This window comes from Chryseobacterium sp. JUb7 (assembly GCF_024806495.1).
Lineage (GTDB): Bacteria > Bacteroidota > Bacteroidia > Flavobacteriales > Weeksellaceae > Chryseobacterium.
On record NZ_JANUFF010000001.1, the window covers coordinates 576715 to 634385 of the forward strand.

Sequence of the window (57671 nt, forward strand, 5' to 3'; positions counted from 1 at the left end):
TAATACCTATCTGCATACCTCGCTGAGTTTAGATTTTTATAAAATAGAAGAAGATAAAAAACCTGTTTGGAAAATATTTCCGGAAAAGAAAAAAACAGGAAACTACAATGCTCAAAAAGCAACAACAAATTATTTAGGAAGATCATGGATAGCATGGTTTTGTACGGATTTACCTTTTCAGGATGGACCTTATAAATTCTATGGCTTGCCGGGACTAATTGTCAAACTGGAAGATAAAACACAAAGCCATGTTATGACCTTAATCGCTAATAAAACTATTAACAAAGAACCTATTTTCAGTAATAAGCCAGACAAAGAAATTGCTGTAAATAATGATAAGTTTAATAAACTGTGGCGAGAATATGTACAAGACCCGAATAAAGTGACAAAACAAAGAATTGCAACATCGGGAAATGATGCACAAGGAAACCCTAACTTTAATTTTGTAGACGGGGCAACCGGAAAGAAAATAGATGCAAACGAAGCTATGAGAAATAATGAAAAACAGTTTAAAGACAATTTAAAAAAAGATAATAACAGATTGGATTCTGATTTGTATAAATACTAGTTTAAAATAAATTAGAGTGAAAAAAGAAAATCTTTACGTCGGATGCTCAGGTTTTTACAATAATGATTGGAAAGGATCATTGTATCCCGAAGATTCGAAAAGTAAAGATTTTCTCACCTTATATTCCCAAACATTCAACAGTGTTGAAATTAATTCCACGTTTTATAGAAAGCCCACAGAAAAAACTTTACTGAAATGGTTTGATGAAACTCCTGAAGATTTTAAATTTTTCATTAAAATTCCAAAAGCAATTTCTCATGAAAAACGACTGAAGGATTGTAAAAAAGACATTTCAGAATTTTGTGACCATATCCAATCCGGCTTAAAAGAAAAACTTTCAGGGTTTCTTTATCAGTTTCCGCCCTCTTTTAAGAACACTCAGGAGAATATTGATCTTATTCTCAATAACCTTAATGATGATTTTTTAAATGTTATAGAATTTCGCCATGAATCCTGGTGGCAAGAAGAAATTTTTAATCTTTTAAGAAAGAATTACATTGTTTTTTCAGGAGTTAGTTTTCCGGGAAATTTACCCGAAGAAATGATCATTAATCATCCTGAGGTTTTATATTATCGTCTTCACGGAAAACCTATTCTGTACAAATCAGAATACTCTGAAGAATTTCTTAGTATTTTGGCTGAAAAAATCAAAAAAGCACAACATAAAACATTTATCTTTTTCAATAATACCTGGGGAACTGCAGCTATTAATAATTCGTTGTATCTGAAGAAAATACTCGATTAAAAGCCAACTCAAAATAAAGTTATTAAAATATCCTTAAAAAGTGAAATTTCAATAAAATCGGCATGCATTTTGTTAAGAATTATTTGGAAAAATTAACGATTTTTAACAAATAAATTCCATTAAATTTTATGACAAAAACTTTTGCGGAAAAGTCCAGAAATACGACTTTTCTTGGGATGTTTGCATTGATGAGTGCAACTTCAATTTTATTTCACAGCTGTAATCAGGAAAAAGACAAGAAAGAATCTGAAAAGATAATTTCCAAAAACGATCCCACCGCAAAAATTGTCCCCAAAATTGATGATGAAAACGTTACTTCTGATAAAAGAGTAATCTATCTTACCTTTGACGACGGTCCTAATCGCGGAACCGAAAATCTTCTTAAAATTCTACACAAAAGAAATATCTGTGCAACCGCCTTCCTGGTCGGAAAACACGCCTATGGAAGCAAAAAGCAAAAAGAGGATCTTGAGCTTTTAAGACAAGATCAATTGGTAGAATTGGCCAACCACAGTTTTACTCATGCTCATAATAAATACACTGATTTTTATAAAAACCCGATGGCTGTAGTCCAGGATTTTGACGCTGCCAAAGACAGTTTGAAACTGTACGATAAAATCGCCAGGACTCCGGGAAGAAATATATGGAGACTGAATAATATTACGGTTACTGATCTTAAAAGCTCAACTGAAGCAGCCAACAGTCTGAAAAAAGCCGGCTATAAAGTAATCGGTTGGGATTTGGAATGGAAACCGTCCAATAAAATGGCCTTGAAAGGAAACCACGAAGCCATGCTTAAAAAAGTAGACAGCATTTTCTTTAATGATTTGGAAAAAACATCCAGACATCTTGTTTTTTTAACTCATGATCAGTATTTAACAGATACTGATTCTGTGAACGAGCTGGATTTATTTATTGAAAAATTACAGAAAACCAATCGGTTTGTGTTCAGAAAAATCTCTGAATATCCGAAGATTAATGAGGTTTTGAACTAATCTTAAATAGGTATAAATGCTTCGACTCTGCTCAGCATGACATCACTAATACTAACCGTTTTATTATAACAATTAATTTCTGGTAAGTCACGTTGAGCGGAGTCGAAACGCGTTATAAAATAATTATCTATCAACTAAAAACAATCAGCTATAAACTAAAATTGTTTTTTACTAGCTTTTCGTCTTTAAAATTCAGAAATTTGCATTTATGAGTATTCAAGAACATTATAACGATATAAAAAATCAGCTTCCGGACGGTGTGCAATTGGTTGCTGTATCAAAAACACACCCTGTATCAGCTATTCAGGAAGTTTATGATTTAGGGCAAAGAGTATTTGGTGAAAATAAAGTTCAGGAAGTTATAGAAAAATATCCGCTGCTCCCGAAAGATATTCAATGGCATTTAATCGGGCACCTGCAAACGAATAAAGTGAAATATATTGCTGAATTTGTAGATACCATCCAAAGTGTGGATTCTGAAAAACTTATTAAAGAAATTGATAAAGAGGCAGCCAAACACAGCCGTAATATAAAGGTCTTACTTCAGGTGAAAATTGCAGAAGAAGAAAGCAAATTCGGACTGGAAACTGAAGAAGCAAAAGACTTATTTCAAAAATACATCAACGGAAATTTTCCGAATGTTGAAATTACCGGACTGATGGGTATGGCTACTTTTACAGACGATAAAGATCAGGTTAAAAAGGAATTTTTAATCCTAAAAAGAATTTTTGATGAGTTAAATCAACTTAAGTCACTAAAAACATTATCTATGGGAATGAGTGATGATTTTCCGATAGCCATTGAATGCGGTGCCAATTCTGTGAGAGTAGGATCAGCAATTTTCGGCAGAAGAGATTATTCAAATCCTTCGATTTAGGTACAGTTTTTGCTAATAATTCAATCAAAAAATCTAAATTTGCAACTATGCAAAAAATCCTTATTGTAGAAGACGAAAAAGCAATCTCAGGAGTACTTCACAGTATTCTTTCTGATGAACTAACTGACTATGAATTTGTTATCGCCGAAGACGGCCTAGAAGGTTACAAACATATTGAAAAAGAAGACTTCGCGTTGGTCATTTCTGATATAAAAATGCCTAAACTTTCCGGAACTGAACTTTTAAAGCAAAGCTTAATGCTGAAGCCTGAAAGTACTTTTATTATGATCTCCGGACACGCAGACATAGATTCAGCTGTATCTTGCTTAAGAGATGGTGCATACGACTTCATTTCCAAGCCAATTGATATTAACCGTTTGATCACAAGCGTTAAAAATGCTTTGGCTAAAGAAACCCTGAAGAAAGAAAACAAAAATCTTCAAACAGAAAATAAAACTTTAAAGAAAAAAGTTAATAAAAAGTATCAGATGATTGGTGAATCTGCAGGTTTGCAAAAGATTCAGGATATGATCGAAAAGGTAGCAGCTTCTGATGCCAGAGTATTAATCACAGGACCGAATGGTGCCGGAAAAGAGTTGGTGGCTCACGCAATTCACAATCAAAGTGACAGAGCGAGAGGCCCGATGGTAGAGGTAAACTGTGCGGCTATTCCTTCTGAGTTGATCGAGTCTGAATTATTCGGACACGTTAAAGGTTCTTTTACAGGAGCTATTAAAGATAAGCAGGGGAAATTCGAACAGGCTAACGGAGGTACAATTTTCCTTGATGAGATCGGTGACATGAGCTTAATTGCTCAGGCAAAGGTTTTAAGAGCTTTACAGGAAAGCAAAGTTTCTCCTGTGGGAAGCGATAAGGAAATAAAGGTTGATGTAAGAGTACTTGCGGCAACCAATAAAAATATGCAGGTGGAAATTGAAGCCGGAAGATTCAGAGAAGACCTTTATCACAGACTTTCTGTAATTGAAATCTATGTACCGCCTTTGGATGAAAGAAAAGAAGATATCAAAATGTTGGTAGATCATTTTTCGGGACTGATTTCTGACGAGCACGGTACTGCCGTGAAAAAATTTGATGATAAGGCTATTGAAGCGCTAAAAGCTCTTTCGTGGACCGGAAATATCAGAGAATTAAGAAACGTTGTAGAGAGGTTAATTATTTTAGGAGGAAACACTGTTTCTGCCGAAGACGTTGCAAGTTTTGTAAGGAAATAATAATGATATTATTTTAACTATATAAAGATTTGCAGTTTTACACTGCAAATCTTTTTTTTTGAATTAAACTATATGAATATAAACGATTATGAACTTTTTAAATAAAAACTATACAAAAGAATGCCTGACACTAGCTCTTCCTGTGATGTTGACGCAGGTGGGGCAGGTCTCGGTGAATCTGTTCGACAATATTATTGTCGGAAAACTATTAGGTGCCGATGCCCTTGCGTCTGTTTCTTTAGGGAATGCAGTATTTTTCTCAATGTTTGTTCTGGCATTGGGATTTTCTTTTGCCATTCCGCCGCTGGTTTCAGAAGCGCACTCCAAGGGTGATCATAAAACAATCAACTCGGTTTTCAGCCATGGATTTGTTATTAATATGACCGTCGGAATTATTTTAATGGGCGTCCTTCTTTTGGGACTTCCTCTACTCTATCATTCCGGTCAGCCTGAGAAAATTGTACCTGATACAGTTAACTTCTTAGGCATTATGGCGATCAGTATTGTTCCTTTTATGGCTTTTCAGACATTAAGAGAGGTTTCGGAAGGACTTTCATATACTATTGGTGTAACGAAAGCTACAATCATCGCCAATGTTATTAATATCGTATTAAATTATGTTTTCATTAAGGGGCTCTGGATTTTTCCGGAAATGGGAGTAAAAGGATCTGCCTTGGCAAGTTTAATCGCCCGAGTTTTCATGGTGGTTTTCTTGTATTATGTCCTTTTAAAAGAGAAGAAAACAAGACAATACATCAAAGACTTTTCATTGAAAATGCAGGTTTTCACGAAAGAAATGTTTGAAAAAATGGTAAGACTTGGCTTCCCGACTGCTTTGCAAATGTTCTTTGAAGTGACGGCTTTTGCAGGAGCAGCTTTTATCTGTGGTTTGATTTCAGCTCATGATATCGCTTCACATCAAATTGCGTTGAGTATGGCTTCATTTACCTTTAATTTATGTATCGGTTTCAGTGTAGCCTCTACCGTGATGATTGGCAGAAAACTGGGTGAGCAGAATTTTGTTGAGTTAAGAAAAGTAGGTATCAATAACCTGAAGATAGCCTTTATTTTCATGATTATCTGTGGAATTGTTTTCATTTTGGGAAGAAATATCCTACCGACTTTCTTTACGAAAAAAGAAGAAGTTGAAGTGATCACGCTCGCTTCAAAATTAATGATTATCGCTGCTTTATTTCAGTTATCAGACGGAATTCAGGTGACGGCACTGGGAATGCTGAGAGGGTTGCAGGACGTGAAAATACCTTCTATTTATACCTTTATCGCCTATTGGATTATTACAATTCCTTTGGGCTACTTCCTTTGTGTAACGTTAAAAATGGGAGCTTTCGGAATGTGGATTGCCCTAGGACTGGGATTAACGGTTTCTGCTGTTATGCTGGTCAAACGATTTTTAAATATGTCTGCGAAAAGAGTAAAGCAGAATTTATAATAGAAAAGCGGTCTTCAGGGATCGCTTTTTTTATATTAAAAACTCTTGAATCTCCTTGCATAAAGCAAATTCATTATCTTTGAATGATTAATAACTATGCTATTTCACTTTAATTAAATGAGAAAAATTATTTTCCTGTTAGGTTTATGTACAGGACTCTTTTATCAATCACAGACCAACAGATTTATTTACGAATTACAATACAGAAAAGATTCTACGGAAGATTACAAGAAAAGCCTTATGAATCTTGATATCAACCCTGAATCTGTAAAATTTTATGATAAAAAATTTGCAGACAACGACTCTATCAATAAAAGTCATCAGGCTATCGTGTCAAAACACAGCACCAGAACAGATCAGCTCATTACAAGAAAACCGAATTCTTCAAAAAATATTCAGTACCGTGATTTTTTCGAATATTTTATTGTAAAATCCGATGATGAAATAGAATGGAATTTATCTTCTGATATCCAGAATTATAACGGCTATAAATTACAAAAGGCAACAGCTGTTTTTGGAGGAAGAAGCTGGATTGCCTGGTTTTCGAATGATATTAATATCAAGGAAGGGCCTTATAAATTCCGTGGACTTCCGGGATTGATTTTCATCATTGAAGACGTGGATAAGAACTTCATTTACAAGCTCGTAAAGAACATAAAACTTGCAGAAACGTATGATACAAAATCTTTTCTTGAGACCCATTATGGCAAACAGGCTCTCATCATAACTAATGAAAAATTCAATGCGTATATTGAGGATATTTATAAAAACCCTACAAGAATGCTAGCCGAAGGGATAAAAAAATGGGAACAAACCTTCTTTTAAAAATGAAACGATAGAATCTATTGAACAGCTTAACAGTAAAAAGTCGATGCTTCAGAATGGAATTAAAAGCAGATATATCTATATTGAAAAAGATAAGGCTCCAAAATTTGAAAATAATTAAATATTTCTACATTTCCGGCGATCTTTTTAGGTCGCTTTATTTTTTCCAATAACATTTCTTCCTATAAAATTAATTGCTCTATCTAAAATACTTAGTCTCTTATTTCTATTTTCAATCTTATATTGGATTATATTTTCTTTAAAAAAGATTAGTGAATTTTGGCTATCAAGATCATAGAGGAATAAATGACTTGAAGTTTCTCCAAGATAATTCAAATTACTTCTTGTTTGTTTAGTTGAATAATAAATTTCATTTTCTTTAAACTCTATAATAAAATTATCTTTAAAATTTTTCTTCAAATAAATATTATCAATTGTATTGATTAATGAAGATATTGTTAAAATTATTATAGAGAAATATGAAAAGAACTTCCACATTTTTCCTTTATCATCTTTATTAAATTTTAAAAGTCTATATAAAAAATAAATAATAACTGAGGGAATGAAAATATATCTATAAGGAGCTAGAATTACCAAGAACATACAGATAAATGATATACCTAATTTAAACTGATTAACCCTTAGATAAAAATCTTTTTCAAATACTTTTTCAATTTTTCTTTTGTAATTCTCATTTTGTCTATAATATCTTATAGTTTCTTTTCTTTTTATTAATAGAATTTTCTCATATAAATTATAAATACCAACAGCTATTGTAAATAAAAAAATCTCAATAATAAATATTATAGAAAAAATTATAAAAATTAATTCTAAACTATTAAATAATAAATCATTAATAGTAATATAACTAAAAATTGAAATATTGAATGATTGATAATATATAAAATAATTAATGGATGTTAATGAACAAAGTGCTATTAAAATAATAGACAAATTACTACCTAAAATTTTAAAAAATATTTTTTCTAATCTTTTCACAGTTCAAAATATTTTAGCTATAATTTCTTTCCTAAAATCACCAGTGTCCTTTCAACGCCATCCAAAACCGCAACATCAGGAAAAACACCCCAATTTTCGAAACCAAAGTGCCTGAAAAGTTTCAGGCTGGGTTCATTATGTAAGAAAATAAATCCTAATAACGTTTTTATACCAAACTTGCCTGCATTATCAATACAATACTGCAAAACTTTTTTGCCATAACCTTTTCCACGACTGTTTTCATCCATATAAATGCTCATTTCAACAGTCCCGTTGTATGCAGGTCTTCCATAAAATGATGAAAAACTTACCCACCCCATAATATTTTTTTCCTGATCCTGAATCATCCAGAGAGGTCTTGTTTCGGGATTGTGATCATAAAACCATTGCAGTCTGCTCTCTACGGAAACATTTTCTGTATCAGCGGTTACCATCCTTGAGGGAATGGTAGAATTATAGATTTCAACGATCTTTGGCAAGTCTTCCGGGGTTGCATTCCTGAATATTAATTCTTCCATATTGATGGCCACCTATTTTTCTGCAAAGATACAGGAAGATTTTTTTTATTCTTCAGTACTGCTCTCTTTTATCTCCTTTAAAGCCCTGTTGAGACTTCTTACCGTAATTCCCAAATATGCTGCCATATCTTCTTTTGAAATTTCCATTTCTTTAGACTTAAGCTCAAGAAGCTGAGACAACGTATGTTCTGTCGTATGAAGCTGCTGATAAGATGCCCGGCTTGAAGTATTCACGATACGTTCTGCAAAAACATCAAGCAATAAATTATTCAAAGTCAGATCACTTTTTATTAATGATTGAAAATACGGTATCGTCATTGAATAAACACTCACTTCCGTCATCGCTTCAATACTGCAAAGGCATGAGACATTTTTAATCACTTCAATTTCACCGATGATTTCTCCTTTTCCTAAAAACTCTACAATATACTCTTTGTCATTTTCTTCGACAAAATAGCACTTTGTAATTCCGTTTTTAATAAGCATTATTTTTGAGGAAATTTCATTTTGCGTCAATATTCTTTCACCCTTATCAAAAGACTTCAGAACAATATTTTCTTTATTTTCCTGATTATGATAAAGTTCTTCCAGATAGTTTAAAAATAATGGATTCGTACGTAGCATATTCTGTTTTGGGACAATTGTCCTTTTCTTTTTTATTTTTTATACTGAATTTTGTCGGCAGAAAATTACAAAAACTAAAGTAAACTAAATATGAATAATGATATAACGACCATCGCTTTTGATGCAGACGATACTTTATGGGTTAACGAGCCTTATTTTCAGGAGGCAGAAAAAGAATTCTGCATTCTTCTTGAAAACTATCTTCCGCAACACTCTGTGTCTCAGGAATTATTTAAAACTGAAATGCAAAACCTTCCCCTGTACGGCTATGGAGTAAAAGGATTTATGCTTTGTATGGTTGAAACAATCGGCAGGGTTTCCGAAAATACGGCTTCTCTGGAACTCATTAATAAAACAATTGAAATAGGAAAAGAGCTTCTTCAGAAGCCTATTGAATTATTAGAAGGTGTTACCGAAACACTGGACCAGCTCAAAGGAAAATACAGACTCGTAATCGCTACCAAAGGAGATCTTCTCGATCAGGAAAGAAAACTTAAAAAATCCGGACTTCAGGATTATTTTCACCATATTGAAATCATGAGTGATAAAAAAGAATCCGATTACAAAAAATTATTAAAGCACCTTGACTGCCAGCCAAAAAATTTTCTGATGCTTGGAAACTCCATAAAATCTGATATTCTTCCGGTTCTGGAAATCGGTGGATTTGCTGCCCATATTCCGTATCATATTACGTGGAGCCACGAACAGCATAATCATCATTTGGAGCATGATCGTTTTTTAGAACTGAAAAGCATCAATGGGATTTTGAATTATTTATAAAAAAACTCGTTCAGGTTTGAACGAGTTTTTTGTTATATTATTTCTTCAGACATTTCTCAAGAAACTGATCCTGCTCCCATAGAAGGTGGAAAATATTTTCTTTGGCCTGATATCCGTGGGCTTCTTTAGGAAGAAGAACCATTTTTACAGGGGCTCCAAGGTTTTTTAATGCCTGAAAATATCTTTCAGTCTGCAACGTGAAAGTTCCAGGGTTATTATCTGCATCACCGTGAATCAACAATAATGGAGTTTTCATTTTGTCAGCATTCATGAATGGAGACATTGTATTATAAATTTCCGGAACATCCCAATAATTCCTCTGCTCGCTCTGGAAGCCGAATGGTGTCAATGTTCTGTTATAAGCACCACTCCTTGCAATTCCACAGGCATAATCTTTGGAATGAGTCAGAAGATTCGCCGTCATAAAGGCACCATATGAGTGGCCTCCTACCGCAACTTTTGTTCTGTCGATATAGCCTAACTGATCCACCGCATCAATAGCTGCTCTTCCGTTCGCAACCAGCTGAGGGATGAATGTATCATTCGGCTCAGTCTTTCCTTCTCCGATTATAGGGAAAGCGGCGTCATCCAAAACAGCATATCCTTTTGTCGTCCAGTAGACGAAAGATCCGTAATATGGGAAGGTAAAATCATTAGGATTCTGAGTATTCTGTCCTGCTGTATTTTTGTCTTTATACTCTGTAGGATATGCCCAGATTAATAATGGAAGCTTTTCTTTTTTCGCTTTTCTGTCGTAGTTGGCAGGAAGGTAAAGGGTACCTGTTAATGTAACTCCGTCATTTCTTTTGTAGGTAATTACTTCTTTGTAAACATCTTTAATACTTTCAAAAGGATTGGCAAAACTGGTTACTGCCTCTGCTTTATTAGACTTAATGCTTTTTTTGAAATAATTAGGATATTGGCTCGCCGACTGCTGAGTCGTTAAGATCTCTCCTTTTGAAGGATTTAAAATATCAATAATTTCTTCCTTGGCATTTTTCAGATTGGAAGTATAGAGTCTTTTTTTCTTCAGTGATTTCATATTCATCTCATCAATAAAAGGATGCTGACCGTCTTTTGTAAATCCGTCACCGATAAGGTATGATTTCCCTCCTTTTATATCTACCACATATCTTCCATACTGATTTTTTGCTGTATTGAAGTGTCCCGGATCACTGTAAACATCCTGATAATTCCTGTCATCAATTACTTTTGATTCTCCGTTATTTAAATCGACCAGAAAAGATTTTGTATTTCTTGTGTCATACCATCCTTCTGAAACAATAGCATAGTGATCATTGGTCCAGCTTACATCTTCATATCTCTGTTTTGTTTTAAAGAAAGATTTCGGGGTATTGTTAAAAGGTGCATCCCAGGTGAAAATTTCATCTCTGAAATCCACTGTCTTTGACTGATCTCCTCCATCCAAAGCTTCTGCATAGACCAAAGTAGCAGGCAGATCACTTCTCCACGTAAGATCTCTTTTCCCTGTTCTTACAGATGAAAAGCCTTTCGGCATGATTTCGTTTAACGGAACTTCATTGACAACTTTTATAATATTTCCGTTCAAATCATAAACAGTTGTTGTCATTGGAAACCTGTTAAGAGGAACAATATATGAAAATGGCTTTTTAATAGTAGTCACCATTAAGTAGCTTCCGTCCGGTGAAAAGCTAAGACCTGCATACAGATCCTGATCTTTTACTTTTTTAAGGCTTCCGTTTAAATCTACATTATAAATATCTGACGCCGTAAGAATTTCAAAATTCTTTTCATCCTGTGGGTTTTTCAAAAGATCCTGATACGTTCTGTTCTGTGAAACTTTTCCATCAGCAGTAGATACAATCGGACCTGTCGGAAGATCCTTACTGGAATCTATTAAATTGGCTCTGTTTTGAGGCAGTGTTTTGATTAACAGAGTCTGAGAATCTTTATACCACACATATGGACTTCCTAAATTAGCATTCAGATTATCCGACGTAATTTTCTTGGCCGTAGCTGTTTCAAGATCAATTACCCAAAGCTCTACTCCTTTATTGGTGGTATTGGTAAACGCCATTTTTTTCTCGTCCGGAGAAAATGAAGTATATGTAATTTTGGGATTTGAAGGTAAGTTCTTAACCTGAACTTCCGTTTTGTCATTGATTTTTCTAACCTTAATATTGTTTGAATAGGTTGCCGAACTGGAAATATTGGTTACCGGATTGATTCTTAATCCCCCCAGTTTCATTTCCTGCTGGCTAAGATCCTCTAGTGTCTTATAAGTCGGACGGTACGTGAAGACAATCCAATCTTTTTTACTATTCATTAAAACACTTGGAGGTCTTTGATAATCTGCGAGTTTAAGAATTTCTGCAGATGGCTTTTGATACGTAATGCTTTCCTGGGCGTCGTAGAAATTAAGAAACGCAAGAAGGCATATAGTTAGCTTTATTTTCATAAAATTTCGATTTTCACGAAATTAATGAAAATTAAAGACATAAAAAATATGATAAAATAAAACACAATATGGTGATTTTATTAAATAAATATTATCTTAGTCATTCAAACTAAAAACAAAATATCCTATGAAAAATTCAAAAAAATTGCTGAAGAGGAATTTAAAAGCAATCTATGGAGGAAGTGCTCCGCAATGCCCAAACGGATACAAACCATGCCTGACAGGAATTGATGAAAATGAAAATCCCAAATGGGCGTGCATTCCCGGAAATCTTGTCTGCAGTTTTAATCCATAAAAAATAAGCAGCAAAAATTTTGCTGCTTATTATACTTATATATTTTATCCTTTTTTAATCCGGAATAAAAGTTACGTTAACTGAACTTACCTGTGTTCTGTCATAAGCAATTGACTCTACATTTAATGTTGTAACAGTAGGATCAACATATCTTGTCATAAAGATCACTTTTTGTCCTGCATCGATATGAATAATACCGTTTGTAGATAAAGTAACTGGAAGAGAACTTGTAATATTTGAAAAATAAAACTGTGTAAAGAATGAAACCGAACCGTTTCCTTGTGGAGGAATAGACCCTGTATAAGGTTTTGAAACCCCAATTCTGGCATAACCGTCAAATGGACCTTTCAATACAACATTGATCTGGAAGTTATAGTAACCTGATCTATTGGCTACAAATTCTTTAGTCGTAGGATTAAAAGTAGCAATCGATGGACTGGCTAATTTTATATCATCAAATAAGATCTGTCTGATCTGGCTTCCTCCTGAAATATCCGGTCCCAGATAAGTTGTGTCATTTCCTGTTTTTTTAAATCCTAATATGGCACCTAATACCGGAACTTTAAGCTCCATATCTTCATCATAAATCCTTGACCATCTGTTTTTTGCCTTATTGAATTTATAAAAGGTATCCAAATGAACATTATCCGGTGCTGTTCCTGCATCTGCAGTGTTATACACCATCAGCCCGTTCGCCGGATTCGGAATGGTGGTAAGATCTGTCGTGCTTTTAAGTGCAACCTGAGGCAATAGCAATCCTTTCTTACCGTTTGCCGGAAGACTGTTTACATTGACGTCTAAAATTGATGAAGCGTTTGGTGTTGATGTACCGATACCAACTTGAGCATGGAGTGCACAGAAGAATAGTGCAGCTCCTAATAATAAGCTTTTTTTCATTGTTTGTGTGTTTTTACTTTGGCAAATTTATAGAAAAAACTATACCAAAAAATATTTGTGAGCAATATTTTTTGATTTTAACACTTTCTTACTAAACATTTATTCATTTTACAGGGAATAAATTAAAAAAAAACAATTAAATACAGATAGCTCAAGTCAAAATAGACTTAAATTAAATCACAACTTAAAGATATAATTAAATTTTAAATTTAACATATAAAAAAAACTGTCTTACTAAAAAAGACAGTTTAAATTTTATATAAATATTGTATTTTGATAGGATAAAATTACCAATCTGAAGCTCTTTTTCTTTTTTCGATCATATAATCAACAGAAATTTTACCGGCTCCAAAAGTCATTAAAAGCATATATACTGATAAGTAAATCAAACTTAATTCTCTCTTTCCGAACGGGTCTGCTCCATGTACTACAAAACCTGCAATAATCATTGTAAAGATTAAAAATCCCAGTGCCACTCTTGAAAACAAGCCTAAAATAAGGAGAATCGAGCACGCAAATTCAGCAAGAATGGTAAGAATCAATGAGATCTGCGGTCCTAATCCCAGAAAGTCAAAAAACTCTATCTTCCCTCCTTCCAGAAGCATCTGAAGTTTTGGAAAACCGTGAGACAGCATTGCAAATCCTACAAAAACCCTTACTATTAATAAAACAATATCTCTTATTATTGTATTAGAATTTGAATTCGTGTAATTCATGAAATGGAAAATTTTAAATTAAAGATAATAAAAATCTTTTAATACAACGATGAATATTGACTTTTTAGTCTATCGGTATCCAAAATTTTTCAAATCTCTGTCGTTTTTACGCCAGTCTTTTTTCACTTTTACGAATAGATTCAGGTGTACTTTTTTAGCAAAGAATTTTTCTAAATCAAGTCTTGCTTCCGTCCCTACTTTTTTGATCGCTTCCCCTTTGTGACCGATGATAATCCCTTTTTGGGTGTCTCTTTCCACATAGATGATAGAATCGATAAAAATAATTCCTTCTTTTTCTTTAAACTGTTCCGTTACCACTTCTACAGAGTACGGAATTTCTTTATCATAGTTTAGAAGAATTTTCTCGCGAATTGCTTCATTCACGAAAAATCTTTCAGGTTTATCAGTATATTGGTCTTTGTCATAATATGGTGGGTTTTCCGGTAACAAAGATTTTAATTTCGGTAAAATGATATCTGTATTGAAGGCATTCAGTGCCGAAATTGGAAGAATTTCTGCTTTAGGAATTCTGTTGTGCCAGTCAGCAACCAGTTTTTCAAGACCTTCCTGAGTCGTCTGATCTACTTTATTCAGTAAAAGCAATACAGGCACCGGAATTTTATTTAGTTTATCAATCAAAAACTCTGAAGGCTCTGCTTTGTCGGTAACATCTACAATGAATAAAAAAACATCCGCATCCTGTAAAGAATCCTTCACAAAATCCATCATTTTTTCCTGTAATCCATATTTAGGGTCCAGTACACCCGGTGTATCCGAAAAGACAATCTGTAAGTCGTCTTCATTATAAATTCCAAAAATCCTGTGTCTTGTTGTCTGTGCCTTTTGGGTAACGATCGCCAGCTTCTCTCCCATTAACTGGTTCAGAAGTGTAGATTTTCCCGCATTCGGCTTTCCAACTATATTTACAAATCCTGCTTTGTGCATAAAAATTATATTACGGCTGCAAAGTTAGTAAAACAAAATTGGTCTTAAGGATTAATCTAGAAGTTTTAAAAATAAAACCTTCCCGTGATGGAAAGGTTTTGACTTAAATTTAGATTAATATAACCCGAGTTCGGATTAACAGCCTGATATTATATGGATGGAAAGGAGAAAAGAAATTCGAGATTGTCATTTGTACCTTCATATCAGGGTTTTTATTACATTCAAATTATCATTATAGTTCTAATTTTCACCTAAGTAAAATGCCTTCTTCCAACTTCCAATCCCCCTCAGATTAACGGATGTGGTTTTTCATAAAATGCAGACTTCCTAAAGCAAGTTCATCAGCATCATAAGGCGACTTTTGCCATAGAGAAACCATTTGTTGCATACCCGGGACAGACGAAGAAAAATTCTCAAGAACCAGATTTCCTTCAAAATTGATTTCTTTTAAAGCTTTAAAAAGCTCCTGCCAGTTTACAGTTCCTTCCCCCAGCATTCCGCGGTGAGATTCTGTCATGTGAACATGTTTCAGTTTGCTTCCTGCTAAAATCACAGGATCGTAGAAATTATTTTCCTCAATATTCATATGAAAAGTATCGAGATGCAGAAACAGGTTATCTTTTCCTGTCTTTGAAATCATATCCAGGACATTTTTTGCCGTATTGCAGACATATGTTTCATATCTGTTAATCGGTTCAATACCAATATTTACTCCTTTTTCCTGTGCATAGTCAGCTACCTTGCTCCAAACTTCCACGATGGTTTCAGCCTCACTTTCGGTTAATGGATTTCCCGAAAAAACACCAATTCCTCCATGCAGAACACCCCCCAGAAAATCGGCCTCCAGCTCAGATGTTTTATTTACAGCCTGCTTCATCAGCTTTTCTGCTGCTTTTGGATGTAGTGCGATATGGGCTTCTTTAGGGAGATTTAAAGAACATACAGCTTCTAGATTATTGTCTTTAAGCTGTTTCTTTACTTCTTCAGCATTAAACTCCATTGAGGCTGGCAATAATATTTCGATAAGATCGAAACCTGCCTTTGCCGTTTTTTCTATGGCATACTTCCCGGATTCAGGATTCCAGTCTGGAGTAATCCATGAAAGAAGTGAAGCTCCAAATTTTATATTCATTATATATATTTATGTTGTTTTAAATGTGGTTGTGAAGCTGGATGTCATGATCTTCCTTAATATCTTCCAGCTTCAAGCCTGAGCTAGACTATATTAAAAAATCCACCATTCGGTTCTGACCCCAAGATAAGTACCGAATCGTTTCGCTCCGGACTGTTGCAGAAATGGTGAATATAAACTATTCAGTGCCTGATCATTGTATCTTGAAACTTCAGCGATCAATCTGATGTGAGGTCTTGCCCAGACACTTCTTTCAGCTGTCGGAACTATTGTAGGGGCCAGCACAAGCTTTACCATCGATGCAGGATCCTGAGTCCCGTCTTTTCTTGATGCGTAATGCAGCTCCGAAAGGATATGAAACCAATTGTTGAAATAATAGGTCGCTCTCAATCCCGTATTAAATTCGGATTTTTTATTGAAAATCTCCCTTTTATAATAATCAGTCGCTTTATTATCACTACCGGCTCCGCCCTTACTTTGAGTATATACCGCATAGGCATTGACAGACCATCGATCTGAAAGATTGAGTAAAATATGCTCAACGGCAGTTAAGGAATACGCCCCTTTATAAGTATTTGTAACTTCATCCGGTGCTCCGTACGTTCTCCAGGTCTGTGTATTTCCACTGTCACCACCATTTGCAATCCCAGAGCCGTATCGCAGAGAAATTTGGTTAAATGAACCCGGAAGTTTTGTTTTTAAGTTTGTATTTAATTTAGCTCCCAGAACCCAGCCGTTATCCGATGGATATTGCTCTACAGAATTTCGTCCGGATTTATTTACGGTATGAAACTCAGCCAGTAATTTTAATTTGTTATCATTTTTGATCGGAATGGTATGTTCTAAAACAAAAACTTCACGTTGTCGGTAAATAAGATTTTTAGAACCACTGATGACATTCGTGTACGAATATGGCGTTGAATTACTCGCAGCCGTATCAATAGCCGCAGGGAAAAACATTGAAAATCTTGTATTTTTATGTCGCACCCCCCATCCTGTCGCCGAATGGTCATCAAAGTAAAAATAATCTGCAATATGTACATCATCATATCTCAGCCATCTCGAACCGGCCCAGACATCCCAGTCACTCCCCATAATATTCCTGGCTTCTACGAAAGCTTCCGGCAATGCGATGATCATCCCCTGATTGGATTTTGTATCTACATTTCCTAAAAAAGTACCTCCTGAATAAAAGCTTAATCTGGTCTGCAAATCTATTTTAGTAGACTTTGTACTGTCCCCACCTACAACAGGTGTAAAATGGAATGCCGGTAAAAAATCCACATAATCACCCTGATCCATTCTTCCTCCCAGTGACCCTTGATTATTAAGGTTTAATTGTCTGCCTGTTCTCCCATCTGCATTCGGAGAATAAGCAGCTCCTATTCTACCCGTAGTCCCAAAAGAAAATTTCTTATTGGTAATGACAATCTGGGCACCAAAACCCTGGCTGAGTAGAATTAACAGTAATACCCAGCCTTTAAATTTTGTATTTTCCATTGCTTATTTGATGGTTTTAGGCTTATAGAATTTCACCGCAAACAAGATGATAATCACATAACAGATGATCGGCAAAAGATAAGAATGGGCTACATCTTTTTCAGCCAGTTTACCCATGATTGGAGTAAAGAATGCTCCGCCAAACATCGCCATTACCAGGAAAGATGATGCCTGCTGTACTTTACCGCCTAATTTTTTTAATCCAAGACTGAAAATGGTAGGATACATTACGCTTAAGAATAAATTAAGCAAGATTAAGCTGATGAAAGAAACCCAACCGAAACTTTGAGAAATAATTAAACAAAGTACAATATTACAGGCTGTAAAAATGGCCAATACTTTATGAGGCGCAATATATCGCATTAAAAATGTTCCGATAAACCTTCCCACCATCATCATTGCCATACTGATCGAAAAATAATAGGTTGCCTGAGATTCCTGCATATGCATTTTTTCAACACTGTAATTGATAAAAAACGCCCATGTTCCACCCTGTGCAGCCACATTAAAAAACTGAGCGATTACCGCGAAAACAAAATGTCTCTGCTTCCAAAGCGGAGCACCGGGATCAACATTTTCTGCATGCTCCTCTCCCGCTACATGCTCAAGCATCTCAATCTCTTCCGCATGCGGATCTTTTAAATCAGGAACTTTAATAAATGAAAAAGCAACTGCTAAAATCAGGATGATAACGCCAATCCATGTATAAAGACTTTTTACAGAATCCAAAGAATGATCGTCTGCTGCGCCTCCAAAAATAAAAAATCCACCTAGCAAAGGGCCTACAATAGCTCCCAATCCATTAAAAGACTGAGCGAAATTAACTCTCTGATCACTTGTTTTTTCATCTCCCAGTGCTGCAACAAAAGGGTGTGCCACGGTTTCAAGTGTTGCCATTCCCAATGCCAAAATAAATAAAGCGACCCTGAAAAAGCCAAAAGAAGCACTGTTCGCAGCCGGTACAAAGAGGAAACATCCTCCTGCAAATAGAATTAATCCAAGAATAACTCCCATTTTATAACCAAACTTTTTCATAAAAAGTCCTGCCGGAATTCCCATCAATGCATAAGCTCCAAAAATGGAGAGCTGCACAAGTCCGGATTTCGATTTGGATATATGAAGGACATTCTGAAAGTGTTTATTCAAAATATCCCCCATTGTAAGGGCAATCGCCCAAAAGAAGAATAATGAAGTTACGAAAGCCAATACAACCAGGTATTTTTTTTCAGTAAATTTTGCTGTGTTCATAGATGTGTTTTTACTGTTAAATATTTATCAATATGTGATCTTTAATCTGATTTTCAGATAAGAGTATTATGCTTAGATTGTTTCGAAAGTGGAATTATACGTAAAGAATAACTTCCTTCATTGGTCTTCCGGCTTCATGATCTTACAGAGATCCCAGTCTATCTGTTTTTGAATGTTTCAAATTCTTCACGATCGTAGTCAGGACAGGCACCTGATTTTGATGTAATAAATGCTCCCAGGGATATGGCATGATTCATAATTTCTTCCGGAGATTTTTCCAGAATCCTTTTTGATACAAAACCGGAAAGAAAAGCGTCTCCGCTTCCTACCGTATCTGCAATTTCAATAGGAACTGCCGAAAAACCATAGTTGGTATCTCCTTTGAAGTATCTTGCTCCTTTGCTGCCTTTCGTAAGGATGATTTCTTTAATATCGAAATGCTTTTGGATAAAAGCCGCGGTTTCATCTTCACTCTTATATTCTTCCCCCAGAAATTCCATGATCTGCCTCATTTCCGCTTTATTCATTTTAACAATATCCGCTTCGTGAAGGAGCTGCTTAATAAGATCAACATCAATGAAAGGAGGTCTGAAATTCACATCAAAAACCTTAAGTTTTGCAAATTTCAAAAGTTGTAAAAGTGTTTCTCTCGTTTTTTCATTTCTGGCAGACAGACTTCCGAAAACAAAGGCTTCTGCCTTTGAAATGAGTTCTTCATGTTCGGGCAAAAATTCGATATAGTCCCAGGCTACATGATTGATGATTTCATAGCTTGCTTCGTTATGTTCATCTATTTTTGCAATCACTGTACTTGTCGGGTGCTCATTATCAACCTGAATATAATCTGTGGTAATTCCCCAGCTCTTAATCTGGTCTGTTAATTTCTTTCCAAGTTCATCATTTCCTATTCGGCTCAGCATTTTAACATCAATACCCATTTTATAGATATTGTAAGCTGCATTAAACGGCGCCCCTCCGGCTTTAGCTCCTTTTGGAAAAATATCCCAAAGAACTTCACCGAAACAGACTACGTATGGATTTTCATTTATCATAAGGTTAAACGTTTAAATTATTTGTTAATTTTTTTTAATCTATAGAACTTTTTTCAACTAATTTAGCTGGAAAAGTAATTTTCTTTCCGTCAACTGTATAAGTATTAATTTGGTTATCAAGTAATTCTATTGCCTCTTTAGCCATTTCAATCAATGGTTGCTGAACAAAACTTATTTCTGTAGGAAAAAGTTTATACGCTTCAGTTTCATCGAAAGCAATGACGGAAACGTCGTCCGGAACTTTAATATTGTGCTTAATAAAATAGCTTAGGCCTGCAATTCCGAGTTTATTACTTGAAAAATAAATTACCGTCTTCTTTGATTTTAAATCAAGATTTTCTTTTAAAGCCGCCTGAACATCGGCAGTGATATGATCAATACCCACCAATAATTTTTTAATTGAAATCTTGGAATCAGCAACCCCTTTTTCAAAACCTTCCTGTCTGTCTAGCAAGTGTGGAAGCTTTGTATCATATCCTACATAAATAATTTCTTCAAAATCTTTTCCCAGCAAATAGCTGCAGATGTACTCCGAAATTTCAGAATTGTTAATCATGATCCCGGGAATGTTCACGTTTTTCAGATAGCGGTCAATCGTTACAATCGGATATTCTTCTTTAACCAATTTTAAGATAGATTCATCTGAATTCACTACAGGAGCTACGATCATCCCGTCAACTTGCTGTTCCGAAAAAAGCTCGGTCAGTTTTTTAAATTTTTCAGGATTTTCATCCGAACTTCCAATCAATAAAGTGTAGCCGTATTTCATAGCTTCATCTTCGATGCAACGGGCAATACTGGAGTAGAAATCATTTGAAATATCTGCCAGAATTAATCCGATCAATTTGCTTTTGCTCATTTTTAAACTTTTAGCAATTTTATTCGGAGTATAATTAATCGTTTCAGCTACTTCAAATATTTTTTGTTTCGTGGCTTCACTGATTCTGCTTCCTTCTTTTTTGTTTAAGACATAAGAAACCGTTGCAACGGAAACCCCTGCAATTCTTGCGATGTCTTTTATGGAAGCTCTTTTCATAGTATTGATTTACAGTGCAAAAGTATCTTATAAAATATATAAAAAACAATAGGTTAAATTTCTTGGTCATTTCAGAAAAAAGTGTATTTTCGCAATTTTTTAAAATTAAAAAATTAAAAAGGTTAAATATCTAATATTCAAATATTTAAACAACCACACAAACATAACATTAATTTAATATTAAATGTTAATTAATAATTCAGTTTAGGTTTAATGTAAATTTTGGTTAAACGTTTATGCATTAAAATATTGAAATTTTTTCAAAATATGTTGTGTTTCCTTTTCATAACCTTAGAAAAACTGATAATTTTGAACTAAGAATTCTCCATCTATGAGTATTGACGAAATCATTGACAGCATTTATCCGCTTCCTGTTCTTTCTAAAGAAAACCTGAAAAAACATATTACAGAAGTTTCTTATCCTAAAAACTTCTGTCTGATGGAGGCGGATAAAGTGATTCCCTATCTGTATTTTATAAAAAAAGGAATTGTACGTGCCTATGCTTCAAGAGAGGAAAATGAAATTACCTTCTGGTTTGGAACCGAAGGAGAAACGGTAGTTTCTATGAAGAGCTATGTGGAAGATAAACCTGGTTATGAAAATATAGAACTTCTGGAAAACTGTGAGCTTTATCAGCTTGAAACAGAAAGCCTCCGTGAATTATTCGGTGAAGATATTCATATCGCTAACTGGGGAAGGAAATTTGCAGAAAGAGAGCTTGTAAAAACTGAAGAATTAATCATTTCCAGACAATATAAGACAGCACTCGAACGATATTCTGATCTTATGAGAGAGAAGCCTCATCTATTAAGAAGAGTTCAGCTGGGGTATATTGCTTCCTATTTAGGCATCACGCAGGTTAGCTTAAGCAGAATTCGGGCGGAGTTCAGATAATATGGTATCGATTAAGATAAAATATTTTCATTTTTTAACAATTGTAAAATTTTTCCGGTTCAGAAATACGGAACTTTGCAGAAGAAAATTATTAAAAATGAATTGGATTATCTTGGTTATCGCAGGATTATTTGAAGTCGCTTTCGCTTCATGTTTAGGAAAAGTAAAAGAAACCTCAGGAACAAGCATGTATTTCTGGTTTGCCGGTTTCTTAGTATCACTTACGATCAGTATGCTGTTATTGATCAAAGCAACTCAAACATTACCCATCGGAACCGCTTATGCTGTCTGGACAGGAATCGGTGCAGTAGGAACTGTATTGATGGGGGTTTTCTTCTTTAAAGATCCTGTAAGTTTCTGGAGAATTTTCTTTATTGTTACTTTAATTGGTTCTGTAGTGGGTTTAAAAGCAGTTTCATCTCATTAAAACAGATATCAATCTCTATACTATTAAAGATTTAACTTAAATTTAAAAACCGTTTTCTATTTGGAGAACGGTTTTGCTTTAGATGAACCGTTTTATTTTCATACTTTTGGTGAAACTTTTAATTATGAAGAAAATTTTATTTTTTTTACTAGCCAACGGTCTTTTGACTGCACAGACTTCAGAGCTACTGTCTACCAATTGGTATATTGCAAAAATCGTCACTAACGGACAAACAGAAAATACGCCAGCCATTGATACGGGAGTTCCAACATCAAATTTTAATCCGGACGGTAATAACGGGTATACTTTTAATTCAAGATATTATAATACTTCCGTTCTTTCCCTTGGATTTGTATCCGGTACAAATAATTTCATGAAAACTGGTTCGGCCTGCACGTTAGCTTACTATATGGGGAATAATGCAACAGCTGTAAATTCCTATGATCAAAAAAACTGCAATTTATTTATCACACCTTCTGCCGGAGCTCAATATACTTATCAGATTGTGAATAATGGCAATGTAAAAACATTAATTATTACAGACCCGTCGGGCAATCAGGTTCATTACAATAATGCAGTATTAGAAACTAAAGAAAATATAACTGCTAAAAAATCTCTGTCACTCTACCCTAACCCTGTAAAGGAAATATTAACAATAGATCATATTGATAAAAATCTATCTGTGAAAATCTTTGACTTATCAGGAAAACTTATTTATCAAACCATCAGTAAGGATAAAAAAATTGATATTAACACTAATATCCTTCAGAAAGGACAATACCTTATAACGGTTGAAAATTATCAGACTCTACCTTTTATTAAGGAATAGTCTAAACTCCATAAAACAAAAAACCGTCTCCATTTTGAAGACGGTTTTATTATTTTTTGAAAACCAAAGGTAAGATTTCGTTTTTTCTTAGCCCGTATTTTTTTATTTCTTCTTCTGAAAATTTCTGAGAATATAAATTAGGATCAGCTTCAAAACCTGCTTTTCTTAAACGATCAAAATAATCCATTCCGTACCAGCGCACATGGTCGTACTGGCCAAAATGCTTCTGACGCTCCTTAGGATCTTTAATGTTGAAATCTTCATAGGTTTTTTCATGAGAATTTCTCATCGGCACCTGTAGAATTCCCCATCCTCCGGGTCGCATCACGCGATAAAGTTCGCTCATTGCTTTTGCATCATCTTCAATATGTTCCAGCACATGATTACAAAATATAATATCAAAACTTTCATCCGGAAAAGGAAGATCCAGAATATCTGCTTTTACATCAACAATCGGCGAAAACAGATCTGCAGAGATATAATTCAGATTACTCATTCTCTTAAATTTCTTCAAAAATTCCTGTTCCGGCGCGATATGAAGTACTTTATGATTTTTAATAAAAAAATCTGTTTCGTTCTGAAGATACAGCCACATCTGACGGTGCCTCTCCAGACTTAAAGTTCCCGGAGACAATGCATTTTCACGCTGTTTTCCATACCCATAAGGAAGAAACTTGCGGTAAGATCTTCCATCGATAGGATCGTAAAAATTGTCGCCTTTAAAAAACTGATAAATAAGAGGTCTTGCCCAGATACTCATTTTGATAAGCCATGGACGCGGAATTTTATTTAGTAAAAGCTTTGTTACTTTTTTCATTAAAAATCCAGTTGAAATGGCTTTTCTTCGTCACTTACAATCCCCAAGGCATCATAAATATATTGGAAAGTAGAAAGCAGTACAGGTTTTCCGTTATACACCGCCACATCATGCTCAAAATGTGCCGAAGGCTGGTTGTCAAGCGTTGTTACTGTCCATCCGTCGTTATGGAATTTCACTTTTTCCGTACCAAGGTTGATCATCGGTTCTATGGCAATCGTCAACCCATCTTTGATCACTTTGCCACTTCCCTGTCTTCCGTAATTCGGAACTTGTGGATCTTCATGCATTTTTCGTCCTACTCCATGTCCTACAAGCTCTTTTACCACACCATATCCTTCTTTTTCACAGTGAGATTGGATAGCATGAGAGATATCTCCGATTCTTTTTCCTCTGACACATTGTGCAATTCCTTTATAAAGAGATTCTTTGGCTACTTTTAACAGTTTTTTAGTCTCCGGCTTTACTTCTCCGATTTCAAAAGTATAAGCATGATCACCTACAAAACCGTTCAGAACAGCCCCGCAGTCTACAGAAAGCACATCACCTTCTTTGATCTCTTCCTTGCTTGGAAAACCGTGAACAACCTGCTCATTCGGAGAAATACATAATGAATACGGAAAGCCTCCATATCCTAAGAATGCAGGTTCTGCACCGTGATCTTTAATAAAATCATGTGCTAATTTATCTAAATATAAAGTGGTAATCCCAGGTTTGATTTCTTTTGCCAACATACCTAATGTTCTCGAAACCAAACGAGCACTTTCCTTCATAAGACGAAGTTCGTCTATTGTTTTTAATTGAATCATTTTTAATATAGATGTTAGATTTTAGATGTTAGAAATTAGATTTTACAACTTAATGAATAAATCTTTCAATTCTAAAACATCTGTACTTTTCTGATAAAATAATTAAAAGTGATATTAAAACTAATTTCTAACATCTAACTTCTAATTTCTTCTAAAAATTACCAGAATAATCCTTTTTTCTTTTCTTTCTTAAGTTTTGAATAGGCTAAAACTTCTTTGCCTTCTACTCTGAATTCTATTCTTTCCTGAATGATATTGTAGATCTCACCCCAACCTGGGAATCCGCCTAAATTTCTATCATCGATAAACCAGTCTGCATCTAATTTTCTGGACTGGTTTGCAGAATCAAATACTTCTCCCTCAAAGCTTGAATTTACTGCATAAAATTCTATTCCGTTCTGCTTACAGAATTCTACTGCCTCATCCAGTGTTTTTCCGTGTCTGTATGTCCAAAGGATTAATCTGTACCCTTCAGCCTGAAGTCTTCTTAGTGTTTCAAAAGCAAAAATTTTTGCTTTACCAATCGCCGGATATGCATCATCAACTATAGTTCCGTCAAAATCAACAGCAATTTTCTTATTGTTCATCATTTTTGATTATGATTTAGATTTGCAAAGATAAGAAATAAAAAGAGTGCCAAAAAACTTAGCACTCTACTTTATCATTTAATTATAATTTATAACTAGCTTTTTACCCATTTGAACTCAAATTGCAAATCAGGTGTAGAAATTCTGTCTGTGATCTTTTGCAGTCTTCCCGGTAATTTCATTAGATACTCCTGAGCTTTTTCTGCTTTTTCATTAAGACCTTTCACATGTTCAATTTTCCATTCGTCCAAAAGATCTTTCAGGATATTGATATAATCCTGACCTGTATATACCATACATCTTTGTGCAGCATCCGAGAAATGTCCCCAAAGTTCACCCGCCTTCTGACCAGACTGTCTCATCATATGAGCCGGCATTACGATCTTTTTACGCATCATATCTTCAAATGCAAGGATCATTTCTGAAGGATCAATCTCTAAGATTTTTGTTACGAAATGTTTGTATGCTTTTGCGTGTCTTGCTTCATCTGCAGCAATTACACCACACATTTTTGCTAATTTTCCGTTTCCGGATTGCTTTGCCAGTGTACCTACTCTTCTGTGAGAAATATTGGTTGCTGTTTCCTGAAAACTTGTGTACACGAAATTTCTGTAAGGGTCCATACTTGTTCCCAAATCGAAACCGTCATTGATTAAATACTGAGTCGTAACTTCCAGTTCTCTCATGTTTACTCTTCCGCACAGATAAAGATATTTGCTCAAAAGGTCACCATGTCGGTTTTCTTCACCAGTCCACGCTCTTATCCAGTTTGCCCAGCCAACTTCTTTTTGCTCCTGATCTATTCCGTCTACACCCATTAACCAAGACTCGTAAGAAGGAAGAGCTTCTTCCGTAATACAGTCACCGATTAAAGTTACGAAAAGATCATAAGGCATCTCACGGGCAAAGGTCTGAATTTCTTCTAAATCGTATTTAAAATCAGCGCTTGACGGGTCCGGAAGGTAATCTGAGGGCTGCCAGATTTTTTCAATTGGCGTTAAAAATTTTTCCAGAAAAGAACCTACTTCCTTTTCCAAAATCCCCATTACTTCTTTTCTGACAAGCTTTTGATACATTTTTACTTTTTAGATTTTAATTTGCAAAGATATGATTTATTTATTATTTAAAGCATAACAACAATCGTGCCTGATATAAATCATAAACAAACGCCGTTACTAATATTATAACGGCATTTTTTTAACATTATTATTTGATTTTAGCTAACTAAAATATCTCCGGTCATAATTTCCGGAATTTCCACTCCCATTACGTTTAAAATAGTAGGAGCAACATCGCCCAATTTACCAGGCTTTAAATTCCAGGTATGCTCTTTATCCATTACAATGAAAGGAACGAGATTCGTTGAATGCTGTGTATTGGGTGTTCCGTCTTCATTGATCATCACATCCGAATTTCCGTGGTCTGCCAGAATAAAAACTGCATAACCGTTTTCGTAAGCGGCTGTTGCCACTTTTTCGATACAGCTGTCCACTACTTCTGCGGCTTTTACGGCTGCCGAAAAAACTCCTGTATGTCCTACCATATCAGTATTTGCAAAATTCAGACAAACAAAATCTGCAGTTCCGTTTTCCAGTTCAGGAATGATAGCATTGGTAATATCATATGCTGACATTTCAGGTTTCAGATCATAAGTTGGAACATCTTTCGGACTTGGACAAAGCAATCTTCTTTCTCCCTTAAACTCCTCTTCTCTTCCACCTGAAAAGAAGAATGTGACATGAGGATATTTCTCTGTTTCCGCAATTCTGATCTGCGTTTTATTATTTCTTTCTAAAATCTCACCCATTGTTTCGTGAAGAACCTCTTCATCAAAAACAACATGTATATTCTGGAAAGTTTTATCATAATTCGTTAATGTCACATAATAAAGATCAAGTTTTCTCATGAAAAACTCAGGGAAATCCTTCTGAGAAAGTACTTCTGTAATTTCACGACCTCTGTCTGTACGGAAATTGAAACAGATCACCACATCATTATCAATAATTTTAGCTACCGGAACCACATTTCCTGTTTCCGTTGTTTTCGTTAAAATAATTGGTTTAAGGAATTCATCGGTTACATTATTATTGTAAGAAGCTTTAATTGAAGCTAATGCATCAGTGGTCTGTTCACCAACACCCTCTACCATAGCATCATAAGCCAACTTTACTCTTTCCCATCTCTTATCTCTGTCCATCGCATAATAACGACCTACAACCGTTGCCAATTTTCCGGTTGTATGATCCATATGCTTCTGAAGCTCATCGATAAATCCAAATCCTGAATGTGGATCACAATCTCTTCCATCTGTAAATGCATGAACAAAAACATTGTCGTGAAGACCAAATTCACCTGCGGCAGTCAATAGCCCTTTCAGGTGATTGATATGTGAATGTACACCTCCGTTTGAAACCAATCCGATAAAGTGTACTTTTTTATTTTCTTTTTTAGCGTATTCAAAGGCATCCTGAATAACTTTTTGCTGACCTAACGAACCATTTTCAACAGCCATATTCAGCTTAACCAGATTTTGGTATACGACTCTTCCGGCTCCCAAATTCATGTGTCCTACTTCCGAATTTCCCATCTGACCAAAAGGAAGACCTACAGCCAAACCACTTGCCTCAAGCGTTGTGTGAGGAAAATTCTTAAGACAGCTATCTATAAAAGGAGTGTTTGCTTTATCTAGTGCAGAAACGTCCGGATTCATACCCAATCCCCATCCGTCAAGGATCGCTAATATTGCTTTTTTCGACATTATGTAAACTTTTGTTATACAAATTTATTTATTTTGAAATGAATGAAAGAATTGATCTACTTAAATTTTATTTAAAATGCTGTTTCGATACGGATTCAGATTAATTCCGACTACAATATTTTTTTCCCGCCGATTATAAAGATTCAAACCTCCAGTCGCTACACTAATTTTTAAACCAATTACTGATCGTATAAGAGATCTTCTTTGATTTCACCTCTTCTATTCTGATGTTTTGCCCTTTTTCCAGACCTTTTACTTCGGCTTCCTGATCCCAGGTTCCTTTGGTGAATTTTAATTGAGCCGGTAAATATATTTTTAAAGTAAGAGTTCTTTCCAGATCATTTTTTTTATTCATTTTAACTGATGCTGCGTTCCAGTTTCCCAATCCTTTCTGGTTTCCTGAAATATAAACCTCATCTTTTTTATCCGGAACAGTTACCACAAACGTCACTTCTGAAGGTTCTCCGGAAAATTCTTTGAAAAAATCGTCGACCTTCAAATTCTTTTCTTTCGCATACTGTTGAATATAAGAATCCAGAAATCCGCTTTCTTTTAAAAATACAAATGGATCTTCAATATTTAAAATATCGTGTATTGCTTTATGTTTATCGGTCTGTTTATTAAAATAGGCTTCACAGATTTTGTATCCGATCCAATATCCTAAGTCATTGGGTCTGTCATCCTTTTTGGAAGTCCAGTAAAACCAGTCTCTGAGATCATCTGTTTTATATCTTGCAACAAATTCTTTATAAAGTTTGTCAGAATGCGCTTCACCATACTGAAAGGCTTTTACATTCATAGGTTCTCCGGAGATAAATTCGCCGACAAAATCTGCACCGCCTTCAGTCAGAGCCTGTTTCAATAAATTCTCGCCGCCTTTATTATTTTGTTGATAGTGGATCATTTCATGGGTAATAAGAGGGACAACGCCATCCAGATTTTTAAATAATTCTGTCCCGATAGAGATACCTTCATCAGAAGAATTTCCGCCTGTATTCATTCTTCCGTACACAAAATACACGGTTGGAAATTTCGCCTGCGGATACCAGTATTTTAAAGCACTGTAGGATGCTTTTAATTTTTTATCTATTGAATTAATATTTGTTAAAGTATTTCTGGTTTTCAGATATTCTTCTTTATTTTTTTTCACTGTTGCATACAAAGAATCTGCATTGATAATCCTGTGCCTGATAAATGCTTTCACGCCTGGTGAGCCGTTCTCGATATATTCTATAAATGGATTGGTTGTAGAAATTTCCATTTTATCGAAGGCTTTCCAGAAATTCTGTGCGTCTTTCGTTTCTAAAACGGCATTTAAAGGATCATCTGAAAACTGAGCATTTACAGTTCCAAATGCCAATAAAGCAAACACTATAAAGGGATTGGTTATTAGTTTCATGTTTGAGGTAAGAAAATTATTTTTATTAGTAACGATCAAAAATAGAAAATAGTCCTAATAAAGTTTAAATTTTTGTCAGTGAAATGAATATATTGAGAATTTTCATAAAACAATTTCTCGATACGATTTTTTTTAAAAATCTACCCGAAATGACGCCTTTTGAATAATATTCGGTTTTTCGTAATAAACAGCGTCCGATTGAGCTCAGCTGTAGTGAGCTTAACAAACTATCTAAACCATTTAGCGTTTTTTAATTCTAAATTTAAACAGGCTCTTATTTATCTTCTCTGCATATTCACTTTCTTTGCCTTAAATATTTTATTAATTTTGCTTTATGGATTTAAGAGATCAATTGAAAAACCTTTTTCCTGAGCATGAAGAACAGGATTTTGAGGTGCCTAAAGAAGAATTTAAGCAACAAGAGCCTTTGGTGTGCAAATTTGAGAAAAAAGGAAGAAACGGGAAGCCTGTAACCATTGTTGAAGGTTGGGAAGGCAGCGAGGAAGATTTGAAGAAAATCTCAAAAAAAATAAAAACCACACTAGGAATCGGTGGTTCTGAGAAGGACGGAACGATTATCATTCAGGGAGACAACCGTGATAAAATCATGGATATCCTTAAGGAAATGGGCTATAAAACCAAGAGAGTCGGCGGATAATTTAGAAATAAATCTGCGTCTGAGGCATCAGGGCTTTTAGTTGGTCAATTTTATTTTTGGTCATTGGATTCCCTGTAAGAATCAGTGTTTTAAGATTTTTCAGGTGTTTAAATTCTGTGGGAAGGTCTTTCAGATTGTTGTGAGCCAAGTTCATGCTAACGACTTCTTTTAAACCTTTAATACCGGATGAAATTTCTTTAATCTGATTATCGCTTACATTTAAAAATTCAAGATTTTTGGCGCCGAATAGATTTTCAGGAAGTTTTACAATGCTATTCTGCTGCAGTTCCAGATATTTAATATTTTGGGGGAATTGAAGATTTACAAGATCATTAATCTGATTGGCAGAAAGATTTAGTGATTTTAAATTTCTGATTTTATACAAATCATCAGCAATAAAACTGATCTGATTTCCCTGTAAGTTAATCTCTTCCAGAGAAGGTATTTTCATCAAAGCTTCCGGAAAAACATTCAGGCTGTTGGCATCGAGATGGATGGCTTTTAAGTTTTGAAGTTTTGCAAGATTCGGATTGATGTTTGTAAGGCTGTTCAGGTTGATTGAAAGCGTCGTCAGTTTTGTCAGTTCACCAATTTCATCGGGGATAAATTTGATGCTGTTTTCATTCACATTTAAAATTTCCAGTTCCTTTAGCATAAATATCTCAGCATCCATTTTTTCTAATTTATTGCCCATGATATTCAGAAAAAATATGGATTTTAAATCTTTGATCTGAGGAGGAATATTAAACAGTCCTTTTTCTCTGAAACTCATACTGTAAACAGTCTTTCCACTTTTTAAAGCATCATCGATATTTGTATAGGTAGGATATTTTACCGGATCAATCTGTGCATTAATCTGGGTAAGAGAGAGCAGGGAAATAATAACAATAAGTTTTTTCATAATTAAAAAAAGCCACCGATAATAAATTACCGGCAGCTAAAATTATTAATAAGTTATTTTTTTAGAAGCTTAACGGTCTGCTGGAATCCGCCATCTGCTTCAATATTTAAGATCAACACTCTGGATGCCTCCAATTGAGACGTAAAATCCAGATCCAATGATTTGCTTGTTCCTGAGAATTTCTTAGTGAAAACAATTTTTCCGTCGATGCTGTAAGCTGTTACCGCAATATCTTTCAATCCTTTCGGAGAATTGATTTTTACAATTCCTGATGTCGGGTTTGGAGCAACGGTTACGATATTCTCTTTCTGAGTATCTACAGTACCTAAAGAACCTGTAGTTCCCAGATTATTTTTCAGAGCCACTACAATCGTTGCAGATTTTCCTTTATAATCAATTGTATTTCCTGTAGCATCTACGTCTGTAGCAATCGTAGAATCGGGATGCTGAATCGAGAAGAAACCAAATTTATGATCCGGAGTAAATGTAAGACCTGTAGGCTCTGAACCGGCAGGCATAGAAGCGAAAAGTTTCACTTTAGGATTTGCTGCTGTATGGTCCGGAGCAATTACCCAAATATAGTTTTTACCACCATCCTGTAATACCCAAAGATTCCCCAGCTCATCAAACGTAAGGTTATCGTTTCCATCTCCCCAAGCTTCAGATTTTGTTCCCTGAGCTGTATCGAAAGAATAAACGGTAGAAGCACCTCCTGCGAAAGTTTCCATTTGCGTAACGGTAGTTCCGTTATCCTGCATACGGTACACTCTGTCTAAACCTTTGGCTGTAAAATAGATTTTGCCGTCCAACGGGCTGATATCTACATCCTCCACTCCATTAAATCTAGTTCCTCCAAGAGATTGTGCCAGCGCAGTTGTATTGTTTTGATCTGCTTTTGTTTTATTAGGAACCTGAATCCAGGTTGCCGTAGTTGTCACCGGATCTCCTGCGGTTGTTAATCCCTGATCCAGTTTCAATACATAAAGATTTCCTGAAGCAAGGTTGTTTGGCGTATCCATTACATATTTATACACCATGTGAGTTCCACCATCTTCACCATAATATGCTGTTGTTCCTGCATTATTCACTACCACATTCTCGTGATTCATGATTCCCATCTGCCATAGTTTTCCTTTTGACCCGTCTGCATTTTTAGAAACCACCTGAGCTGTTGCAGGATCGATTTCTACCAACCATCCGTAATCTTTCATTCCATCGGCATTCACGTCATTAGACGTTACAGATTCTTCTGCTGTCACCACTGTTCCCCAAGGCGTTATCCCTCCTGAACAGTTTCTGATCGTCTGAACAAGGCTAGGATCTGAAAAACTAACGGCTCTTGACCTTGATAACTGCCACAATTTTGTTGTTGCATTATAGTTGATTTCAGCCATCGTTACACCACCAGGGTTGGTTTCGTGGTTTACAGAAAGAAATCCGTTTGTACTGCTTCCGGTTTTCGGAACATAGGCCGTAAAGTCATTCTGACCACCTACTAACCCTCCTCCTTCTGTATAACTGTCGCCTTCTTTTAAGATCAACTGATATTTATGCTCTGTAGGGATAATTAATTTATTGGTCTGTGCCGTTGGAACAATAGATGTAAAGCAGCTGATGTGTGTTGCATTACAGGCTACCGGTGGATTTGTTGTATTTGTTACTGTTTTCAGATAAGCATCAACTCTTAAATCCGAGCTCGCAGCACCTCTGTTGTGTAATTCGATAGAAATTCTATTGGTTCCGTTAACGAATTTTGATTTTGGAATAGAGAAAATATTATAGGTACTTTCCGCAGCTCCGTCAATCGTTGTACTGGACCATGTATCGAAAGTAATCGTTCCTGCCGGCATATTATCTCTTACTACTTCTTCCCCGTTAAGGTATACAACAATACCATCATCTCTCATGATTCCAAGTTCCATAGTATCAGTAAGGTCCGAAAGGTTTACAGTAATGTCTTTAGCAAAGTAAGCGGTCACAAGCCCTGAGCTGATCGTAGTCGTTACCGGATCACCATATCCAAGAGGTCCGTTTCCTGTTGCCCAGGAAGAAACATCATACGTTTTTTCTTTCCACTGAGCCGGTTGAGCCACATTATTGTCTTTGTAGCTCCAAGATGAGTTTTTGTTGAAAATAAAAGTCTGTGCCTGAACAGCAGAGCTTGTTATCAACGCCAGAGTCGCGATTGATAGTAGTTTTTTCTTCATTTTAATTTTAGATTTATTAGACTCTGCAAAACTATCAGAATGTTGCGAAGCCTCTATTAATAGGAGTTTAAATAAATCCTGACAAATATTAATTAATAGAAAACCGAATGTTAATTACATTAATTTTATGTTAAATTAAAAAAATATTAAAATATTGGATGATTTGAAATTCACCTTTAAAGATTTCCTGTAAGTTGATTTAAACATCCTATTTTTCATGTACAGGTTATAATGTATTAGATTTCTACAGAAGACAAAACAAAGTGAAAATTCATTCAGAAAGAACTTCTTTAAGGTCTGAAAAAAAGTCTGCATCAAAAATTGAGATGCAGACTTTTTATGGAGTACTTTAAACTTCAGATAAGTGAAGAATTATTCAGCTATTATTTTTCTTTTGTTTTACTGATGTCTGTTAACGAATTTAGAAATGCGATGATCTGTTTAATCTCAGTTTGTGTCAGATTCAATTTATCCGCAGGCAGAGTTTGGTTTTTCATCTTCAGTCCTAGGCCTTCACCACCACCTTCATTATAAAAATCAAGAACCTCTTCAAGGGTATTGAAAGCACCGTTATGGAAATAAGGTTTTGTGAGTGCAATATTTCGTACCGTGGTTGTTTTAAATGAGTTTTCATAAATCCATGAATTCTCCTTTTTCACAGGGCTGTTTATTCTCCCTGGGTCTCCATCGAGCTCAAGAGGTTTCTGACTGATCGGTTTTTTAGTGATTCCAAGTACCTCAGATTCATTTTCATTAAAAAAAGGCGGAACCAATCCTGAAAAATGAGGCGCAAAATGGCAGGTTGCACAGTTGGCTTTTCCCATAAACAGATTATAGCCCTTTTTAGCATCATCAGAAATTTCTTTCTCATTTCTCATGAATCGATCAAAATCACTTTCAAAAGAATATAAAGATGCAACATAGGAACTCAATGCTTTAGAAAAATTTTCTTTCGTAATTTTCCCGTCTTTAAAGGCTGTTTTAAAAGCTTTTTTATATTCGGGTTTTGTTTTTAATTTTTTGATGATACTTTCATAGCTGGTATTAAACTCCTGTTCGTTATAAATAACATGCTCTGCCTGTTGTTCCAGATAAAAAGCTCTAAGATCATAGAAAAACCTTTTAGCGAAAACAGCATTATACAATGACGGGGCATTTCTAAGGACCGTTTTCCCTTCTGTGTTACTTTCAGATTTTGGTTTCAGATCTGTAAAAGCATTTTCCGGTAAATGGCAGGTTGCGCAGCTCATTTTATTGTTTTCACTCAAATTCTGATCGTAAAAAATGTCTTTCCCCAGTTTTCTCAGATCAGCACCGTCTTCATTGGATTTTAGAAGGGTATAAAAATAGGGATCAAGAAAATCACTGCTGAACAGATTTTTATTTTTAACATTCCATCCTGAAAACTCTTTCAGATCATCCTCATTTCCGTCCCAACTTCCGAATTCCTGATATAAAGGCTGGATGTACACCTTATAAAACTCTATTCTGTCAAACGTTTCAAAGTCCGTATTTTTTGACAGATAATCGATCCCGTTATTTAAAATCTGATTGGCTTTCTGTAGATTATAATTTTTAAAGTAAATATCATTATTGATATACTTTTTCATTCCTAAAAAGGCATGACTGGCTTCTTCAGAAATATTTAACGAGCCCGGAGTATCGAAACCTGTGACACCAAGACTATACATTCTGATTAACTCAATCCGAAGTGGCAACGTTTTATTATTCCCCTTGCTTAATCCGTTTTTGACAGAGCTTAAATAAAAACTGGAATAGCTGTTATATAAAAAAATCGTAATCTCTTTTATTTTCTCTTTTTCGTCTGCCGCTTCATCGGAAAATATCAGTTCATCCAGTACCTGTAAACCTTCGGGAGGAAGTGTATAAGCACTTGTACCCGCTGCTTCAATATGAAATAACGGTGCTGCATTAAGGTGTGTTTTTGTAAATTCCGGATAATGATAAGCCACATAAAACTCAATTTCCTTAAAAGAATTTCTTGTGCTGCTTAATGACTTTTGGAGTTCCTCGAGAGAGATCTTATCTTCAGAAAAGCTGTAAACATCGGATTTCAGGCGTTCAAGTTTGCTTTTAAAATCAGCCAAACCCTGAGTAACAGCGGTATTTTCAGTTTCAACACCTTTATAAACAGGATTGAATGACATAATTGCAAAACCTATCAAAAGAATTACAATAAGTAGCGGATAAGATCTCATTAATTTTTTGCGGCAAAACTATCTTTTATAAGTTGTTTCAGTTTTAACGCTGGATTAAATATTAATTACATTTTTGCATTGTATAATTTATAAGCTAAAAATAAAGTCCAAACCACCAAAAAGCTGTATCTTCACGTCTTCTTCTCTCTTCAAAAAGAGAATTACGGAGAAGAAATTTTATATTTTTCACACCTAAAAACTAAAATATTATCATGAAATTTAAATTATTATTAAGTTTTATTGTAAGCTTTTTATCATTAAGCGCTTTTTCACAGAAAAGTAAAGAAAAGGAGATGGCAGTGTATGCAGAGAAAAGAGGCAGTGATTATTATTTGGTCCGTCTACCGAAGGGAAAAGACATTCCTAACGTATATGTCTATTCAAACGGAGAAACAAAACCTTATAAAAAGTATACCCAGCTGCTGGATGTCGCAAAAGAATTTCCTAAAATGATGGAAACTGCCAATTCTGCCAAAGAAGAACTCGTTTCTGTACTCAATAAAGACGGACATTTCTACGAGATCACCACTCAAAGAAAAGATCCCAAAAACTTTGAAAAAACAACAATTACCGTGTACGAAGTCTTTAACGGTCAAAAAAGAATTGTTGAAGAATACGGCTCTATCATGGAGCTTATGCCTACACCTTATAAAGAGGCCATTTTTATTAATTAAAACTAAAAAAACATATCATGCTGAATAAACTAGCAGCCTCAGAATTAGTTCTGAACGATGACGGAAGTGTTTATCACTTAAATCTTTTACCGGAAGATATTGCAGAAAAAATCATCCTTGTGGGTGACCCTGACCGAGTAGCAAAAGTGTCAAAATATTTTGACAAAGTAGAAGTCAAAAAAAACAAGAGAGAGTTTTACACCCATACCGGAACCCTGAGAGGGGAAAGAATCACGGTAATGTCTACAGGTATCGGTACCGAAAACATCGATATTGTCATGAATGAGCTTGATGCTTTAGTGAATATCGATCTTAAAAACAAAGAGTTTAAAACAGAACATACAGCTCTACAGCTTTTCAGAATGGGAACTTGCGGAAGTGTAAATCCTGATGTACAGGTTGACAATATGCTGGTGACCCAAAATGTTGTAGGATTAGATGGTTTAATGCATTTCTATCAGGATTACGAATTTGAAAATGAATTTTCAAAAAACTTTTTGGAGAAATTCCCGTATGCGAAGATTAAACCAATGCTTTATTTTGCCGATTGGTCTGAAGAACTGGGCGAACTATACAAAGACGCCAAATATCACGGTAATACAGCTACTTTCCCGGGATTTTACGCGCCACAGGGAAGACAGCTTCGTTTAAAAGCTCTCGATGATCAGTTTCTGGAAACACTGAATGATCTTGGAGTAACCAATTTCGAAATGGAAACTTCTGCTATCTATGCGCTTTCAAAATTATTAGGCCATAAAGCCATTACGGTAAATAATGTTATCGCCAACAGAAGACGCGGAGAGTTCTCAGCCGATCATCATGCTTCTGAAAAGAATCTTATCAACTGGGTTCTGGACAGAATTATTAAATAAAATTAAAAACAATAAAAAAGGATTTCAATAATTTGAAATCCTTTTATTTTTAGGGGCAGTTTTTTTCGTATTCTTTAACAATGCCAAGATAAAGCCGGGCTTCATATTCAAACATTTTACGGCTTATATAATCGAGTGTTTCTCCGGTATCCAGTTTATTTTCTTTAGCTTCCTTTACCACCTGCTTTTTATAATCAATCATGCCCTTTCTCATTTCTTTCTGGAAGTTTCTGTCTTCCATCTTTTTGCGGAATAATTCAAGATATTTTGCAAACTCGGGACAGTCTTTTCCGGCTACTTTAAAAGCATTGACAAAGTTATCAAAGCTTCGTTTCAGATCAAAAAGATTGATATCTAAAGGCATCACAGCAAAATTTTCCTGATTATTCTTAAGATAAAATATGGAATAGGTATACTCACACATATACGGACCAATCTGACCGTTTTTTGTGCATATTATATTCGGATGACCGTAAATTCCAATCTTACCGTCATAAATCCGGGAAAGAAAAACATCATTTTTAGCATCTTTTAAAACCCCATTTCTGTCGAATTCCTTAACCTTTAATTTTTCAAATGCCAATGCTTCATCATAGTCTTTATCCAGATAAGCAATTTTCGAAATTTCTTTTGCTGTAATTTTTTCCGAAGGTGATGATTCTGAAGCTTTATATTCGATTTTTGTTTTGCTGTTAAAATCCCCTCCTCCCAATACATCTTTGAAAGTACTGATTTTAGGAATCTGAACCTTACTTACAAGAACATTCATTTTGACGCCATCTGTTTTTGTAATTTCTACAGGTATATAGGAGTTTTTATCCTGCTTCTGTCCATAAAAAAGGCTCACAAAGAACAATAATAAAATAGAGAAATATTTACTCATGTTGAATGGGATATTAGTATGTATTGATTAATTGCGCGAACTTATAAATTTTTACACAGAGATTACTTATTTATTGAATTATTTTTATGAGTATAAACAATTTGACAGAAGAAAATTAAATGATTTTAATACATTGAAAATATTTTAATGAATTTTAAGCAGGTTTTTAATAACAAAAAAAAAGAGACCTCAAAAAATTTGAAATCTCTCTTAACCATATCAATCCTTAGTAAATCATTCTTTAAAATTCGTTGATCATTACATAAAAATGCGAATAGTTCAGGCTCTCTGCATTGGAGGAAATATTTGTAAGATTTATTGTAATATTAGTCGCTGATGTCATTCTCGGATTCGAAATAGAGAATGTAGCATTTCCTGGAAAATCTCCTGCCGGCGTCACAACAATTGTCGCTCTCGTAGAACCAGGCTGTAAATTTGCCGGAATTGCAATATTCATTGTTGTCGATTTCCCCGGAGCCATATTGTTGATTGAAACACTTGGCCAAACCTCAAAACTAATCTGATTTTTATTAACCGTTCCTTTTTCTCCCAGTTTATATTGTCCGCTCACATCAAGTCTTGCTGATGTATTAGGAGTACTTGTACCGATCGCTACATTTGCGTTACTATTACCCAAAACAACCGCGTTAGCCTGTGAAGTTGTTGCTCCATATCCTAAAGCCGTAGAAAACTGCCCTAAAGCATTGGCTCCTGAACCTAAAGCTGTAGAATTTTCATTGTTGGTTACTGTATTATATCCTAAAGCCGTCTCGCTGTTAGAATTTGTTGTAGCTTTATATCCTAATGCAATCGATTGAAACCCATTTGCAGTGGCACTATTACCAATAGCAGTTGTTTCATTCTTTGTTGTTTTGGCATTATAACCGATCGCTGTAGACTGAAATCCATCTGTGAAAGAATTATTTCCGATTGCTACCGATTCGTTTTTATTTGTTTTTGCGTTATATCCTACTGCTGTAGACTGATATCCTGCAGCACTAGATTTATTTCCCAATGCAACAGCATCGTTGGCTGTTACCGAAGCATCATTACCTACAGAAACTCCCTGATAAGCTGAACTTCCTGTTCCGATTGCGATACCATTCTGACCGGCATTAGAACCTGTTCCTAAGCTTACTGAATTATCGGTTCCCAGTCTCCCTGCTTTTACAGAATTCACTTTGAATACCAAATCATCAAGAGTATTGGTTCCTAATGAAAGGTTTGTATTGGAGCCTCCGTAGTTTCCGCTGTTTGTTCCTGTATTATTCCAGTTTGTTGTAGTACTTCCGCCACCGGCATTGGTTCCATTTCCTCCGGTTACCGAAAGCATATTCCATTTCAGATTATTCCAGTAGTAAAATCCAATTTCTGCAAGTCCGCCAGTTCCTGTATTCCATACGATTAAACCATCGGCTGGTGAAGGAACGGTTACTTTATCTGTTAAAGAGCTTAATGCTATGTTTGGAAAAAGAACCCCTTTGTTCTTTGAACTGATCTGTAACATCGCTGAAGAATCAGGATTAGGAGTTCCTATCCCTACTTGGGCGTATATAAAATTAGAAAAGAATAAAAGTATAAGAACAAATTGAAGTATTAATTTTTTTTGCATCCCTGAATTATTAATAGTTAATTATTTGACGGTGCAAATATAAGAATTTTCAATAAAACACCTAATTTTTTAAATATTTTTCAATAAAACCACTAAACAGTGACAAAACGCCAACTTTATCACTGTTTAATGAAGCATAATTCAATATTAACTATATCTTAAATCGGCTACTGAGGCACTTCTACAGAGGTTTTTAATTCTTTAAATAGTGGATTAAAATTGCATAATTGACAAAAAACATCACATAAAAATGAATAAAATTAAATTTACCACTGTTTAATGAAACAGTTTTCAAGGTGATCATTCACCATACCTGTCGCCTGCATGTGTGCATAGACTACAGTTGAACCCATAAATTTGAAGCCTCTTTTTTTAAGATCTATTGATAAATTATCAGATATTTCAGTTGTTGCAGGAACATCTTTTAAGGACTTCGGGTTGTTGTTAACAGGTTTCCCACCTACAAATCCCCATATATAAGAAGAGAAGCTTCCGAATTCTTTCTGAACTTCCATAAATTTTTGTGCGTTTGTAACCGTAGCTAATATTTTCAATCTGTTTCTGATAATTCCTGGGTCCTGCATCAGGTCTTCAATTTTTTCCTCAGAATATTTTGAAATTTTTTTATAATTAAAATTATCGAAGGCTTTTCTGAAATTTTCTCTTTTAGTAAGAATGGTGTACCAGCTGAGTCCTGCCTGAAAACTCTCAAGAATCAAAAACTCGAAAATTGTTTCATCATCATAAACGGGTCTTCCCCATTCTTCATCATGATATTTTCGGTATAAGTCGTCTTTTTCGCACCATCCGCAACGTATTTTTTCCATAAAACATAATTTTTAATAATTTAAAGATAAAGCCGATCGCGAGAATGAAAAAAACATTAAGAAAAGTTTAACAGTGTGTTTCTGTTTTAGGAATGGTTCTTGTTTATTTACTAAGCAACAACACTAAAATATTAATATTATGAACAATTCAGAGTACAACAAAGCGGAAAACGCGGTAGACAACACTAAAAACTCTTTAAAAGATGCGGCAGATAATGCAAAATGGAAAGTTGAAGAATTGGCAGACAGAGCTAAAGACTATATCAACGAAAAAAGGAACAATGATCAGGAAGCACAACAGGAAGACTGGTTGGATAGAGTAAAAAATAATTTTGCTGATGCCTGGGATGACGTGAAAGATAAAGCAAACGATGCTTGGGAAAAAACCAAAGATGCAGCAGAAGATGTAAAAGCAGAATGGAATAAGAAAACCAACTAAAAATTTCAGTCATATAAATATTTTCAATAGAAACGAAGCCTTTTAAAGGTTTCGTTTTTTTATTTAAAAAATATGTAACGAAAATATTTATCATCAATTCTCTATTTAATGAATAATAATTATTAATTTTATACTATTAATCAAAAACTTACAACCATGAATATTCTTTTAAAAAAATTAAATTACGGATAATTAATACAGAAATTGAACAGCTATATTTATAAATTTTATTCTAAAGTTTATATTACTGACCACATTATCTCCCCTCTACATTGTTATTAAAAATAAGACTACTGAGTTTAATTTACTGATGTTTGTATTTTGAATGACTAGCTAGGGAATAAAAATTTTCAAAAACCAAAAAACTATTTATATTATGAAAAATTCGGAAACAAACATTACAGAGAAACAAGAATGGTCACTTGATCATTTACAGCATGAAACCTCTAATTTTACAGAGCCATCAACATTCAAAAAACAATCTTCTGAACAAAAGCTGATTAATCAAGCAGTCGTTTTAAATTTCCAACCTGATGAGTGGGGTGAAGATGATGAGAAAGATACCGAAAACATTTGGCAAATTATACAGTTAAATATGACTTCCAAATATCAATAGTCAGTAAAAAATTAAGCCCTCCGATTTTAATAAACTCAAAAACATGGATCTATAATGGAGAATATAAACAATAGCAGCGTAAAAAAATTAGAATGGACAATCACTAATTTAAAAGATCTTGGTGAAAGCTTTACTCTGACAGGAGATCAAAGTGAAGATGAAAAAAACTGGATCAACCTTATTAAAAACAATTTAATATTTGAAGAATGGGATTCTATTAAAAATTCAGAAGCCCTGATGGTTTATGATGAAATTTATGATGATCATCTTAAAATTGACTATTAACAGAAACCATTTTGCAAACTGATCATAAAACAATTTTCAAAAAAAATAAATTAATCACAACATCAAATATTATGGAAAAAACTACTGAAACAAACACAAAATTAGAATGGACAGAAGAGAATCTGAATCATCTCATAATTGAATTCTTAAAAGAAAAAGAATATCGGGACATAAAAAATGCAGTAGAACTTAATAGGAGTTTTGAAAGCTTCATTGGTAGTAAAATACACTTAACGCCAGTTAGAGACTATTATTATGAAGTGATTAATCCAATGCAATATTATGCAAGCTGTAAAGAAAAAGTTGGTCCTAAATATACTCCTGAGGCTATGAAAGATCTTAGCATACAATTCAAGGATTTTATTTTTGATAATCCTATATTTAATGCTTACCGAAAAATTTTTATAGATATTGCTAAAATCAATTTTTATACTGAACCCTGGACTGACGAATTAGAAAAAGCAGCAAACGCAGAATATAAAAAACTAATATCACATTTAGCGATAAAAATAGTATGATAATTAATAGAAAGGAGTCATTTTATTAAGACTCCTTTTTATTATGCTTTAAACACAAATTATTGCTACATTTGTATTATATAATAAACATTAAAAAATATGTCATACGGTTTACTTAAAGGCAAAAAGGGAATTATTTTTGGAGCCCTTAATGAACAATCAATCGCATGGAAAGTTGCTGAAAGATGTCATGAAGAAGGTGCTGAATTTATCTTATCAAACGCTCCTATTGCTTTGAGAATGGGAGAACTTAATGAGTTAGCAGAAAAAACAGGTTCAGAAGTTATTGGTGCAGATGCTACTTCAATTGAAGATCTTGAAAAACTTTTTGATGCTGCAGTTGCCAAATTTGGGAAAATCGACTTTATCCTTCACTCTATCGGAATGTCTATCAACGTAAGAAAAGGGAAACATTATACAGAAATGAATTATGACTGGTTGGAAAAAGGCTGGGATATTTCTGCTGTTTCTTTCCATAAAGTAATGCGTGTAGCTTATGAAAAAAACTGTATGAATGAATGGGGAAGCATCCTGGCACTGACTTATATTGCTGCTCAGAGAACATTCCCTGACTATAATGATATGTCTGATAATAAAGCTTATCTTGAAAGTATTGCAAGAACATTCGGTAACTATTGGGGAGAAAGAAAAGTACGTGTAAATACGGTATCTCAGTCTCCTACTCCAACTACAGCAGGTAGCGGAGTGAAAGGTTTCGGAGGTTTTCTTGGATATGCTGAAGATATGTCTCCACTAGGAAATGCTACGGCTCTTGAATGTGCAGATTATTGTGTGACACTTTTCTCTGATCTTACGAAGAAAGTAACCATGCAGAATCTTTTCCACGACGGAGGTTTCAGCAGCTCTGGAGTTACTCAGAAAGTAATCAGCAAATATGATGTTGAATAATTTACTTTATTCTCAAAATAATATAAAACCGAAGTCACTGGCTTCGGTTTTTTGTTGCAATAAAAAACCGGCGGCATCTTCGATGCCGCCGGGTATAAAATAAATGTTAATATGAAGTCTATAAAATTACAGTCTGTATAGAGTGTGCCGGCGCCGAAATCTTTGCAGACATACCTTCGATCCAGAGATTGGTATCAATATCATTTTCGGAATCGTTCATGATTACAGTAACAAGCTGTCCGTTTTCATTCATAAAAGTAGTAGAAGTTAGGGCTGCTCTGTTGGAAGAACTTCCGATTCTTTGGGCATTTGGTTTAATATATTTTGAAACATGACCTACATAATAATACTCATAAGTATAATGAACCTCCCCTGTTTTTGTATCTGCAATGATGGGTGCAAAACAGAAATTCCCGACATGGTTTGGTCCACCTGTTTCATCAAGAAGAACATTCCAATCTGTCCATAACGCTGTACCTTTATTGAAATCGTTGATCATATTTCTTCCGTACAATTCGCCTAAACTCACGTCATAGATTTTAGACATATCAAATTGCTCTTTACAACCTTCTGTAAATGCCAGAAACTTATTCGGAAAAGCCCTTTGAGTTTCTAATAAATTATCAAATAGCTGTGTCTTGTTATTCCATGTTTCATACCAGTGATAACCGATTCCGGCTGCATATTTTGAAGTTTCAGGATCACTCAGTGTCGTGGTAGCTCTTTGGTAAATCAAATCACGGTTATGATCCCAAATCATTACTTTTTTATCTTTAAACCCATTCTTCCAAAGTGTCGGACCTAAATTATTTTTCAGAAAATCTCCTTCTTCTTCAGCGGTGTAAATACAAGATTCCCAGGTTTGAGTTGCCATCGGCTCATTCTGAACAGTCAGTCCCCAAACATTAATTCCTCTTTTTTCGTATTCTTTGATGAATCTGATATAATAATCTGCCCAAGTCTGGTAAAAAGCATTTTCCAATCTTCCTCCTTTCAGCATACTTTTATTAGATTTCATCCAGGCTGGTGGACTCCACGGAGAGAAATAAAAGGTAAAGCTGTTTCCAATTGCCTTTTGAGCCTCTTTAATCATTGGAATTTTAAATTTCTCATCATGAGCAACATTAAATGATTTTAAAGAGTTATCATTTTCCGTTACATACGTATAAGAGTCGCTTGAGAAATCACACGAGTTCATATTGGTACGAACAACTGTATACCCCAAACCATTTTTCCCATAATAAGCTTCAATAATCTCTTTCTGCTTATTTTTTGGAAGTTTATAAAAAGTCTCTGCTGAAGCATCGGTAATAGCACCTCCGATTCCTATCAGTTTTTGATATTTAAAATCCGGATCTACAAAAATACAGGCATCCGTTTCTTTTGGCTGAGCCATTTTTTCAAATTTTACAGCTCCTTTATCCACCATTTTCTCATTGGTTTTGGAGTTCGTAAGGATTACTTTGGCTGTTTTCCCTGCATTTTTCTTCCAGTAATTTTGTGCATTGGCATTAAAAGCCATGCCGATTACAAAACAGCTTACGATTAATTTCTTCATTTCTTTCTTCTTCTTTTTTATAATTTATATTTAACCACCCCGTCTAAATTTTACTTGAAAATTTATCCACCCCTCCAAAGGATGGGAATTTTATTGACGGTTATTATTTATTTTCATAAACTCTTACGTAGTCTATCTCATATTTTTGAGGAAAAATATGGTCATCAATTCCTTCTTTTCCACCCCAAAATCCTCCTACAGCCAGATTCAAAATAATAAAATAGGGCTGATCAAAAGGCCATGCCTCATATGTTTTCTCTTTATTTTCATAGGTAAAAAACTTCTGATCATCAATATAGATATCAATTTTTTCAGGAGTCCAGTCTGCTTTATAGACATGAAACTTTTCACTTACCTCCTTTACAGTCAATGTATCGGTTTTCTGTGTTCCAATGATATGATTATACTTCTTCGTATGAACCGAAGCATGGACATATCCCTGATTGAATCCTACATGCTCCATAATATCCAGTTCGCCGTCATCCGGCCATTTTTTCATATTTTCGCTCATCATCCAGATCGCGGGCCAGGTTCCCCGACCTTTAGGTAATTTGGCACGAACCTCAACTGTTCCGTACTGAAAGGAAAACTTACCTTTCGTCAAAAGCCTTGCAGAAGTATACTTACTCTTTTCCCAATTTTCCTTTCTGGCTTCAATCACAAGATTTCCATTTTCCAGCCTAGCATTTTCCAGTCGGTTTTTGGTATAAAACTGAGCTTCATTATTTCCATAACCGTCACCTCCCACATCATAATTCCATTTTGTAGAATCCGGTAGTCCTTTTCCGTTAAATTCATCACTCCATATTAACTTTCTTTCTGAATCAGGCTTGTTTGAAGCACAATTTAACACAGAGAAAAATAATACGCCTCCCGTGAAAACTGCTATGATATGCTGAAGTTTAATATTCAAAGTTTTGAGTTTAATCTCGTTTTTTTAACGCAAAGTTTTATTTAAATTTTAATAAAAACGTGCAGTCTTTTACCACCAAAAGCGGGTATCATCCCGCTCTTAGTTAATGAAAAAACTTATATTATTTTGACCAATTAATTCTTTTTGTCTGAACATGTTGAGAATCGGTCCCGATCATGATATCGAAATCTCCTGCTTCCCAATCATAGTTCAGCTCGTCATCGTAGAACTTTAAATTTTCCGGAGTTAAAGTAAAGCTGACAGTTTTAGTTTCTCCTTTTTTAATGAAGATTTTTTGGAACCCCTTCAGCTCTTTTACAGGTCTCACCACTTTTCCTACCAAGTCTCTGATGTATAACTGCACAACTTCCTCCCCATCATAATTTCCGGTATTAGAAACATGGACACTGATATTTAAGATCTGATTTCCTTTAAGGCTTGTTGAACTTAAATTCATATCAGAATATTTAAACTGCGTATAGCTCAATCCAAAACCAAATGGAAATTTAGGGTCATTATCCAAATCGATATAAGCCGAAACATAATTTCTGTCTGTATTATTCTTCGCAGGTCTTCCTGTATTGTAATGATTATAATATACCGGAATCTGTCCCTCAGTTCTTGGAAAGGTCATCGGAAGTTTTCCTCCGGGGTTTACCGTTCCGAAAAGAACATCTGCAATAGAATTTCCTGCTTCTGTTCCCAGCCACCAGGTGTAAACGATGGTCGGAATATTATCTGCAGCCCAGTCAAACACCAAAGGTCTTCCTGTATTGATCATTAAAACAATTGGTTTTCCGGTTTTTGCAATTTCTTTTAATAAATCTTCCTGAACTCCCGAAAAGTGAATGTTACTTCTGCTTTTCGCTTCACCACTCATCGCATGACCTTCACCTAATGTCATGATCACAACATCTGCTTTTTTAGCCGTTTCCACTGCTTCTGCAAACATCGATTTATCCTGATCATCAACATTAGCCCCTTTTGCATATAATAAAGTTGAATTTTTATCCAGCTGATTTTTAATTCCGTCAAACTGAGTGATGATCCTTTGATTATCATCTTTAAATGCAATCGACCAGAACCCGTGATTAGCAGAAGTCTCTTTCCCAAAAGGCCCAATCAAAGCTACTGTTTTTGTAGATTTTGAAAGCGGAAGAACATTTTTTTCATTTTTAAGCAAAACAATACTTTTCGAGCCAAATTCTCTTCCGAATTTTCTGTTTTCCTGATTATTGAGCTGCTCTTTCTGTCTTTTTTCATTGCTGAAGCGGAAAGGATCATCAAATAATCCCATTTCAAATTTTTTAACCAAAATTCTTCTTGCTGCGTCGTCAATCAGTTTTGGATCTACTTTTCCTTCCTGAACAAGTTTTGGAAGCTCTGCCATATACGCACGGCTTTCCATATCCATATCACTTCCGGCATTTATTGCTTTTTCAGCAGCCTCTTTATTATCTTTGGCATATCCATGAGGAACCATTTCGCCAATGCTGCCCCAGTCTGACACGACAAAACCATGATAATTCCATTTGCCTTTCAATAAATCTCTTAAAATATATTTGTTGGCCGTTGCCGGAATTCCGTTGATATCGTTGAAAGAATTCATAAAAGTAGCAACACCAGCTTCTGCTGCTGCTTTAAAAGGAGGTAAATAAGTTTCATTTAATTGTCTTAAACTCATATCAACCGAATTGTAATCTCTTCCTCCCACTGCCGCTCCATAAGCTGCAAAATGTTTTGCACAGGCCATGATGGCATCAATATTTCCAAGACCTTTTCCCTGAAAACCTTTAATTCTTGCCAAACCAATCTGTGTTCCCAGATACGTATCTTCACCCGAACCTTCCATCACTCTTCCCCATCTCGGATCTCTGGCGATGTCGACCATTGGTGCAAAAGTCCAGTGGATTCCGTAAGCTGATGCTTCAGTAGCTGCAATTCTTTCTGATTTTTCAATTAATCCTAAATCCCAGCTTGCTGCCTGACCTAAATTCACAGGGAATGTTGTTCTGTAACCGTGAATTACGTCCTGTCCAAACAATAAAGGAATTTTCAATCTTGATTTTAAAGCTAATTCCTGGAATTTTTTAGTTTCCTGAGCTCCTGCTACATTGAGCATAGAACCTACTTTTCCTTGTTTTATTTCGTTTAAAACATTAGCAGAATTGGAATTCTGAGGACCTGTGGCATATTCAAAACCACTGTATTGAACCAGCTGCCCTACCTTTTCTTCTAACGTCATTTTAGACAATAATTCAGAAACCCTCTGATCAATTGTTTTCTGTCCGTACGCATTCATCCCAAATGCTGATAATAGTAATAAGAACGAAATTTTCTTCATGATTTTATTTTAAAAAATATAAGTCGCTGTTGAGCTTCCTGAAATCGTTACAGGAGCTGTTTTCTGATTATATTTAATCGTAAATGTTTTATCTGTGGAATTGCTGTTCTGAACGATCAGAACTGTTTTTCCTGCAGGTGTTTTGAAAGCAACGGTAGAAAGATTACCACCTTGTGTAGAAGCAATTCTCTGAGAATTGACAGGTACAAATTTCGAAGCATGAGCAATAATATAATAGGCCACATTTTTGTCATAGCCTGTTGCTCCATTTACAGTGATTGCACCCTTACATTGTGTACAGCCACCCGGTGTATGAGGTCCAAACGACGCGTCATTCGCTACATTCCACTCCAATGCTGTCTTACTCCAGTTTCTCATCGACCCAATAATAACGTTTTTCACGTGCCAATCCAAATCTCCGCCGAAATTTCCTGTAGAGCTTGTCCATTGTTCCGTGAAATACAGGTTCTTATTCGGAAACAGATTATGAACATTACTTAAAGCCGAAATATCCCCTGCATATAAATGGAAAGCAGATCCGTCAACATATGGGTTTGCCGCTGTATCATTTAAAATAGCCAAAGGATACGCCGGGTTATCACAGTTGTGATCATAAGCAATGATTTTTGTATTGATACTGGCAGCCTGAAAAGCAGGCCCCAAGCTGTTTTTAATAAAATTTGCCTGGTCTGTAGACGACATATACATACTGGGATTATTTCCCGGATGCAACGGTTCGTTTTGAGGAGTAACAGCATCAATTTTAATTCCCTGCGCCTGCATTGCCTGAATATATTTTACAAAATATTGGGCATATACATTATAATATTCGGTTTTTAAGCTTCCTCCAACACTATTTTCATTGGTTTTCATCCAGACAGGTGCTGTCCATGGAGTCGCCAGAATTTTAATATTCGGATTAATAGCCAAAATATCTTTTAACATCTGAATCACTGCCTGATCCTTAGTCAGACTGAATTGTGAAAGAGTAAGATCTTTTTGACCAGCCGGCATATCATTATAAGTAAATACCTCACTGTTAAGATCTGATGCTCCGATGCTGATTCTTAAATAATTGACTCCAATTCCCGAACTGCTGAAAAGATCATTCAACAACTCCTGTTTTTTAGTAGTATTAAGGTGATTAATCACTTCCACACTTCCTCCTGTCAGCGTATATCCAAAACCATCAACGGTCTGAAAAATCTGCGAAGCATCAATTTCAATGGTTGTTCCTGAATTTGCCGTATTAGAAAAGTTAGCAGAAGACTGCTGTTGAAGTTTTATCGACTGGTCTCCTTTTGTCAGCCAGACTTGTATCGGATCACCAGTAGCATTTCCGTTTCCTGAATTTTCATTATTGGAAACATCTGCAGCACTGCTGCAGTTAAGGTTCAAAAAAGAAAGAAGCGCTACACCGCAAAGTGCAGCACTTCTAAGTACGAAACTATATGAATTGTGAAATTTCATATCAAAATTAATGGTGGAAAAGATTAAGTAGTTTTTCTTAGTTCAACTTTATCAACACTTAAGCTATTTACTGTTTTTCCTCCACATTTGATGACTAAATAAACAGTTCCGGTAGCTGTCGCTGTATAAACTCCGCCGTTTTTACTGCTATTACAGCCTATCGTTGAAACTTTTCCTCCAAATGCTGTTTTACCACATCCATCCCAAGTATTGATATTTCGGTAAACAGTTCCGGTGACATCATTTCCTGGCGCGGGTAAACTATTTAACATATAAACCTCAAACCAGGTATCTTCCAAAGCAGTTGCTGAAGAAGCTACCATATCTATTGAATATTTCTGTCCTGCTACAACATTTACCGCCTGATAAAAAGCCTGCTGATTACTATTTGAAGCAACAATCGTAGCCTTTCCGTTAGCAAAAACCCATTGTGCACCTGTAGAGCTGATAGGAAGGATTGTCCATTTTGCAATTTCATCAGGAGTATCAAATCTTCCTCCCTGAATGATATTTCCTGCAACCGGATCCGCAGTGGGAACAACAATAGTTTGATTAGCTGTTCCTGCAACCTGCCCTCCAATACCTACTGTATTACGCTGAATGGTGTATGTTCCTGCATCGGGAAAAAAGATGTCAATTTCATTTTTACCATTATTAAAACCATCATAATCGATATTCCACTGAGAATTAATAAAATTGATATTATTATCATTTACAGCTTTTAGATGATATCTGTTTTCACTTGTTTTTGTCACTGTGAAAGAAGCATCTGCCGTAGCTGTTTGAGTAAGACCATTTCCCTCATCATCAATGGTATCCGGGGTACAACTTGCCAAGAAAAATACCGCAGCGCTAAGTAGTAAGCCTTTGTTAATATATTTAGTTATCATGTTTAAAAAATTATTTATTAGTATCCAGGGTTTTGTTTTAAAGCAGTGTTGGTCAATTCATTAAAAGGAATTGGAAGAATTTCATTTTTCCCTGAAGTAAATCCCCTTGAGCCTAGTTTAGCCGGAGCATCTCCCCATCTTACCAAATCAAACCATCTGTGACCTTCTCCTGCCAATTCTCTTCTTCGCTCATCTTTAATTGCCTGCATAGAAACAGGAACTGACGTTAGCCCCACTCTGCTTCTTACCGCATCCAGTAATGCCTGAGCTCTTGCTCCTGAACCACCTAAAGCCTCCGCTTCCATTAAATACGTATCTGCTAACCTAATGGCGATATAGTTTTGACGAAAGTTCAATTCAATAGCTCCCGGTAAGGTAGTCTCATCCGTCGTTCTTGGCAGGTACTTATTTAAGAAATATCCTGTATCTCTAAATCCTGGAGAATAGGTAACTTTACCTTCCTGTACTAATACTTTGGCATTGAAAATGGTAGCATTTAAACGAGGATCTCCCTGCATAAAGTTGAATAAATCATCGGTTACCGGATTGAATCCCCATCCTTTGTGAATACTTGGAGCATCATTAATAGCCGGAGGGGGTAAGGTTACTTTACCGTAAGAAACAATTCCCACCATCTGATTTACAGAATTCCCTTCATCTTTTCCTGTCCCCCAGAATCCCCAGTCTGCATTACTTCCATTGGTATGCATAACCTCAAGGATAGATTCTGTAGTAAATTTGTTATCAACAACCCATAAACTGGCGAAATTATCTACTAATTTATATCCATACTGGCTTGTTCCTCCCGGAGTTCCGTTTACCATTTCGAACTGAGCAGCAGCTAAGCTGTACTTTTTATCGTATAAATAAATTTTTCCTAAAATAGCACGTGCTGAACCTTGTGTAAGTCTTCCAATCTGACTTTTATTATTCGGATCAATCGATATAGGAAGGTCTGCAATGGACGCAAGAATATCCCCTTCTATCTGAGTATAAACATCTTCAGGTTTAGCCTGAGGAATATTATAATAATCATCATTATATTTAATCGGCTTTAAAATTAAAGGTATATTTTTGAATACTCTAAGTAATTCAAAATAATATAATGATCTTAAAACTTTAGCTTCAGCGATAAATCTGTTTCTCGTCTGATCATTCATAGTAGCTGCAGGAATTTTTTCAAGCAAAATATTCGCTTTAGCAATTCCCTGATAATAATCTTTCCAGTAACTTGCCGGCATAATCACCGGGTTGATACTGTAATTTGAAAATCCCTGGATTCCGGCACCATCAGAAGAGTTTCCTCCTCCGGAATAGAAATCATCAGAAGCTCCGTTAAAGAAAGTGACCATATTCTCAAAACCTCCGGAGTATTTTCTTAACATATCATAAGTAGCTACCAAACCAGAAAATGACTGTTCTTCATTCTGAAAATAAGTACTTTCATCAAAAGTTCCTGTGTTTTGAACATCTTCAAGATTACTGTTGCTACAAGAAACTGCTCCGAAACCAACTCCCGCAAGCATTAAAACAGCAACACTTTTATATATAAATCTATTATTTTTCATTTTTTCTTTAATTAAAATTGAACATTAGCACCGAAAAGGAAAGTTCTTGCCTGTGGATAGAAGGCTCTGTCAATACCAAAAGTGTCAGATCCTGCAATTTCAGGATCATAACCTGTATATTTGGTGAATGTTACAAGGTTTTCTCCTGTTACGTAGAATCTTATTTTAGAAGCTCCAATTGCTTTGGCTGTATCTTTAGAAAGCGTATATCCAATCTGAACTAATTTAATACGTAAATAATCTCCTTTTTGAAGATAATAATCCGACATTCTTGTGTAGTTCTGATTTGGATCATCTTTTGTAACTCTTGCCATTGTATTTGTACTTCCTTCTCCAGTCCAACGATCTAAAATTGCTGTCTGATAGTTGGCCTCAGGAATATCAAGTCTTCTTAATCCCTGAAAAACTTTATTTCCTGCCTGCCCTTGAGCAAATACCATAAGATCAAAATTCTTATAATTCATGTTTAAAGTGAACCCAAAAGTATATTTCGGTACAGAATTACCTAGATTGATATAGTCATTTTCATCAATTTTACCATCTCCGTTAGCATCTAAACGCTTAAAATCTCCCGGTTTTGCATTGGGTTGAATTAAAGCCCCGTTTGAATTTCTATATGCATCGACTTCCGCTTGGTTTTGGAAAACTCCTAAATTCTGGAAACCATAAAAAGAACCATAAGACTGGCCAACCTGTAGTCTGGAAACAGTACCTAATGTCTGAAAAGAAGCAAAGTTTACATATTCTTTATTAGCTTCAAGACGGGTAATTTCATTTTTCAAATATCCGAAGTTACCATTTGCTGATATCCCGAAATCTCCCCAGTTCTTTTTGTATCCAAGACTTACTTCAATACCGTCATTATTCATGTCCCCTATATTTCTCCAAGGGTCATTGATCAGACCTAGATAACCAGGTAAAGCAATTCTTCTAAGAATGTCTGTACTTTTCTTTCTGTACACATCTACACTTAGATCGAAATTTTTAAAGATCTTAAGATCTGCCGCAATGTTAAGCTGTGATGTTCTTTCCCACTTAAGATCCGGGTTTTCTAATGTACTTGGTGCATATCCTACACGAACGATATTATCTCCAAAAGTATAGTTGCTCCCTGCTACAAAGAAATTGGCATACTGGAAATCATCAATCGCATCATTTCCTAAAACACCGTATCCTCCTCTTAATTTAAAGCTGCTAATCACTTTATTTTCCGGCCAGAAGCTTTCGTTAGATACATTCCATCCTAATGACATTGCAGGGAAAGTTCCCCAATGATTGGCCGGAGCAAATTTTGAAGTTCCATCTCTACGAACGGTACCTGTGAAAAGGTATCTGTTATCATAATCATACACTACTCTTGCAAAATAAGACGCTTTGTGGGTTTCCTTTCCATCTCCCGCATTGGTGGATTTATCTGTTGCGGCAATATCAAAGTTAAAGGAAGCTTCTCTCCAATCGTTCGTTGGAAGATTTTTATAGGTCGTGTTTTGCCAGTTAGAAATATTATACTCGTAATATCCCTGCCCTAACAAAACACTTAAATTATGTTTACCAAATCTATTCTGATAGGTAAGGGTATTTTCTGTATTCCATTCAAATTTCTTTTGAACTTCACGAAATAAGCTATTGATGTTAGTAGAGTTAGCCGAACTTAAATAGGACTGTGGAGTAAATGCCTGATTGCCCCAATAAGACAATTTACCATTGACCGTTGATTTAAAATTTAAATGTTTATTGATCTTTAAATCTCCAAAAACATTTGCCACAATATCATCAGACCATCTGTACCTTCCTCTTTGTGTTTCCTGAAATGCTAAAGGGTTGGTCATTTCTTTACTTACCCAGTGAGAAATTCCGTAAGGGTTTCCATTAGGATCTCTTACAATATTCGCATTGTTAGTGTAATCACTTGGGAAAGGCTGGCTTGCAATATCTGTTACGACAACAGGTGTTGTCGGATCTAGGTTAATGGCAGAACTTAATGGACCTCCAAATTCGTTATTGTCATTAATTCCCTGTGCTTTTACATGAGTGTAAGCAAAAGTTTGTCCTATGGTTAAAAAATCGAATACTTTATGAGTTGAATTAAATCTGGCATTAATTCTTTTATAATTTGAAATATCTCTCAATACAATACCCTCCTGATCATAATAGCCGAATGAAGTATAGAATGTAGATTTATCATTTCCGCCGTTGATACTGAACTCATGAGACTGGCGCTGTGCACTGTTGAAAATCTGCTTCTGCCAATCGGTTCCGGTTCCCAAAGAGCTTGGATTTGCAAACATCGGAGCATGACCGTCATTTACATTGGCCTCGTTCATGATGGTGGCATATTGTGATGCATTCAGAAGATCAAGCTTTCTTGAAGCACTTCCTACCCCAAAGAAACCGTTGTAAGAAAGATTCATTCTGCCCTTCGCTCCTTTTTTCGTTGTAATTAAAATTACCCCTTTTGCTGCAGAAACACCATAAATAGCAGCTGAAGCACCATCTTTCAGAATTTCCATTCCTTCGATGTCAGATTGATTCAGCCATCCGATATTGTCTACTACAATACCGTCTACTACCCAAAGCGGATCGTTACTTCCGGCTCCAAAACTGGTAATACCACGAACCCTTACGGTAGGAGCAGCTCCGGGTTGCCCGGAATTTGACACTACTGATACCCCCGCCGCTCTTCCTTGAAGAACTTGCTCCGGTCTACCTGCTACGGGAGAGTTTTCTATATCGGAAGCCTTCACACTTGAAATTGCTCCGGTTACATTACTCTTCTTTTGAGTACCGTACCCAATCATCACCACTTCTTCAATTTGGTTCTCTTTCGGAAGGGTGTCATTGGCCTTTTGTTGGGCACTGAAATTTGCAGTAAAATAAAGCACTGCAACCATTCCCAGACTTCTAGATATTCTTACATTCATATACAGTTAGTTTTTTAATTCTCAAATTGAGACAATAAAAATATATTTTTTTTTAAATAATTAACATTGTATTAATAATTATTTTAATATTTCGTTTATTTTTGGGGGTTGAAAGGCATAAATTTTATCTAAATTAACATAAAATTTTACTAAAAATCAATAAAAATAATCCCCAAAATGAATAGCAAGCTCTCCAATATTTCCCTTCCGCTACGACTTACCTTTCTAATTTTTTCGATGGTCTTAAACTGTATGGGCATTATAATATTGCAACTTTCAGAGGCAAAAATAACGTACGAAAAGCTGGGATTTTTAGAGTCTTTTAAAGATATTCCCATTGCTTTTATTTCACTTTTTGCCGTTAATTTCATCAGCAAAACAGGAACTAAAAAATCTCTTATCTCGGCTGTTTCTATTGTGGGAATTTGCTCTGCAATTTTACCATTTGTTGAAGTTTTTTGGTTTTATAAACTCTGGTTTGCCATCGTAGGAGCATGTTTTGCGATCGGAAAAATCTGTGTTTTTGGAATTATCAGAAGTAATATTTCGGACGAAAAATCTCTTGCGAAGACCATGAATAGCGTTGAAGCATCTTTTATGATCGGAATTTTTGTGGTAAATACCATTTTTGGATGGTTGATCTCCAGCAGATTTTCAGAATTCTGGAAATATGGCTTTTTATTTATTTCGGTCTTATCCATATTCACCATTATTTTATTTCTCAGAACCCCCATAAATGAACCTGAAAAAAATGAAAGCAAAGGACTTATCGCAGATCTTTCAGGTTTTGTCAATACTTCTGTATTAGTTTTTTTAGGCGTCATTTTCTTTATTGTTTTTCTTGAACAAAGCTTTAATTCGTGGTTGCCTTCATTTTATAAAAACCATTTGAAAGTCAATTCATTCTTTGCACTCCAGGCATCATCATTTCTGGCCCTTTTTTCTTATGTCGGACGTACCATAACCGCAAATATCATTCACAGGTTTTCTTTATCCAGATACTACACTATATGTTTAGGTTTTATCATACTTGTGTTAGCTATTATTTTAGGTATACAGTATTTTGATTCGGATGATTCGAAAGCACTTTTATATTTATTCCCTGTTATCGGTTTATTTTTATCACCGCTCTACCCTGTCATCAATTCAAAAATGATCGCTAAAATTGATCGGGAAAAAGCCAATCTTTTTACTTCCCTTATTGTTATTTTTTCTTCCTTAGGAAGCTCTTTAAGTTCTATTATCATGTCACTATTATTCGGAAAACAGCTGATTAATTACTATCCATTATATATTTTACTCGCTGTAATTGTGATATTTACAATAAGTTTAATATATTTTCGGCTTGTCAGGAAAAACATTTAGAAAATAATTTTATTTTTACTCCCATGAAAATCGAGGACACAAAAAACAAACAATCACTTCAGGAACTTATTGATACAAAAGATTTTGTAGCACACGTATCTGTTGACTGCACAATCTTTGGTTTTCATGATAACATCCTGAAAATCTTACTTTTAAAATACCACGATCTGAATTTATGGTCTCTGCCCGGCGGATTTGTATTTAACGATGAAGATCTTCGCGAAGCCGCTGCCCGTGTTTTACATGAAAGAACACATCTTAAAGATATTTTCCTGAAACAGTTTCATACTTTCGGTAGAATTGACAGAACTGAGAATAATGTTCACCAGATACTGCTTAATAACAAAGGAATTGAAATTCCTAAAGACCATTGGATTTTCCAGCGATTTATCACTGTTGGGTACTGCAGTCTGATCGATTTTTCTCTTGCCAATACCTTTCCGGATGCTTTTAACGAAACCTGCGAATGGTTTGAAGTCAGCAATCTTCCTCAAATGGCATTTGACCATGACCGAATCATTGAAACCGGTCTGGAATATCTCAGAATGAATATCAATACTGAAGTAGCAGCGAGCAATCTTCTGCCTGAAAAATTTACCATGAAGGATCTTCAGTCTCTTTACGAAACCATTTTAGGTCAAAAGTTCAGAAGAAACAATTTCCAGCGTAAAATATTAAGCTTAAACATCTTAGACAGGCTTGAAAAACTTTATGACGGTTCTGCCAACAAAGCACCTTATTTGTATAAATTCACCAATAAAGTTCATAATTCGACCAACCAGTATCCGATCTCTAATGACGAGGAATCTTAAATTCAGGTTTTAGAATCGCACTCAAAACATTTCGAATCACATTCCATTGAAAATCAATACATAAGCTGATTTCAAAAAAAATTTCTTAAACACCACGAAAAGTACTATTTTTAGCTAAATCAAAAAATCATGTCATATTATCCTCTTACCAGCATTCCCGACTATTTCGGAATTGATGCTTTACTTACCGAAGAACATAAACTTATTCGCCAATCAATAAGAGACTGGGTAGAAAGTTTTGTAATGCCTCAAATTGATCAGGCTGCACAAAATCATACTGATATTCCAAACCTGATGAGAGAATTGGGAAAAGTGGGAGCTCTTGGTCCGTATATTCCGGTTGAGTATGGAGGTTCGGGTCTGGATCAGATTTCTTACGGTCTGATTATGCAGGAACTGGAAAGAGGTGATTCTGCAGTACGATCTGCAGCATCTGTGCAAAGTTCTCTGGTGATGTTTCCGATCAATGAATTTGGTTCTGAGGAACAGAAAAAGAAATATTTACCTCAATTAGCTTCTGGAGAAATGATTGGTTCTTTTGGATTAACAGAGCCCAATCATGGTTCTGATCCGGGGTCTATGGAAACCTATTTTAAAGATATGGGTGATCATTATCTTTTAAACGGAGCCAAAATGTGGATCACAAATTCTCCTTTATGCGATATTGCTGTTGTATGGGCAAAAAATGAAGACGGAAAAGTTCAGGGATTAATTGTTGAAAGAGGAATGGAAGGCTTTACAACCCCTGAAACTCATAATAAATGGAGCTTAAGAGCTTCAAAAACAGGAGAATTGGTATTTAATGATGTAAAAGT

General features: G+C 35.2%; 54 protein-coding genes (2 of these 54 only partly in view). 23 read left to right on the forward strand and 31 right to left on the reverse strand.

Annotated elements, in window-relative coordinates; genetic code table 11:
* From M2373_RS02685 to M2373_RS02715, 7 genes are all read left to right on the forward strand, one after another.
* A protein-coding gene (locus M2373_RS02685; protein WP_259107153.1) for a GLPGLI family protein crosses the window boundary here: on the forward strand, positions 1-568 show its 3' portion. 311 nt of this gene lie to the left of the window's left edge; the window shows 568 of its 879 coding nt (coding positions 312-879); its start codon lies off the left edge, out of view; its stop codon occupies positions 566-568.
* A 16-nt stretch (positions 569-584) separates the two neighbouring features.
* On the forward strand, positions 585-1313 hold the full coding sequence (locus M2373_RS02690) for a DUF72 domain-containing protein (RefSeq protein ID WP_259107156.1): 729 nt from the start codon (positions 585-587) through the stop codon (positions 1311-1313).
* 128 nt (positions 1314-1441) lie between these two features.
* Positions 1442-2308 (forward strand): polysaccharide deacetylase family protein, encoded by an 867-nt coding sequence (locus M2373_RS02695; RefSeq protein ID WP_259107158.1) that lies wholly within the window; start codon positions 1442-1444, stop codon positions 2306-2308.
* A gap of 208 nt (positions 2309-2516) precedes the next feature.
* Positions 2517-3185, forward strand: coding sequence for a YggS family pyridoxal phosphate-dependent enzyme (locus tag M2373_RS02700; protein ID WP_259107160.1), 669 nt, complete (start codon positions 2517-2519; stop codon positions 3183-3185).
* Positions 3186-3232: 47 nt separating this feature from the next.
* Positions 3233-4417 carry a sigma-54 dependent transcriptional regulator gene (locus tag M2373_RS02705; RefSeq protein WP_259107162.1) on the forward strand — a complete coding sequence of 395 codons (1185 nt, stop codon included), beginning with the start codon at positions 3233-3235 and terminating at the stop codon, positions 4415-4417.
* Positions 4418-4505: 88 nt separating this feature from the next.
* The gene (locus tag M2373_RS02710) at positions 4506-5867 is read left to right on the forward strand and encodes an MATE family efflux transporter (RefSeq protein WP_259107164.1); all 1362 of its coding nucleotides are present in this window, start codon (positions 4506-4508) and stop codon (positions 5865-5867) included.
* A 117-nt stretch (positions 5868-5984) separates the two neighbouring features.
* On the forward strand, positions 5985-6692 hold the full coding sequence (locus M2373_RS02715) for a GLPGLI family protein (RefSeq protein WP_259107166.1): 708 nt from the start codon (positions 5985-5987) through the stop codon (positions 6690-6692).
* Positions 6693-6839: 147 nt separating this feature from the next.
* Here M2373_RS02715 and M2373_RS02720 read toward each other — a convergent pair whose 3' ends face one another.
* The 3 genes from M2373_RS02720 to M2373_RS02730 are packed head-to-tail and all read right to left on the reverse strand — an operon-like array spanning position 6840 to position 8833.
* The gene (locus tag M2373_RS02720; RefSeq protein ID WP_259107169.1) at positions 6840-7691 is read right to left on the reverse strand and encodes a hypothetical protein; all 852 of its coding nucleotides are present in this window, start codon (positions 7689-7691) and stop codon (positions 6840-6842) included.
* A gap of 17 nt (positions 7692-7708) precedes the next feature.
* Positions 7709-8209: a GNAT family N-acetyltransferase gene (locus tag M2373_RS02725; protein WP_259107171.1), complete on the reverse strand. Its 501-nt coding sequence runs from the start codon at positions 8207-8209 to the stop codon at positions 7709-7711.
* Between the two features lie 45 nt (positions 8210-8254).
* Complete coding sequence (locus M2373_RS02730; RefSeq protein WP_259107174.1) at positions 8255-8833, reverse strand: Crp/Fnr family transcriptional regulator; 579 nt, start codon at positions 8831-8833, stop codon at positions 8255-8257.
* A 90-nt stretch (positions 8834-8923) separates the two neighbouring features.
* On the opposite strand from M2373_RS02730, the gene M2373_RS02735 reads away from it, so the two are divergent.
* A complete protein-coding gene (locus M2373_RS02735) occupies positions 8924-9613 on the forward strand; it encodes an HAD family hydrolase (RefSeq protein ID WP_259107176.1) in 690 nt (229 codons plus the stop codon).
* Positions 9614-9650: 37 nt separating this feature from the next.
* Here the strand turns inward: M2373_RS02735 and M2373_RS02740 are convergent, their stop codons facing one another.
* The gene (locus M2373_RS02740) at positions 9651-12053 is read right to left on the reverse strand and encodes a prolyl oligopeptidase family serine peptidase (protein ID WP_259107177.1); all 2403 of its coding nucleotides are present in this window, start codon (positions 12051-12053) and stop codon (positions 9651-9653) included.
* Between the two features lie 127 nt (positions 12054-12180).
* Between M2373_RS02740 and M2373_RS02745 the strand changes: the two genes are divergently transcribed.
* A complete protein-coding gene (locus M2373_RS02745; RefSeq protein ID WP_259107178.1) occupies positions 12181-12348 on the forward strand; it encodes a hypothetical protein in 168 nt (55 codons plus the stop codon).
* Between the two features lie 54 nt (positions 12349-12402).
* Here the strand turns inward: M2373_RS02745 and M2373_RS02750 are convergent, their stop codons facing one another.
* The 8 genes from M2373_RS02750 to M2373_RS02785 all read right to left on the reverse strand — a co-directional run bounded on the left by M2373_RS02750 (position 12403) and on the right by M2373_RS02785 (position 20874).
* Positions 12403-13245: a hypothetical protein gene (locus tag M2373_RS02750; RefSeq protein WP_259107179.1), complete on the reverse strand. Its 843-nt coding sequence runs from the start codon at positions 13243-13245 to the stop codon at positions 12403-12405.
* 287 nt (positions 13246-13532) lie between these two features.
* A complete protein-coding gene (locus M2373_RS02755) occupies positions 13533-13961 on the reverse strand; it encodes a DoxX family protein (RefSeq protein WP_259107188.1) in 429 nt (142 codons plus the stop codon).
* A 69-nt stretch (positions 13962-14030) separates the two neighbouring features.
* Complete coding sequence (era, locus tag M2373_RS02760; protein WP_259107190.1) at positions 14031-14906, reverse strand: GTPase Era; 876 nt, start codon at positions 14904-14906, stop codon at positions 14031-14033.
* Between the two features lie 292 nt (positions 14907-15198).
* Positions 15199-16038: a sugar phosphate isomerase/epimerase gene (locus M2373_RS02765; RefSeq protein WP_259107193.1), complete on the reverse strand. Its 840-nt coding sequence runs from the start codon at positions 16036-16038 to the stop codon at positions 15199-15201.
* A 93-nt stretch (positions 16039-16131) separates the two neighbouring features.
* The gene (locus tag M2373_RS02770; protein WP_259107195.1) at positions 16132-17538 is read right to left on the reverse strand and encodes a carbohydrate porin; all 1407 of its coding nucleotides are present in this window, start codon (positions 17536-17538) and stop codon (positions 16132-16134) included.
* Positions 17539-17541: 3 nt separating this feature from the next.
* Complete coding sequence (gene fucP, locus M2373_RS02775) at positions 17542-18786, reverse strand: L-fucose:H+ symporter permease (RefSeq protein WP_259107198.1); 1245 nt, start codon at positions 18784-18786, stop codon at positions 17542-17544.
* Between the two features lie 158 nt (positions 18787-18944).
* Complete coding sequence (locus M2373_RS02780) at positions 18945-19838, reverse strand: carbohydrate kinase (RefSeq protein ID WP_259107201.1); 894 nt, start codon at positions 19836-19838, stop codon at positions 18945-18947.
* A gap of 34 nt (positions 19839-19872) precedes the next feature.
* A complete protein-coding gene (locus tag M2373_RS02785) occupies positions 19873-20874 on the reverse strand; it encodes a LacI family DNA-binding transcriptional regulator (RefSeq protein WP_259107204.1) in 1002 nt (333 codons plus the stop codon).
* A gap of 331 nt (positions 20875-21205) precedes the next feature.
* Between M2373_RS02785 and M2373_RS02790 the strand changes: the two genes are divergently transcribed.
* The 3 genes from M2373_RS02790 to M2373_RS02800 all read left to right on the forward strand — a co-directional run bounded on the left by M2373_RS02790 (position 21206) and on the right by M2373_RS02800 (position 23025).
* Positions 21206-21769 carry a Crp/Fnr family transcriptional regulator gene (locus tag M2373_RS02790; protein WP_259107207.1) on the forward strand — a complete coding sequence of 188 codons (564 nt, stop codon included), beginning with the start codon at positions 21206-21208 and terminating at the stop codon, positions 21767-21769.
* Between the two features lie 97 nt (positions 21770-21866).
* A complete protein-coding gene (locus M2373_RS02795) occupies positions 21867-22196 on the forward strand; it encodes a multidrug efflux SMR transporter (protein ID WP_259107209.1) in 330 nt (109 codons plus the stop codon).
* A gap of 124 nt (positions 22197-22320) precedes the next feature.
* A complete protein-coding gene (locus M2373_RS02800; protein ID WP_259107212.1) occupies positions 22321-23025 on the forward strand; it encodes a T9SS type A sorting domain-containing protein in 705 nt (234 codons plus the stop codon).
* A 49-nt stretch (positions 23026-23074) separates the two neighbouring features.
* Here M2373_RS02800 and M2373_RS02805 read toward each other — a convergent pair whose 3' ends face one another.
* The 6 genes from M2373_RS02805 to M2373_RS02830 form a co-directional block, all read right to left on the reverse strand.
* Positions 23075-23842: a class I SAM-dependent methyltransferase gene (locus M2373_RS02805; protein ID WP_259107214.1), complete on the reverse strand. Its 768-nt coding sequence runs from the start codon at positions 23840-23842 to the stop codon at positions 23075-23077.
* Positions 23842-24651: a type I methionyl aminopeptidase gene (gene map / locus M2373_RS02810; protein ID WP_259107216.1), complete on the reverse strand. Its 810-nt coding sequence runs from the start codon at positions 24649-24651 to the stop codon at positions 23842-23844. Before map ends, M2373_RS02805 begins: the two co-directional genes overlap by 1 nt.
* Before the next feature lie 158 nt (positions 24652-24809).
* Complete coding sequence (locus M2373_RS02815) at positions 24810-25241, reverse strand: BT0820 family HAD-type phosphatase (protein ID WP_259107220.1); 432 nt, start codon at positions 25239-25241, stop codon at positions 24810-24812.
* 92 nt (positions 25242-25333) lie between these two features.
* The gene (locus M2373_RS02820; RefSeq protein WP_259107223.1) at positions 25334-26314 is read right to left on the reverse strand and encodes an acyl-ACP desaturase; all 981 of its coding nucleotides are present in this window, start codon (positions 26312-26314) and stop codon (positions 25334-25336) included.
* A 140-nt stretch (positions 26315-26454) separates the two neighbouring features.
* Complete coding sequence (gene gpmI, locus M2373_RS02825) at positions 26455-27996, reverse strand: 2,3-bisphosphoglycerate-independent phosphoglycerate mutase (protein WP_259107225.1); 1542 nt, start codon at positions 27994-27996, stop codon at positions 26455-26457.
* A gap of 163 nt (positions 27997-28159) precedes the next feature.
* A complete protein-coding gene (locus tag M2373_RS02830; RefSeq protein WP_259107227.1) occupies positions 28160-29395 on the reverse strand; it encodes a carbohydrate-binding module family 20 domain-containing protein in 1236 nt (411 codons plus the stop codon).
* A gap of 334 nt (positions 29396-29729) precedes the next feature.
* Here M2373_RS02830 and M2373_RS02835 point away from each other — a divergent pair, with 334 nt between their 5' ends.
* Positions 29730-30053 carry a translation initiation factor gene (locus M2373_RS02835; RefSeq protein ID WP_259107229.1) on the forward strand — a complete coding sequence of 108 codons (324 nt, stop codon included), beginning with the start codon at positions 29730-29732 and terminating at the stop codon, positions 30051-30053.
* A 1-nt stretch (position 30054) separates the two neighbouring features.
* Here M2373_RS02835 and M2373_RS02840 read toward each other — a convergent pair whose 3' ends face one another.
* The 3 genes from M2373_RS02840 to M2373_RS02850 form a co-directional block, all read right to left on the reverse strand.
* Positions 30055-30954 (reverse strand): leucine-rich repeat domain-containing protein, encoded by a 900-nt coding sequence (locus M2373_RS02840; protein WP_259107231.1) that lies wholly within the window; start codon positions 30952-30954, stop codon positions 30055-30057.
* Positions 30955-31007: 53 nt separating this feature from the next.
* Positions 31008-33161, reverse strand: coding sequence for an alkaline phosphatase PhoX (locus tag M2373_RS02845; protein WP_259107233.1), 2154 nt, complete (start codon positions 33159-33161; stop codon positions 31008-31010).
* 383 nt (positions 33162-33544) lie between these two features.
* On the reverse strand, positions 33545-35380 hold the full coding sequence (locus M2373_RS02850) for a cytochrome-c peroxidase (protein ID WP_259107236.1): 1836 nt from the start codon (positions 35378-35380) through the stop codon (positions 33545-33547).
* Positions 35381-35592: 212 nt separating this feature from the next.
* Between M2373_RS02850 and M2373_RS02855 the strand changes: the two genes are divergently transcribed.
* Positions 35593-36054, forward strand: a complete 462-nt coding sequence (locus M2373_RS02855) for a hypothetical protein (protein ID WP_259107237.1) — start codon at positions 35593-35595, stop codon at positions 36052-36054.
* A 17-nt stretch (positions 36055-36071) separates the two neighbouring features.
* Entirely contained in the window at positions 36072-36926 is an 855-nt protein-coding gene (locus M2373_RS02860) for a nucleoside phosphorylase (RefSeq protein ID WP_259107240.1), read from the forward strand.
* Positions 36927-36975: 49 nt separating this feature from the next.
* Here the strand turns inward: M2373_RS02860 and M2373_RS02865 are convergent, their stop codons facing one another.
* From M2373_RS02865 to M2373_RS02875, 3 genes are all read right to left on the reverse strand, one after another.
* A complete protein-coding gene (locus M2373_RS02865; protein WP_259107243.1) occupies positions 36976-37809 on the reverse strand; it encodes a hypothetical protein in 834 nt (277 codons plus the stop codon).
* A gap of 241 nt (positions 37810-38050) precedes the next feature.
* Positions 38051-39421 (reverse strand): hypothetical protein, encoded by a 1371-nt coding sequence (locus tag M2373_RS02870; RefSeq protein ID WP_259107246.1) that lies wholly within the window; start codon positions 39419-39421, stop codon positions 38051-38053.
* 266 nt (positions 39422-39687) lie between these two features.
* Positions 39688-40248, reverse strand: coding sequence for a DNA-3-methyladenine glycosylase I (locus M2373_RS02875; RefSeq protein ID WP_259107249.1), 561 nt, complete (start codon positions 40246-40248; stop codon positions 39688-39690).
* A gap of 139 nt (positions 40249-40387) precedes the next feature.
* Between M2373_RS02875 and M2373_RS02880 the strand changes: the two genes are divergently transcribed.
* The 5 genes from M2373_RS02880 to M2373_RS02900 all read left to right on the forward strand — a co-directional run bounded on the left by M2373_RS02880 (position 40388) and on the right by M2373_RS02900 (position 43015).
* The gene (locus M2373_RS02880) at positions 40388-40687 is read left to right on the forward strand and encodes a hypothetical protein (protein WP_259107251.1); all 300 of its coding nucleotides are present in this window, start codon (positions 40388-40390) and stop codon (positions 40685-40687) included.
* Between the two features lie 376 nt (positions 40688-41063).
* On the forward strand, positions 41064-41303 hold the full coding sequence (locus tag M2373_RS02885; protein WP_259107253.1) for a hypothetical protein: 240 nt from the start codon (positions 41064-41066) through the stop codon (positions 41301-41303).
* 54 nt (positions 41304-41357) lie between these two features.
* On the forward strand, positions 41358-41588 hold the full coding sequence (locus M2373_RS02890) for a hypothetical protein (RefSeq protein ID WP_259107255.1): 231 nt from the start codon (positions 41358-41360) through the stop codon (positions 41586-41588).
* 71 nt (positions 41589-41659) lie between these two features.
* Positions 41660-42106, forward strand: coding sequence for a hypothetical protein (locus M2373_RS02895; RefSeq protein WP_259107257.1), 447 nt, complete (start codon positions 41660-41662; stop codon positions 42104-42106).
* A gap of 99 nt (positions 42107-42205) precedes the next feature.
* Positions 42206-43015, forward strand: a complete 810-nt coding sequence (locus tag M2373_RS02900) for an enoyl-ACP reductase (protein WP_259107259.1) — start codon at positions 42206-42208, stop codon at positions 43013-43015.
* Between the two features lie 118 nt (positions 43016-43133).
* Here M2373_RS02900 and M2373_RS02905 read toward each other — a convergent pair whose 3' ends face one another.
* From M2373_RS02905 to M2373_RS02935, 7 genes are all read right to left on the reverse strand, one after another.
* Positions 43134-44573: a glycoside hydrolase family 30 beta sandwich domain-containing protein gene (locus M2373_RS02905; RefSeq protein WP_259107261.1), complete on the reverse strand. Its 1440-nt coding sequence runs from the start codon at positions 44571-44573 to the stop codon at positions 43134-43136.
* Between the two features lie 103 nt (positions 44574-44676).
* Positions 44677-45486, reverse strand: coding sequence for a glycoside hydrolase family 16 protein (locus tag M2373_RS02910; protein ID WP_259107263.1), 810 nt, complete (start codon positions 45484-45486; stop codon positions 44677-44679).
* Between the two features lie 121 nt (positions 45487-45607).
* Entirely contained in the window at positions 45608-47830 is a 2223-nt protein-coding gene (gene bglX, locus M2373_RS02915) for a beta-glucosidase BglX (RefSeq protein ID WP_259107265.1), read from the reverse strand.
* A 9-nt stretch (positions 47831-47839) separates the two neighbouring features.
* Entirely contained in the window at positions 47840-49300 is a 1461-nt protein-coding gene (locus M2373_RS02920) for a glycoside hydrolase family 30 beta sandwich domain-containing protein (RefSeq protein WP_259107268.1), read from the reverse strand.
* A 23-nt stretch (positions 49301-49323) separates the two neighbouring features.
* Positions 49324-50190, reverse strand: a complete 867-nt coding sequence (locus M2373_RS02925; RefSeq protein WP_259107270.1) for a hypothetical protein — start codon at positions 50188-50190, stop codon at positions 49324-49326.
* A 17-nt stretch (positions 50191-50207) separates the two neighbouring features.
* Positions 50208-51758: a RagB/SusD family nutrient uptake outer membrane protein gene (locus tag M2373_RS02930; protein ID WP_259107273.1), complete on the reverse strand. Its 1551-nt coding sequence runs from the start codon at positions 51756-51758 to the stop codon at positions 50208-50210.
* An 11-nt stretch (positions 51759-51769) separates the two neighbouring features.
* Positions 51770-54679, reverse strand: a complete 2910-nt coding sequence (locus M2373_RS02935) for a TonB-dependent receptor (RefSeq protein WP_259107276.1) — start codon at positions 54677-54679, stop codon at positions 51770-51772.
* A 252-nt stretch (positions 54680-54931) separates the two neighbouring features.
* Here M2373_RS02935 and M2373_RS02940 point away from each other — a divergent pair, with 252 nt between their 5' ends.
* The 3 genes from M2373_RS02940 to M2373_RS02950 form a co-directional block, all read left to right on the forward strand.
* Complete coding sequence (locus M2373_RS02940; protein WP_259107279.1) at positions 54932-56044, forward strand: sugar MFS transporter; 1113 nt, start codon at positions 54932-54934, stop codon at positions 56042-56044.
* Between the two features lie 23 nt (positions 56045-56067).
* Positions 56068-56856, forward strand: a complete 789-nt coding sequence (locus tag M2373_RS02945) for an NrtR DNA-binding winged helix domain-containing protein (RefSeq protein ID WP_259107281.1) — start codon at positions 56068-56070, stop codon at positions 56854-56856.
* Between the two features lie 129 nt (positions 56857-56985).
* Positions 56986-57671: the 5' portion of an acyl-CoA dehydrogenase family protein gene (locus M2373_RS02950; protein ID WP_259107283.1), read on the forward strand. The gene runs 493 nt beyond the window's last position; 686 of the gene's 1179 nt are visible here — the first part of the coding sequence; it begins with the start codon at positions 56986-56988; its stop codon lies beyond the right edge, outside the window.

Excerpts from the sequence above, each read along its gene's own strand:
- M2373_RS02890 (WP_259107255.1), top strand. The coding sequence starts at position 41,358 with ATGGAGAATATAAACAATAGCAGCGTAAAAAAATTAGAATGGACAATC.
- M2373_RS02725 (WP_259107171.1), bottom strand. The coding sequence starts at position 8,209 with ATGGAAGAATTAATATTCAGGAATGCAACCCCGGAAGACTTGCCAAAG.
- M2373_RS02845 (WP_259107233.1), bottom strand. The coding sequence starts at position 33,161 with ATGAAGAAAAAACTACTATCAATCGCGACTCTGGCGTTGATAACAAGC.
- M2373_RS02765 (WP_259107193.1), bottom strand. The coding sequence starts at position 16,038 with ATGAATATAAAATTTGGAGCTTCACTTCTTTCATGGATTACTCCAGAC.
- M2373_RS02945 (WP_259107281.1), top strand. The coding sequence starts at position 56,068 with ATGAAAATCGAGGACACAAAAAACAAACAATCACTTCAGGAACTTATT.
- M2373_RS02805 (WP_259107214.1), bottom strand. The coding sequence starts at position 23,842 with ATGAAAAAAGTAACAAAGCTTTTACTAAATAAAATTCCGCGTCCATGG.
- M2373_RS02835 (WP_259107229.1), top strand. The coding sequence starts at position 29,730 with ATGGATTTAAGAGATCAATTGAAAAACCTTTTTCCTGAGCATGAAGAA.
- M2373_RS02815 (WP_259107220.1), bottom strand. The coding sequence starts at position 25,241 with ATGATGAACAATAAGAAAATTGCTGTTGATTTTGACGGAACTATAGTT.
- M2373_RS02925 (WP_259107270.1), bottom strand. The coding sequence starts at position 50,190 with ATGATAACTAAATATATTAACAAAGGCTTACTACTTAGCGCTGCGGTA.
- M2373_RS02920 (WP_259107268.1), bottom strand. The coding sequence starts at position 49,300 with ATGAAATTTCACAATTCATATAGTTTCGTACTTAGAAGTGCTGCACTT.
- M2373_RS02885 (WP_259107253.1), top strand. The coding sequence starts at position 41,064 with ATGAAAAATTCGGAAACAAACATTACAGAGAAACAAGAATGGTCACTT.
- map (WP_259107216.1), bottom strand. The coding sequence starts at position 24,651 with ATGATTCAATTAAAAACAATAGACGAACTTCGTCTTATGAAGGAAAGT.
- M2373_RS02895 (WP_259107257.1), top strand. The coding sequence starts at position 41,660 with ATGGAAAAAACTACTGAAACAAACACAAAATTAGAATGGACAGAAGAG.
- M2373_RS02860 (WP_259107240.1), top strand. The coding sequence starts at position 36,072 with ATGCTGAATAAACTAGCAGCCTCAGAATTAGTTCTGAACGATGACGGA.
- M2373_RS02715 (WP_259107166.1), top strand. The coding sequence starts at position 5,985 with ATGAGAAAAATTATTTTCCTGTTAGGTTTATGTACAGGACTCTTTTAT.
- M2373_RS02840 (WP_259107231.1), bottom strand. The coding sequence starts at position 30,954 with ATGAAAAAACTTATTGTTATTATTTCCCTGCTCTCTCTTACCCAGATT.
- M2373_RS02900 (WP_259107259.1), top strand. The coding sequence starts at position 42,206 with ATGTCATACGGTTTACTTAAAGGCAAAAAGGGAATTATTTTTGGAGCC.
- M2373_RS02870 (WP_259107246.1), bottom strand. The coding sequence starts at position 39,421 with ATGCAAAAAAAATTAATACTTCAATTTGTTCTTATACTTTTATTCTTT.
- M2373_RS02795 (WP_259107209.1), top strand. The coding sequence starts at position 21,867 with ATGAATTGGATTATCTTGGTTATCGCAGGATTATTTGAAGTCGCTTTC.
- M2373_RS02735 (WP_259107176.1), top strand. The coding sequence starts at position 8,924 with ATGAATAATGATATAACGACCATCGCTTTTGATGCAGACGATACTTTA.
- M2373_RS02875 (WP_259107249.1), bottom strand. The coding sequence starts at position 40,248 with ATGGAAAAAATACGTTGCGGATGGTGCGAAAAAGACGACTTATACCGA.
- bglX (WP_259107265.1), bottom strand. The coding sequence starts at position 47,830 with ATGAAGAAAATTTCGTTCTTATTACTATTATCAGCATTTGGGATGAAT.
- M2373_RS02830 (WP_259107227.1), bottom strand. The coding sequence starts at position 29,395 with ATGAAACTAATAACCAATCCCTTTATAGTGTTTGCTTTATTGGCATTT.
- M2373_RS02695 (WP_259107158.1), top strand. The coding sequence starts at position 1,442 with ATGACAAAAACTTTTGCGGAAAAGTCCAGAAATACGACTTTTCTTGGG.
- M2373_RS02940 (WP_259107279.1), top strand. The coding sequence starts at position 54,932 with ATGGGCATTATAATATTGCAACTTTCAGAGGCAAAAATAACGTACGAA.
- M2373_RS02730 (WP_259107174.1), bottom strand. The coding sequence starts at position 8,833 with ATGCTACGTACGAATCCATTATTTTTAAACTATCTGGAAGAACTTTAT.
- M2373_RS02850 (WP_259107236.1), bottom strand. The coding sequence starts at position 35,380 with ATGAGATCTTATCCGCTACTTATTGTAATTCTTTTGATAGGTTTTGCA.
- M2373_RS02855 (WP_259107237.1), top strand. The coding sequence starts at position 35,593 with ATGAAATTTAAATTATTATTAAGTTTTATTGTAAGCTTTTTATCATTA.
- M2373_RS02740 (WP_259107177.1), bottom strand. The coding sequence starts at position 12,053 with ATGAAAATAAAGCTAACTATATGCCTTCTTGCGTTTCTTAATTTCTAC.
- M2373_RS02865 (WP_259107243.1), bottom strand. The coding sequence starts at position 37,809 with ATGAGTAAATATTTCTCTATTTTATTATTGTTCTTTGTGAGCCTTTTT.
- M2373_RS02790 (WP_259107207.1), top strand. The coding sequence starts at position 21,206 with ATGAGTATTGACGAAATCATTGACAGCATTTATCCGCTTCCTGTTCTT.
- M2373_RS02770 (WP_259107195.1), bottom strand. The coding sequence starts at position 17,538 with ATGGAAAATACAAAATTTAAAGGCTGGGTATTACTGTTAATTCTACTC.
- M2373_RS02800 (WP_259107212.1), top strand. The coding sequence starts at position 22,321 with ATGAAGAAAATTTTATTTTTTTTACTAGCCAACGGTCTTTTGACTGCA.
- M2373_RS02935 (WP_259107276.1), bottom strand. The coding sequence starts at position 54,679 with ATGAATGTAAGAATATCTAGAAGTCTGGGAATGGTTGCAGTGCTTTAT.
- M2373_RS02820 (WP_259107223.1), bottom strand. The coding sequence starts at position 26,314 with ATGTATCAAAAGCTTGTCAGAAAAGAAGTAATGGGGATTTTGGAAAAG.
- M2373_RS02710 (WP_259107164.1), top strand. The coding sequence starts at position 4,506 with ATGAACTTTTTAAATAAAAACTATACAAAAGAATGCCTGACACTAGCT.
- gpmI (WP_259107225.1), bottom strand. The coding sequence starts at position 27,996 with ATGTCGAAAAAAGCAATATTAGCGATCCTTGACGGATGGGGATTGGGT.
- M2373_RS02930 (WP_259107273.1), bottom strand. The coding sequence starts at position 51,758 with ATGAAAAATAATAGATTTATATATAAAAGTGTTGCTGTTTTAATGCTT.
- M2373_RS02905 (WP_259107261.1), bottom strand. The coding sequence starts at position 44,573 with ATGAAGAAATTAATCGTAAGCTGTTTTGTAATCGGCATGGCTTTTAAT.
- M2373_RS02755 (WP_259107188.1), bottom strand. The coding sequence starts at position 13,961 with ATGAATTACACGAATTCAAATTCTAATACAATAATAAGAGATATTGTT.
- M2373_RS02750 (WP_259107179.1), bottom strand. The coding sequence starts at position 13,245 with ATGAAAAAAAGCTTATTATTAGGAGCTGCACTATTCTTCTGTGCACTC.
- M2373_RS02745 (WP_259107178.1), top strand. The coding sequence starts at position 12,181 with ATGAAAAATTCAAAAAAATTGCTGAAGAGGAATTTAAAAGCAATCTAT.
- M2373_RS02880 (WP_259107251.1), top strand. The coding sequence starts at position 40,388 with ATGAACAATTCAGAGTACAACAAAGCGGAAAACGCGGTAGACAACACT.
- era (WP_259107190.1), bottom strand. The coding sequence starts at position 14,906 with ATGCACAAAGCAGGATTTGTAAATATAGTTGGAAAGCCGAATGCGGGA.
- M2373_RS02705 (WP_259107162.1), top strand. The coding sequence starts at position 3,233 with ATGCAAAAAATCCTTATTGTAGAAGACGAAAAAGCAATCTCAGGAGTA.
- fucP (WP_259107198.1), bottom strand. The coding sequence starts at position 18,786 with ATGAACACAGCAAAATTTACTGAAAAAAAATACCTGGTTGTATTGGCT.
- M2373_RS02780 (WP_259107201.1), bottom strand. The coding sequence starts at position 19,838 with ATGATAAATGAAAATCCATACGTAGTCTGTTTCGGTGAAGTTCTTTGG.
- M2373_RS02700 (WP_259107160.1), top strand. The coding sequence starts at position 2,517 with ATGAGTATTCAAGAACATTATAACGATATAAAAAATCAGCTTCCGGAC.
- M2373_RS02785 (WP_259107204.1), bottom strand. The coding sequence starts at position 20,874 with ATGAAAAGAGCTTCCATAAAAGACATCGCAAGAATTGCAGGGGTTTCC.